The 54,718-nt window shown below is 65.8% G+C and carries 46 protein-coding genes; 29 read left to right on the forward strand and 17 right to left on the reverse strand.

Going from position 1 to position 54,718, the window contains the following annotated elements:
- The first annotated feature begins 348 nt into the window (after positions 1-348).
- Positions 349-954 carry a SanA/YdcF family protein gene (locus DFR67_RS28570; RefSeq protein WP_110472851.1) on the forward strand — a complete coding sequence of 202 codons (606 nt, stop codon included), beginning with the start codon at positions 349-351 and terminating at the stop codon, positions 952-954.
- On the opposite strand, the gene DFR67_RS28575 is transcribed toward DFR67_RS28570, so the two are convergent.
- Positions 940-2,208, reverse strand: a complete 1,269-nt coding sequence (locus tag DFR67_RS28575; protein WP_110472852.1) for an acyltransferase — start codon at positions 2,206-2,208, stop codon at positions 940-942. The genes DFR67_RS28570 and DFR67_RS28575 overlap by 15 nt on opposite strands.
- 102 nt (positions 2,209-2,310) lie before the next feature.
- Here DFR67_RS28575 and DFR67_RS28580 point away from each other — a divergent pair, with 102 nt between their 5' ends.
- From DFR67_RS28580 to DFR67_RS28595, 4 genes are all read left to right on the forward strand, one after another.
- On the forward strand, positions 2,311-3,084 hold the full coding sequence (locus DFR67_RS28580) for a TSUP family transporter (RefSeq protein WP_110472886.1): 774 nt from the start codon (positions 2,311-2,313) through the stop codon (positions 3,082-3,084).
- Positions 3,085-3,212: 128 nt separating this feature from the next.
- Positions 3,213-4,775: an HNH endonuclease signature motif containing protein gene (locus DFR67_RS28585; RefSeq protein ID WP_110472853.1), complete on the forward strand. Its 1,563-nt coding sequence runs from the start codon at positions 3,213-3,215 to the stop codon at positions 4,773-4,775.
- Positions 4,776-4,807: 32 nt separating this feature from the next.
- A complete protein-coding gene (locus DFR67_RS28590; RefSeq protein WP_245938223.1) occupies positions 4,808-5,233 on the forward strand; it encodes a helix-turn-helix domain-containing protein in 426 nt (141 codons plus the stop codon).
- A 9-nt stretch (positions 5,234-5,242) separates the two neighbouring features.
- A complete protein-coding gene (locus DFR67_RS28595; RefSeq protein WP_110472854.1) occupies positions 5,243-5,707 on the forward strand; it encodes a VOC family protein in 465 nt (154 codons plus the stop codon).
- A 7-nt stretch (positions 5,708-5,714) separates the two neighbouring features.
- Here DFR67_RS28595 and DFR67_RS28600 read toward each other — a convergent pair whose 3' ends face one another.
- From DFR67_RS28600 to DFR67_RS28610, 3 genes are read right to left on the reverse strand one after another with little or no spacing between them, the layout of a single operon-like run.
- A complete protein-coding gene (locus tag DFR67_RS28600; RefSeq protein WP_245938224.1) occupies positions 5,715-7,832 on the reverse strand; it encodes an acyltransferase family protein in 2,118 nt (705 codons plus the stop codon).
- Positions 7,829-10,003 carry an acyltransferase family protein gene (locus tag DFR67_RS28605; RefSeq protein WP_110472856.1) on the reverse strand — a complete coding sequence of 725 codons (2,175 nt, stop codon included), beginning with the start codon at positions 10,001-10,003 and terminating at the stop codon, positions 7,829-7,831. The genes DFR67_RS28600 and DFR67_RS28605 overlap by 4 nt, the downstream gene beginning before the upstream one ends.
- A gap of 51 nt (positions 10,004-10,054) precedes the next feature.
- On the reverse strand, positions 10,055-10,315 hold the full coding sequence (locus DFR67_RS28610) for a helix-turn-helix domain-containing protein (RefSeq protein WP_084834973.1): 261 nt from the start codon (positions 10,313-10,315) through the stop codon (positions 10,055-10,057).
- Between the two features lie 48 nt (positions 10,316-10,363).
- Between DFR67_RS28610 and map the strand changes: the two genes are divergently transcribed.
- The 3 genes from map (at position 10,364) to DFR67_RS28625 (ending at position 13,428) form a co-directional block, all read left to right on the forward strand.
- Positions 10,364-11,131 carry a type I methionyl aminopeptidase gene (gene map / locus DFR67_RS28615; RefSeq protein ID WP_110472888.1) on the forward strand — a complete coding sequence of 256 codons (768 nt, stop codon included), beginning with the start codon at positions 10,364-10,366 and terminating at the stop codon, positions 11,129-11,131.
- A gap of 56 nt (positions 11,132-11,187) precedes the next feature.
- Positions 11,188-12,129: an alpha/beta hydrolase gene (locus DFR67_RS28620; protein ID WP_211325194.1), complete on the forward strand. Its 942-nt coding sequence runs from the start codon at positions 11,188-11,190 to the stop codon at positions 12,127-12,129.
- Between the two features lie 90 nt (positions 12,130-12,219).
- A complete protein-coding gene (locus DFR67_RS28625; protein ID WP_110472858.1) occupies positions 12,220-13,428 on the forward strand; it encodes a hypothetical protein in 1,209 nt (402 codons plus the stop codon).
- 115 nt (positions 13,429-13,543) lie between these two features.
- Here the strand turns inward: DFR67_RS28625 and DFR67_RS28630 are convergent, their stop codons facing one another.
- On the reverse strand, positions 13,544-15,898 hold the full coding sequence (locus tag DFR67_RS28630) for a LuxR C-terminal-related transcriptional regulator (protein ID WP_158540064.1): 2,355 nt from the start codon (positions 15,896-15,898) through the stop codon (positions 13,544-13,546).
- 179 nt (positions 15,899-16,077) lie between these two features.
- Positions 16,078-17,835 (reverse strand): Hsp70 family protein, encoded by a 1,758-nt coding sequence (locus DFR67_RS28635; RefSeq protein WP_110472860.1) that lies wholly within the window; start codon positions 17,833-17,835, stop codon positions 16,078-16,080.
- A gap of 309 nt (positions 17,836-18,144) precedes the next feature.
- On the opposite strand from DFR67_RS28635, the gene DFR67_RS28640 reads away from it, so the two are divergent.
- The 4 genes from DFR67_RS28640 (at position 18,145) to DFR67_RS28655 (ending at position 25,316) form a co-directional block, all read left to right on the forward strand.
- Positions 18,145-21,138, forward strand: a complete 2,994-nt coding sequence (locus DFR67_RS28640; protein WP_110472861.1) for an IniB N-terminal domain-containing protein — start codon at positions 18,145-18,147, stop codon at positions 21,136-21,138.
- 253 nt (positions 21,139-21,391) lie between these two features.
- Positions 21,392-23,251, forward strand: a complete 1,860-nt coding sequence (locus DFR67_RS28645) for a dynamin family protein (protein ID WP_110472889.1) — start codon at positions 21,392-21,394, stop codon at positions 23,249-23,251.
- Positions 23,248-24,717, forward strand: a complete 1,470-nt coding sequence (locus tag DFR67_RS28650) for a dynamin family protein (RefSeq protein ID WP_110472862.1) — start codon at positions 23,248-23,250, stop codon at positions 24,715-24,717. The genes DFR67_RS28645 and DFR67_RS28650 overlap by 4 nt, the downstream gene beginning before the upstream one ends.
- Positions 24,714-25,316 carry a hypothetical protein gene (locus DFR67_RS28655; RefSeq protein ID WP_110472863.1) on the forward strand — a complete coding sequence of 201 codons (603 nt, stop codon included), beginning with the start codon at positions 24,714-24,716 and terminating at the stop codon, positions 25,314-25,316. The genes DFR67_RS28650 and DFR67_RS28655 overlap by 4 nt, the downstream gene beginning before the upstream one ends.
- A 96-nt stretch (positions 25,317-25,412) precedes the next feature.
- Here DFR67_RS28655 and DFR67_RS28660 read toward each other — a convergent pair whose 3' ends face one another.
- Positions 25,413-25,973 carry a hypothetical protein gene (locus DFR67_RS28660; RefSeq protein ID WP_110472864.1) on the reverse strand — a complete coding sequence of 187 codons (561 nt, stop codon included), beginning with the start codon at positions 25,971-25,973 and terminating at the stop codon, positions 25,413-25,415.
- 268 nt (positions 25,974-26,241) lie between these two features.
- On the opposite strand from DFR67_RS28660, the gene dnaK reads away from it, so the two are divergent.
- The 5 genes from dnaK (at position 26,242) to DFR67_RS28685 (ending at position 31,584) form a co-directional block, all read left to right on the forward strand.
- Positions 26,242-28,077 (forward strand): molecular chaperone DnaK, encoded by a 1,836-nt coding sequence (dnaK, locus tag DFR67_RS28665; RefSeq protein ID WP_110472865.1) that lies wholly within the window; start codon positions 26,242-26,244, stop codon positions 28,075-28,077.
- Positions 28,074-28,655, forward strand: a complete 582-nt coding sequence (gene grpE, locus DFR67_RS28670; protein ID WP_110472866.1) for a nucleotide exchange factor GrpE — start codon at positions 28,074-28,076, stop codon at positions 28,653-28,655. The genes dnaK and grpE overlap by 4 nt, the downstream gene beginning before the upstream one ends.
- A gap of 95 nt (positions 28,656-28,750) precedes the next feature.
- Complete coding sequence (gene dnaJ, locus DFR67_RS28675; RefSeq protein ID WP_110472867.1) at positions 28,751-29,941, forward strand: molecular chaperone DnaJ; 1,191 nt, start codon at positions 28,751-28,753, stop codon at positions 29,939-29,941.
- Positions 29,938-30,348 carry a heat shock protein transcriptional repressor HspR gene (locus DFR67_RS28680; protein ID WP_110472868.1) on the forward strand — a complete coding sequence of 137 codons (411 nt, stop codon included), beginning with the start codon at positions 29,938-29,940 and terminating at the stop codon, positions 30,346-30,348. The genes dnaJ and DFR67_RS28680 overlap by 4 nt, the downstream gene beginning before the upstream one ends.
- 30 nt (positions 30,349-30,378) lie before the next feature.
- The gene (locus DFR67_RS28685; RefSeq protein WP_110472869.1) at positions 30,379-31,584 is read left to right on the forward strand and encodes a DUF7159 family protein; all 1,206 of its coding nucleotides are present in this window, start codon (positions 30,379-30,381) and stop codon (positions 31,582-31,584) included.
- Between the two features lie 6 nt (positions 31,585-31,590).
- Here DFR67_RS28685 and DFR67_RS28690 read toward each other — a convergent pair whose 3' ends face one another.
- Positions 31,591-32,742, reverse strand: coding sequence for an FAD-binding oxidoreductase (locus DFR67_RS28690; RefSeq protein ID WP_110472870.1), 1,152 nt, complete (start codon positions 32,740-32,742; stop codon positions 31,591-31,593).
- Positions 32,743-32,893: 151 nt separating this feature from the next.
- Between DFR67_RS28690 and DFR67_RS28695 the strand changes: the two genes are divergently transcribed.
- Entirely contained in the window at positions 32,894-34,135 is a 1,242-nt protein-coding gene (locus DFR67_RS28695; RefSeq protein WP_110472871.1) for an amidohydrolase family protein, read from the forward strand.
- Positions 34,136-34,155: 20 nt separating this feature from the next.
- Here DFR67_RS28695 and DFR67_RS28700 read toward each other — a convergent pair whose 3' ends face one another.
- Positions 34,156-35,913 carry an NAD(P)/FAD-dependent oxidoreductase gene (locus tag DFR67_RS28700; RefSeq protein WP_110472872.1) on the reverse strand — a complete coding sequence of 586 codons (1,758 nt, stop codon included), beginning with the start codon at positions 35,911-35,913 and terminating at the stop codon, positions 34,156-34,158.
- 116 nt (positions 35,914-36,029) lie between these two features.
- On the opposite strand from DFR67_RS28700, the gene DFR67_RS28705 reads away from it, so the two are divergent.
- From DFR67_RS28705 to DFR67_RS28720, 3 genes are all read left to right on the forward strand, one after another.
- A complete protein-coding gene (locus DFR67_RS28705) occupies positions 36,030-37,451 on the forward strand; it encodes an LLM class flavin-dependent oxidoreductase (RefSeq protein ID WP_110472890.1) in 1,422 nt (473 codons plus the stop codon).
- 182 nt (positions 37,452-37,633) lie between these two features.
- A complete protein-coding gene (locus tag DFR67_RS28715; RefSeq protein ID WP_110472873.1) occupies positions 37,634-38,392 on the forward strand; it encodes an SDR family oxidoreductase in 759 nt (252 codons plus the stop codon).
- 50 nt (positions 38,393-38,442) lie between these two features.
- Positions 38,443-38,988 carry an enoyl-CoA hydratase-related protein gene (locus tag DFR67_RS28720; RefSeq protein ID WP_110472874.1) on the forward strand — a complete coding sequence of 182 codons (546 nt, stop codon included), beginning with the start codon at positions 38,443-38,445 and terminating at the stop codon, positions 38,986-38,988.
- 18 nt (positions 38,989-39,006) lie between these two features.
- Here the strand turns inward: DFR67_RS28720 and DFR67_RS28725 are convergent, their stop codons facing one another.
- From DFR67_RS28725 to DFR67_RS28745, 5 genes are all read right to left on the reverse strand, one after another.
- On the reverse strand, positions 39,007-40,434 hold the full coding sequence (locus DFR67_RS28725) for a sulfatase family protein (RefSeq protein WP_110472875.1): 1,428 nt from the start codon (positions 40,432-40,434) through the stop codon (positions 39,007-39,009).
- A gap of 35 nt (positions 40,435-40,469) precedes the next feature.
- Positions 40,470-42,407 (reverse strand): adenylyl-sulfate kinase, encoded by a 1,938-nt coding sequence (cysC, locus tag DFR67_RS28730; protein WP_110472876.1) that lies wholly within the window; start codon positions 42,405-42,407, stop codon positions 40,470-40,472.
- A complete protein-coding gene (gene cysD / locus DFR67_RS28735; RefSeq protein ID WP_110472877.1) occupies positions 42,407-43,339 on the reverse strand; it encodes a sulfate adenylyltransferase subunit CysD in 933 nt (310 codons plus the stop codon). The genes cysC and cysD overlap by 1 nt, the downstream gene beginning before the upstream one ends.
- The gene (gene stf0 / locus DFR67_RS28740; RefSeq protein ID WP_110472891.1) at positions 43,336-44,169 is read right to left on the reverse strand and encodes a trehalose 2-sulfotransferase; all 834 of its coding nucleotides are present in this window, start codon (positions 44,167-44,169) and stop codon (positions 43,336-43,338) included. Before stf0 ends, cysD begins: the two co-directional genes overlap by 4 nt.
- A gap of 122 nt (positions 44,170-44,291) precedes the next feature.
- Complete coding sequence (locus DFR67_RS28745; RefSeq protein WP_110472878.1) at positions 44,292-44,699, reverse strand: DUF7144 family membrane protein; 408 nt, start codon at positions 44,697-44,699, stop codon at positions 44,292-44,294.
- 199 nt (positions 44,700-44,898) lie between these two features.
- Here DFR67_RS28745 and DFR67_RS28750 point away from each other — a divergent pair, with 199 nt between their 5' ends.
- The 4 genes from DFR67_RS28750 (at position 44,899) to DFR67_RS28765 (ending at position 47,761) form a co-directional block, all read left to right on the forward strand.
- Complete coding sequence (locus DFR67_RS28750) at positions 44,899-45,282, forward strand: SHOCT domain-containing protein (RefSeq protein WP_110472879.1); 384 nt, start codon at positions 44,899-44,901, stop codon at positions 45,280-45,282.
- 238 nt (positions 45,283-45,520) lie between these two features.
- On the forward strand, positions 45,521-46,594 hold the full coding sequence (locus DFR67_RS28755) for an NAD(P)H-binding protein (protein ID WP_110472880.1): 1,074 nt from the start codon (positions 45,521-45,523) through the stop codon (positions 46,592-46,594).
- Positions 46,594-47,295 carry a CPBP family intramembrane glutamic endopeptidase gene (locus DFR67_RS28760; protein ID WP_425451358.1) on the forward strand — a complete coding sequence of 234 codons (702 nt, stop codon included), beginning with the start codon at positions 46,594-46,596 and terminating at the stop codon, positions 47,293-47,295. Before DFR67_RS28755 ends, DFR67_RS28760 begins: the two co-directional genes overlap by 1 nt.
- 37 nt (positions 47,296-47,332) lie before the next feature.
- On the forward strand, positions 47,333-47,761 hold the full coding sequence (locus DFR67_RS28765) for a type II toxin-antitoxin system Rv0910 family toxin (RefSeq protein WP_110472882.1): 429 nt from the start codon (positions 47,333-47,335) through the stop codon (positions 47,759-47,761).
- 31 nt (positions 47,762-47,792) lie between these two features.
- Here the strand turns inward: DFR67_RS28765 and DFR67_RS28770 are convergent, their stop codons facing one another.
- Entirely contained in the window at positions 47,793-48,518 is a 726-nt protein-coding gene (locus tag DFR67_RS28770) for a TIGR03943 family putative permease subunit (protein WP_110472883.1), read from the reverse strand.
- Positions 48,515-49,522: a permease gene (locus DFR67_RS28775; protein ID WP_110472892.1), complete on the reverse strand. Its 1,008-nt coding sequence runs from the start codon at positions 49,520-49,522 to the stop codon at positions 48,515-48,517. Before DFR67_RS28775 ends, DFR67_RS28770 begins: the two co-directional genes overlap by 4 nt.
- Positions 49,523-49,842: 320 nt before the next feature.
- Here DFR67_RS28775 and DFR67_RS28780 point away from each other — a divergent pair, with 320 nt between their 5' ends.
- Together DFR67_RS28780 and DFR67_RS28785 are read left to right on the forward strand one after the other, a co-directional pair.
- Entirely contained in the window at positions 49,843-50,148 is a 306-nt protein-coding gene (locus tag DFR67_RS28780) for a GlsB/YeaQ/YmgE family stress response membrane protein (protein ID WP_084835001.1), read from the forward strand.
- 89 nt (positions 50,149-50,237) lie between these two features.
- Positions 50,238-51,560 (forward strand): lipase family protein, encoded by a 1,323-nt coding sequence (locus DFR67_RS28785; protein WP_110472884.1) that lies wholly within the window; start codon positions 50,238-50,240, stop codon positions 51,558-51,560.
- Between the two features lies 1 nt (position 51,561).
- Here DFR67_RS28785 and DFR67_RS28790 read toward each other — a convergent pair whose 3' ends face one another.
- Positions 51,562-51,990 (reverse strand): SRPBCC family protein, encoded by a 429-nt coding sequence (locus DFR67_RS28790; protein WP_110472885.1) that lies wholly within the window; start codon positions 51,988-51,990, stop codon positions 51,562-51,564.
- 87 nt (positions 51,991-52,077) lie between these two features.
- On the opposite strand from DFR67_RS28790, the gene ggt reads away from it, so the two are divergent.
- Both ggt and DFR67_RS28800 read left to right on the forward strand, forming a co-directional pair.
- On the forward strand, positions 52,078-54,039 hold the full coding sequence (gene ggt / locus DFR67_RS28795; protein WP_170135296.1) for a gamma-glutamyltransferase: 1,962 nt from the start codon (positions 52,078-52,080) through the stop codon (positions 54,037-54,039).
- 193 nt (positions 54,040-54,232) lie between these two features.
- Positions 54,233-54,718: DUF222 domain-containing protein (locus DFR67_RS28800; RefSeq protein WP_245938225.1), on the forward strand; the 486-nt coding region annotated here is incomplete at its 3' end.

A 54,718-nucleotide genomic window follows, 5' to 3' on the forward strand; every position in this document is an offset into this window, starting at 1 on the left:
ATCTGCTTGAAACGGGGCCAGATCGGGAAAATCCTGGTGGTGTCCTTTTGCCCCTGGGCGATGGTGCGGATCATTCTCCACACCCCGCCGAAGAAGAGGGCCCAGCACACCAGGCTGGCCAGGGCGGCAATGGTGCCGATGGTGATCGTCGCGGTAGTCACGGCGTCACGGCCTTTCTCTATGGAACTTCACGGCCTGTGGTACGGCTATTTCGCACAGCGGCCGTTGGTTCACCCGGATTGGCAGTACACAGCTTGCGCAGTGTTCTCCACTAGGTACGTTAAGGCTTGTCTTTGCAGCACTATTGCGCAGGTTGGCCTAAGTTACCAATCAGTAAGATCCTTTGTGATGTCCGACATAATCCACGCACGAGTTCTATTGCTGTTCGGCGCCTCGATGGTTGCCGTTCAGTTCGTCATCGCGAGCGCTGCGACGTGGATCTACGTGATGGCCTTCGACCGCGAGTTCGCCGTCCCGGAGGCCCCTGCGGCCCCCATGGCGCTGGTGCTCGGTTCCAAGGTCTCTGGCGGTGAACCCGGTTCCTACGTGCGTGGCAGGCTTGATTCTACCCTCCGGTTATATCAGGAGGGCCGCGTGCAGCAGATTCTGAACTCAGGCAACGGACACGAGTCCGCCGGCGACGAACCGCAGGTCATGCGCAGTTATCTGCAGCAGCGCGGCGTCCCCGCGTCGGCCATCATCGACGATCCCGAGGGCTTCGACACCGCAGCGAGTTGCAGACGCGCCCACGACGTCTACGGCGTGGAGGAAGTAGTGATCGTCACGCAGGACTTTCATCTCGGTCGTGCGATCGCGCTGTGCCGCGACGTGGGGATCGATGCGCACGGTGTGTACGCCGACTGCGACTGCGTGATGTGGACCCTCGCCCGGAACCACCTCCGGGAGGCGGTGCTGGCCCGGCCTCGCGCGCTGCTCACGTCATTGACGAACTGAGCTGGGCTCCTCGGCCTCGGTGGCCACGTCATCGTCCTGGGTCTCCAAAGTTGAGGGTCGCTGTTTGCGCTTCTTGGTCAGCGGCAACCGCGGGCGGCCTGTCAGGTACGACGAGCCGGGGATGCGGCGAAGGATCTCGACGAGCATGAGCGAGCAGGCGATGGTGGCGACGTACATCAGGATCGTTGCCCAGGGTGCCCCGAGGGTGTTGATCCACGACTCACCGTTCTTCTGTGGGTACAGGATGAAGAAGATGAAGATGGCGTGGCACAGGAAGACACTGAAGGATCGGTTCGACGCGTATTTGACCACCCGGTCGAAACGCGGTGTGCTCTCCCGGTGGCTGTCGGCCCAGTGCTGGCCGATCGCATACAGGCACCCGATGGCCACGAGGATGAACGGGATCAGGGTCGGCTGGAATGCGGCACTCGCATAGATGGCACGCTCACCGCCGGCGACCCGCATCAAATAGGTGACCTGGGCAAATGCGCCGGTGATCACCAACGCTCCGAACAGCCACCAGCCCTTGCCGCGCAGCCAGAGCCGGATGCCCTCGCGATGTACGGCGACGACCGCGCCGAGGAAGATCAGGAACTGATAGGGCACGAACGTTGCGTAGTAGTGCCACCAGATGCCGGCGATACTTGCCGGAGGCTGCCAGTAGGTGATGACCGATGTGACTGCGACATGGACGCCCAAACTGGCCGTGAGCAGCGCGAGGTGGTGATTGCGCGACTTGCGCACCACCCACAGCACGAGCGGGAAGAGCAGGTAGACCTGCAGCATCACGAACAGGAAGTACATGTGGAAGCCGGACAGGCCCCACTTGAGCAGGTCCCAGAACTCGTCGAGACTGCCCGGGATGTCGGTGGTACGACCGTGGGCCCACATGTCCTCGACGGCCCAGTAGATGAACGACCAGATCAGGTACGGGAAGATCACCAGCTTCATGCGGCGGCGCCAGAAGTCGATCGACCGGAAGTCGACCTTGTCGAAGTTCTGGTGCATGAGGACGAAACCGGTCAACGCGAAGAACATGTTGCGGGTGAAATGCAGCAACAACGTCGTCGAGTTGACACCGACGCTGTCCCACTCATTTGTCGTCGCGGTGAGGCAATGCACGAAGATGACCAGCGAGAACGTAATTGCGCGGATCAGGTCCACATGGTGGAGATAGGCGCGCTTTGCAGATGCTTTTGCGGTGCGGCCGACAGTTCCTGCGTCTGAGGTGCGGGCGGAGGTCGTGGCAGTCATCGCCGTACAGCATGCCGTATAACTCTGAGTTTTCGCTGGGCGGGAGTGCTTCCTCACATGCGGTGGTTACCGTGGCCGGGTGCTTTGTGACGGATGTGGCCGATGATTCCTGACTGGGATGTCCTTGTCCTGCTGCTTGCCGCTGCGGGGGTCGCCGGATGGATCGATGCGGTGATCGGCGGCGGTGGGCTGGTGCTGATCCCCGCGTTGTTGATCGCGTTTCCGGGAGCCCCGCCCGCGAGTGCCCTCGGGACCAATAAGCTGGCGGCGATCTGGGGGACCGGTGCGGCCGCCATCGCCTATTCGCGTGTCACCGCGATCCCTCGTCGCCTGGCGTTGATCTCCGTACCGATCGCCTTCGTGTGTTCGGCCGCCGGGGCGCTGTCGGCGAAGGCGGTGTCGACCGAGATCATCAGGCCGGTCGTGATTGTGCTGATGCTCGCGGTGGGCATCTTCGTCGCAGTTCGACCGTCATTCGGCAGTAACACCGGTGAGAGTCCGCCCCTGACGGTCAAGCAGACGGTCGCCGGCTGCATCGCTTTCGCCGTGATCGGCTACTACGACGGCATTTTCGGCCCCGGCACAGGAATGTTCCTGATCATTGCGTTGACCGCGCTGCTGTCGCGGAACTTCATCGAGAGCGCGGCGCTGGCCAAGATCGCCAACACGGCCACCAACCTCGGAGCACTCGTCGTCTTCTCGATCGGCGGAAATGTCTGGTGGGCTCTGGGTTTCATGCTGGCGGTCGCCAACACCGGTGGTTCGTTGCTGGGGTCGCGAACCGTACTCAACCGCGGCACCGGCGTGATCCGGATCGCGTTGCTGGTGGTCGTGGTCGTGATGTCCGCGAAACTCGCCTGGGATCAGTGGGGCTGACCCGCCGACCGTGCCCTTGTTGGCGTCGACCGTGCCGAACCAGCCGTCGAGCGTGCCTTTGTTGACATCGAGTGTGCCTTACGGGCAACAGATCCGGCATTGTCAGAGGGTGCTGATACAAAGAACACATGAGCACGGGCATGGCTGATCTGATCGACCGCATCGAGGGCATGGCTCTCGACGCGTCGGAGATCGTTGCTGTCCGCGAGGTGTTGTCGCGCAGATTGATCGACGCCCCACTGGCGATGATGTCGGACAAAGAAGCCGTGGAGTTGACGCAGGCCGTCGAGACGCAGACCCGCCGTGACGAGGCCGTCAAGATTCGGCTGTCGGCCGAGCTGACCGAGCGCAGGGTAGCTGCCAAGCTGGGACACAAGCACAACAATTTCCTGCGATTGGTGCTACGCATCTCAGCTGCACAGGCGTCGGGCCGATCGAAGAGGGCTGAGCGAACAGGGATTTGGCACAGCATCACCGGTGAAGTGACTGAACCGCGGTATCCCCACGCCGCAGAAGCTCTGCGGGACGGAGCAATTGGCCTCGCGCACGAGAAGGTCATCTTCGACACGATGACGGCGTTGCCGGCGAGTATTCGCAGCGATCTCGGATTGTGGGCACAGGGCGAGAAGTCGATGGCCGATGCCGCCCGGACCATGGACCCCGACGAGCTGAAAAAGGTCGGACTGCACCTCCATGCGTACCTGAATCCCGACGGCACGTTCGACGACGTCGACCGCAAACAGAAACGAGAATTGAACACCTTCAAGCAGGGTGCCGATCACATGGCCGGGATCAAGGGCAACCTCGATCCGGCGACCAAGGCGCTGTGGGACATGGTCGCTGAGAAATGGGCGGCGAAGGGCATGAACAACCCGGATGACCCGCAGTCGCCGAGTGGGAACGTCGACAAGGCCGACCCGCAAGCCATCAAGGAAGCTGCAGCGCGCGACAGTCGCAGCCAGGGTCAACGCAACCACGACGCGTTCCGCCGGTTGCTGGAAATGGTCGTCGGACAGGGCAAACTCGGTCAGCACCGCGGACTGCCGGCCCGGGTGATCGTGACCATGACCCTCGAGCAACTCGAATCCGAGGTCGGCTTGGCGACCACTGCGTCCGGCGGCGTGATTCCGGTCCGCGATGCGCTCGCTCTGGCCGGGGCGACCCGCAAGTTCTTGGCGTTGCTCGACAACAAGCATCGCCCGCTGTTCCTGGGCCGCCAGGCGCGGCTGGCGTCGGCCGATCAGCGACTGGCCCTGATCGCCGCCGACCGCGGGTGCTGCCGCCCGGGATGCGACAAACCCGCGACCCGCACAGCGGTTCATCACCTCACCGAGTGGTCCAAAGGCGGCCGAACCGACATCACGGCGTTGGCACTGGTCTGCGACGGCGACCACGGACAGGTTCACGACGGCGCGAATGGCTGGCTCACCGAGATCATCACCAATCGCACCGGACCACCGGGCTGGCAAGGCCGGATCGGATGGCGTCAGCGCGGTACGGCTGACCCACCACGTCCCAACAACACACACTTCTCGGAGCTGTTCTTCACGCATCCGGAAATGTGGGATCCCGACGGTGACGACGATGTCGCATGGTTCAAAGAACGCGCACGCGAGGCATTCGGAGAACCACAGTCGGAACCACCCATTCGCACCGTCGACTTCGGATGGCGACGGCCGCTGGCTGCCTGAAAGGGCGGTCGACGAGCACTAGACTCGCAGCCATGGCGATGAGCCCTGCGGAAGACCAGAACCGACGGCTACTGCGTGCCCGCGACACCATGGACCGCGACTACGCTCATAACCTCGACATCCCGAAGCTGGCGGCCATCGCCTACATGTCGCAGGCACACTTCAGCCGGACCTTCCGCGCCACTTTCGGCGAGACGCCACATCGACATCTGCAGCGTCGCCGGATCGAACGTGCGATGGCAATGCTTCGGGGATCCGACACCTCGGTCACCGACGTCGCGCGCCTGGTCGGTTTCGAGAGCCTCGGGACGTTCAGCCGGACATTCCGGGCTGTCACCGGAAGTTCCCCCAGCGAGTTCCGTGCCCTCTCACAGCCCGTCGCCGCGCCGGTGTGCTTCGTGAAGAGCTGGTCGAAACCGAGCAGTTTCGGAGAAGCCGTCCCGGTCCCCGAGTTCTAGGGTTGGCCCATGTTCAACAAGATCACCATTCACTCGGTCACCGTCCTCGACCAAAACGAGGCACTCGACTTCTATGTCGGGAAGCTCGGATTCGAAGTCGCAGACGACGTCGACATGGGCTTCATGCGCTGGCTTACCATCGTCCTGCCGTCCGATCCTGAACGACACATCCTCCTTGAAGTCCCGGGGCCGCCTGCCCTGACCGAAGAGGTGGCCGCTCAGGTTCGCGAACTCCTGACCAAGGGCGCGCTGGGCCTCGCAGCGATCCTCACCACCGATGACTGCCGCAAGACGTACGAGGAATTGACGGCAAAGGGAGTCGAGTTCACCGAAGAACCGATCGAGCAGCCCTACGGAATCGACTGCGCGTTGCGGGATCCGTTCGGCAATCACATCAGGATCACGCAACCGGTGACAGGCCCGGTCGAGATCACCCCGGCCGATATCGCGAGATGGGCGGACGACAACGTCTGACGGCTCGTCACCACCACTGCGTCAGCGCATCCCGCAAACTCTCATCCAACGCCGGCACCAGTGTGCGCACGAAGCTGGTCGTCAGGTGGTGAAAGTCGTGCCACACCAAAACGTTCCCGACAATCGCAGGGCACGTCGTGTCGTCGCACATGGCATCGGTGAAATCGAGGAAAGTCATGTTCGGGAAGTCCCCTGCGATGGCGGAAGTGGGGTCGAGCGATGACAGTGCATGTTCTCGGTCGACACCGCAGTCGGCGGCCGACCGGCCTTCAGCGAGACACTCCGGCGGGGTCAGCGTCGGGCCGAGGACCCACGGGGTGTCGCGTACCGCAATGACCTGCTGACCGCGGTCGCGAAACTCGGCGAAGATCTCCAGATAGTCGTTCGGTATGTAGTCACCGGACCCATCCCCGTCGGTCGGTCGGGTGCTCGTGGTGAACACGGCATCAGGACGATCGATGGCCAAGCGGTCCATCACCTCTCGAGACCACACGTTGCACTCCGGATATGCGGAGCCGATGGGTGCCAAGATCGTGGTCGTGATCAGTGGGCACCCTGCCTTCAGGTACGTGTTGACAGCGAAGCCGCGTTCGCGGCCGATCTCATCCAGCGCGGTCAGCCAGTGCTCGGAATGCGACCCGCCGACCAAGGCCACTGTCCGTGGTGCGCCAGGAGCGCCGTAGACCCCGACGCGCACCAGCGGGTCATCGAAACCCGAGACAAACCCCTGCTGCGACGAGATCGGCCAGTCATCTTTGACCGCAAGCGGATCCGGCTGCGGTTCCACCAGCAGCACCGGCGCATCCGACCAGAACGCGCGAGCACCGGGGTAGAGCTCGGGGTCGAGCGCCGTGGCGTCGACCATGATCCGCTGACCGTGGGACCTCCAGTCATGGACAACCCAGCCGGCGGTGACGGACGCAGCGAGGAGAAGGCAGGTCATCGTGGCGGCGTACGTCGGCACGAACCGCCGCCTCCGGTGGTCGGAAGACCGCCGGGACCGCAGCGGGATCTCGACGAATCGCGTTGTCAGATAAGCCAGTACCACCGACACCGCGATGATGGCTGCGCCTTCGACGAAGGTCACGTCGCGCTGGTAACGCCAGGCGAGATAGAAGATCAGCAGCGGCCAATGCCAGAGGTAGAGCGCATAGGCGATGGAGCCGAGCCAGACGGCCCACGGGTGGGCGAGCCAAGTACTCGCCGTGGATCGGCCGATGCCGGCGGGAGCGGTACGCGCCGACCCCACCCAGATCAACAGCAGGGTCGCGCCAACCGGCACCAGTGCCATCGTGGACGGGAACTCCTCGACCCCGGCGATCCACCATCCGCTGCTGACGATGAGAACCAACGCCGCGACGCTCAAGGCTGACCGCAGCCATTGCGTCATCGCAAGACGCGGCATCCAGAGTGCCAGCAGCCCGCCGACCAGGGGTTCCCATGAGCGAGCGAGGGTGTCGTAGTAGTTGAACGGCTGGTCGATACCGTGGCGGTGGACAGCCCAGGCGAAGGACGTCAACGCGGCGGCGCCCAGGACCGAACCGAGTGCGCCGCGGATCACGGCGGGCTTACGCAGCGCCGCAACACTGATGCCGAGGATTTTGAGGAGTCCGCCGACCAGCAGCAGCGCGACGAGGGTCCCTACAAAGAACTGCCCCTGCACCGACATCGACCACAGATGTTGCATGGGACTGTTCGCAGAATCAGCCGCCGCGTAGTCCTGGGACGCGAATGCCAGATGCCAGTTCTGGTAGTACAGCGCCGACGCGATCACCTCGCCGCTGAGCGATTCCCACCGAGCTCGTGGCAGCACGAGCAACGTCAGCGCCACGATGGCCGCCAGGACGACGAGCAGAGCAGGCAGCAGTCGTCGCATCAGTCGCCACAGGCGGGTCAGCGGATTGATCGCCGACATCCACGACGTGTCGGGACCGTTGACGGCGACCACATGCTTGTACAGCGATGCCACGAAGAAGTACCCGGACAACGTCAAGAACACGTCGACGCCGCCGGATACTCTGTCGAACCAGACGTGGAAGACGACCACCAGGGTGATGGCCAGGCCACGTAGGCCGTCGAGGTCGGACCGGTACGTGTCGGTTCGGGCGACGTGCGAGTCGGTCACCACCAGCCGGGCAGCGCCTTCTGAAGATCCGCGGTCAGAGCGGGGATCAAGCTACGCACGAATGTCGCAGTGAGGTGGTGGAAGTCGTGCCACAGCAGGATGTTGCCCACCACCGCCGGGCAGTAGGTGGCATCGCACATGGCGTCGGTGTAATCGAGGAAACTCATGTTCGGGAAGTCGGGTGCGATGGCCAGCGCGGGGTCGGTCGGTGCCATCACCAGTGACCTCTCGACGCCACACACCGACGGCTTCTTGCCCAGGGCCAGGCACTCGGGTGGGCTCTCTTGCCCGACTGACCACGGGTTGTCGCGTACTGCAACAACTTTCTGCCCGCGGTCGCGGAACTCGCTGAAGACGTCGATGTAGTCCTTGGGCACGAAGTCGCCGGTGATCTGGCCTTCGACCGGGCGAGTGCTGTTGGTGAACACCACATCCGGTTTGTCGACAGCGAGGCGATCCATCACGTCGCGGGACCACTCGTTGCACTGGTAGTACTTCTGGCCGAACCAGGTGAAGACGTGATCCGTCGTCAACGGGCAGCCGACTTTCAGATACGTCGTGACCTTGAATCCCTGGGCTTTGCCGATCGCGTCGAGTGCGGTGATCCAGTACTCCGCGTGCGATCCACCGACCAGCGCGACGGTGCGGGTCGCGGCCGGGTCGCCGTAGACCCCGACCTTGATGGAGCCGTCCTTCCAGCCGGAGATCACCGAGTCGTAGGACGTGATCGGCCAATCCTTGTCCACCACCTGGGGGCTGGGTTCGGCTTCGACGCGTGGCACCGGTGCGTTGTCGAGGAAGGCGCGGGCGCCGGGGTAGAGGCGTGGATCGAGGTTCTCGGTGTCGACGGTCAGGTTTTTGACGTGGTCGTTCCAGCGCCAGATTCCGACGCCGGTGACCGCGGTCAGGACGACCAGAATCGAGGTGAGCACCGTCGCGTAGCTGAGCCACCGAGGGTTCGGTGCGGGTGCGGGTGTGGACATGGGCCCCGCAGATTTCTTCTTACCCGCTCGCAGTGGGGACTCGATGTACTTGGCAGTGGCCCACGCCAGCGCGAGCGAGACGGCGATGATGCCGGCGCCTTCGATGAAGTTGGCTCGATCTTTGTATTGCCAGGTCAAGTAGAAGATCAGCAGCGGCCAGTGCCACAGGTACAGCGCGTATGCGATCGAGCCGAGCCACACGATCGACGGATGTGCGAGCCACGAGCTCACCGAACCTGGCGCGGAACCATTTCCGGGCGCGGTCTGCCGTGAACCGCTCCAGATCAACAGGAGTGTCGCACCGACCGGGACCAGCGCCATCGTCGACGGATACTGCTGGACGCCGACGATCCACCAGCCGCAGCTGATGATTAAACCGAGCGCGATGAGGCCTAGCGCATTGCGCATCCACTGCGGCATCCGGACCCGAGGCATCCAGACCGCGAGCAGGCCACCGACGATGGGCTCCCAGGTTCGGGCGATGGTGTCGTAGTAGTTGAAAGGCTGGTTGATGCCGTGTCGGTAGTGGGCCCAGGCAAATGAGACCGCTGCGACGACGAGCAACGCGGTGAAGACGATCCCGCGGATGACCGGCGGTCTGCGGAAGGTGGTGAATCGCGTCGCCAGCAGCTTCAGCACCCCGCCGAGTGCGAACGCAGCCAGCATCGTCACGACGAAGAACTGCCCCTGGACGGACATGGACCAGAGGTGCTGCATCGGGCTGTTGGCCGAGTCGGCGGCGGCGTAGTCCTGCGAGGCCAGGGCGAGATGCCAGTTCTGGTAGTACAGCGCCGAGGCGATCGCCTCGCTTCCCAGCGGTGACCAGCGGGTCCGCGGCATCAGGATCAAGCACATCACGACGATGAACAGCAGCACCGTCAGCAGCGCCGGGAGAAGTCGTCGGGCCAGGCGCCACAGACGAGGGCCCGGGTTGAGCGCCTCCACCCAGCTGCCAGTGGTCGGATTGGTGGCCAGCACATGCTTGAGCAGCGACGCCACGAAGAAGTAGCCGGAGAGGGTCAGGAAGACATCGACACCGCCGGAAACCCGTCCGAACCAGATGTGAAAGACGGCAACCAGCGTGATCGCGATCCCGCGCAGGCCGTCGAGATCCAGGCGATATTCGCTAACCGAGGTGCGTTTGGGAGGGCTGGACTCGACGGAGGGGTCGGTCACGGGCGCACTCACCCGACAAATTGTTCCAGATGAACCTATGGACCAAGCAGTCGACGCACGCGTTTATGAGGCAGATCTCTGTGGTTCGGCGAGGGCGACGGCCAGCTGATCCATCGATAAAGACAGCTCGTCGGCCAGAGCGGCAATGGTGAAAAAGGCCGGTGTCGGGATGCGTCCGGTCTCGATTTTCCTCAGGGTCTCGACGGAGATGCCGGCCGCGACCGCCACCTGCCCCATGCTGCGATCGCCGCGCGCTGCGCGCAGGACCGCACCGAGCCGACGGCCCCGGTCGACTTCGCCGGGTGTGAGGGGTACGCGAACCATGCCCGTATAGTAATACCGGTATTTTAATACGCGCAAAGGAGTGTGGTCGTGGTCGACCTCAAGACCCCCGGAGAGATCGAGATGATGCGCGAAGCCGGACGCGTCGTCGCCCGAGCGCTGGCTGCGGTGAAGAGCGCCGCGGTCATCGGCTCCACCCTCAAGCAACTCGATGATGTCGCCGCCGCCGTGATCTCGGATGCCGGCGCGAAGCCGGTATTCCTCGATTACCACCCGAACTGGGCCCCGACCCCATTCGCGGGGGTCATCTGCGCCAGCGTCAACGACGCCGTGGTCCACGGCATCCCCGACGAGCGGCAGATCGGCGACGGCGATCTGGTGAGCATCGATTGCGGCGCACTTCTCGACGGGTGGTGCGGCGACGCGGCGATCAGCTTCGTGGTCGGCGAGGCGGACCAGGCCGATCTCGACCTGATCGCAGCCACCGACGCCGCTCTGATGCGGGGCATCGAGGCCGCACAGCCCGGCGCCAAGATGGGCGATATCGGACACGCGATCGCCGGTCCCGCCCGCATCGCCGGTTACGGATTGCTCGAAGATCATGGGGGACACGGCATCGGCCGCACGATGCACGAGGCGCCGCATGTCCCGAACGAAGGACGCGCCAGGCGTGGCCTGAAGTTGAAGCCCGGACTCGTGATCGCCATCGAACCGATGCTGATCCGAGGGGGGACAGACCAGTACGTCCACGCCCCCGACGGCTGGGAGCTGCGCAGCGCGTCCGGTGCCCGCGCCGCGCACTCCGAACACACCGTTGCGATCACCGAATCCGGTCCACAGATACTGACGACCCTCTGAGGCGCCAGTCCCTACGAGCCGTTCTCATGAAAGGCCCCTTTGTGACCACTGTTCCGATGCCTCTGCGGACACGCGCCTTCGGCGTTCTTCTCAAGAAGATCGCAAAAGAGCCCACCACCCCCGACCAGATGATCGCGCTGCGCATCAAGCGGGAGAAATTGCTGTCGACCGGCGTCGGCCGGTTCGTCTGCGGTGCCGACTCGCCGAACGTCGAGGTCGATGAGGTGATCGCGGAGATCGAAGGGCGCGCGGTCAGACTCCGCATCCACCGCCCGATCGGCGCAGTCGGAACGCCGCCCATCGTCGTGAATTATCACGGTGGCGGTTGGTGCCTCGGTTCGCCCGAGCAGTCGCGGTGGATGGCGTCCCGGGTCGCGGAGCGCGCCGGCGCGGTAGTCGTGTCGCCGGTGTATCGACTGGCGCCGGAGCATCCTTTTCCGGCAGCGGTCGACGATGCGTGCGGTGCCCTGCAGTGGATAGGCCTCCACGCCGCCGACCTCGGCGGTGATCCCGGCCGGATCGCAGTGATGGGTGACAGCGCCGGCGGCAACCTGGCCACCGTCGCGGCTCTGGCAGCGCGAGATGCCGGCGGACCCGAACTCCGCGGCCAAGTCCTGATCTACCCGGCGGTCGAGATGTACGAGCGATGGCCATCAGAGGATGAGAATGCGGACGCGCCGGTCCTGACCTCGTCGGGGATGCACACGTTCACCGAGATGTATCTGGCCGCCGACCACGGCACCGAGGATTGGCGCGCATCACCGATCCGCGCCGCCTCACATGAGGGTCTTTCGCCGGTACTGATTCTCACTGCGGGCCACGATCCACTGCGCGACCACGGCCGACACTACCGAGAGGTTCTCCAGGCGGCGGGGGTGCGAGTCGAGCTCATCGACTACCCCGACACCGTGCACGGATTTGCCGCACTGCCTGGGGTCGCACCCACAGCTCACACCGCTCTCGGCGACATCGTCGCGTTCCTGAAGGGGGTCTTCTGATCCGGCTCTGACAGCAATCGCGCGATTCGTGCTGTGCCGGTGACACCGGGCCTGTAACTTCTCTTACACTTCAGCAGAGAGGGCAATCGCATGGCGCGAGCGGCGAAACCGGCAGGCAGGCACAAGAAGTCAAAGTCGGTTCGCCGGCGGCAACGCGCGGGGGTTGCGACCGCGGCAGTGATGACAGCAGCGATGGGCGCAACAGTGACCCTCGGAGCGGCACCGGCGTCGGCGGTGGACGTGCTGACCTTCCGTGAATGCTCCGCCGGTAGCGGGGTGAAGACCAGTACGGTCGACTGCAAGGACAGCATTGCACCTCCGCTGATCGGCGTCCTCAGTCAACTCGGTGTCGACCTCCCGATCACCAGTACCGCCGCTGCACGTGCGCCCATCATCATTCCGCCCCTGATCGTGCTCGGAGTCGAGATAACCCCGGAGATCGTCGTCGATCCGGGTTCGACCGCCAAGATCTCCGGTGTCGGTGTCGCGTATGCCAATTCGCAACTCGGAACGGGTCACGCCGAGGCAAACGCGTGGGGGTTCGTCAGTGCTGCGGTGGCGCTCAACGCCCTGGGTGGAGGAACGGCCACGGCTACATCTTTGCCGCTCGGTGTCACGATTGCGGCATCGGACTCCGGAACCTCCACGGCCTTCGCGATCGGTGGGATTGCCACCGCCATCGACGTCATCGGCGTCGCCCAGAACGTCAGTTGCCTGGGCTTGGTCACCTACGCCTCAGCATCAGACATCGGGAGCTGCGCCGGATTACTCTTCCTCTTCAGCGTCGAACAGGCGGCGGGTTCACCTGAATACGTATTCGCGATAGCCGATCCGACGTCACTGCAGATACTCAGCAACGACGGTGGGCTGATTCCGCTGCCTATTCCGCAGTTCACTCGCGACCTCATACGCATCGGTGTCGGTGGTCCCGGGGGAGTCCGCATCGAGAGTGATCTGGTGCCGCCAACCGCGACGTCGACGCAGGTGTCCGCCAGAGTCGCTTCGGCGCCGGAGCCGAGCATCACCGCCGTCGCCGATGAGTCGGAGCCCGCTGCCGAACCCGAGCAGGCGTACGTAGGTAAGCATCGCGCGGTTGAGCCGGTTGAGCCGGTTGAGCCGGTCGCAGAGGTCGAAGAAGTGGAAGAAGAACCAGCCGAGGCGATCTGGACCGCACCGGAAGACGTCAAGGATGCGCCGCCTGAGTCCGAGCCGGCAGCTGGACCTGATGCGACCGTCACCGCCGAAGAAACCGACACCACGCCGTCGACACCGGCCTCGGCCGAACCGGCAGCTGACTGACAGCAGCCAGCGAGCTCCCGCTCATGAAACTTGGTCCCGCTCGCTCTGTAGCGCGAGCGGGACCAAGTTCTGCGAGCGGGAAGGGGTCCGGGCCGGGGTCGTGGTCGGTTGTGGTCTATTCCGGCCCGGCAGGCCCGTAACCGGCTGCGCGGAGCATCGACAACATCTCCGACCGCGATCCGGCGCCGATCCTGCGCCGGATGCGGGCGACATGATGCTCGACCGTCTTGGCTGAGATGTACAGGTGTGCACCGATCTCGCGATAGGTGTGGCCGAGAAGCAGATGGCGGGCCACCTCGGCTTCTCGTTCGGAGAGCTGACCGGCGGACGCGGGCTTGTCGGGCGTCGGTGCATGGGCGGTCACGCCACCCCCAGATCCTCCGCCGACGAGACGCGCGACCTGGAGCAGAGTCGTCGCAGAGTGCGTGTCGTCGACCCGCAGCGCGGCTTCACTCGCCAACCGCGCTGCATCCCAGGGTAATCCGGCCTCATCCAGCTTGCGGGCAGCCGACTCGACCTCAATGACGTCGGGACTGCCCTGCATGACTCTCAGCCAAGCCCGGCCGGCGCCGGCGAGCGCGGCAGCGAAGGGGTCATCGTTCGCGGCCTCGCCGAGCATGCGGGCGTATGGAACCAGTGCGGCCGGATCGTCGGACAGGATCGCGGCCTGCACCCCGTACCAACTCCACGACGTGGCCCACACCGGTGGCGACCCCAGTTCCGCGAGGAGGCGATCGGCGTCGTCGACCAAGTGTGTGACCCGTGCACCCTCACCCAATCGGACTGCGGCAAGCCAGAGTTCACCGAGCGGTAGGAGGTTGAACAGGTCGGTCTCCATCTCTGCGACTACCGGTGCGGCATCCTTCCAAGCGTTGAGCAGGCCGCCGGCGTCACCGCGCCGCCGGGCTATCGCCACGGTGAGTGCGCGCGCCACCACTTGGTCCCGAAAATGCTGTGGTGCGCAGGACTTGACGATGTCGGCGGCTCCATTGAGGTCGCCGCCGAGCATCACCGTCCAACCGAGCAGCAGCTTCTCTCGGATTGCGCCCGCGTTGGCGGATCGGCCGAGCGCGGAGCGGGCACCGACGAGGTCACCGCCGTGTAGCGAGAGCAGGGCTGCGATCGCTGTGGCCGACTCGGGCTCGGCCCGATCATGCGGGCGGGACAGCGAAGCGGACCGCAGCACGCTGCCGATCGCGGCTGCCCGGGAGGTGGTCAACGAGGTCACCAGTCCGGTGGACAGCAGTAAGGCCCGAGAGTTCTCGGTGGTCGGGGGCGCGCTGGCTGCTGCCGCGGTGAACTCGTCGGCACCTGCCCGGTCACCGGTGCCGAGAAACGCCAGGACTCCGAGTGGGGCGTCGGCGCCTGCTTGCTCGGGCCCGAGCCAGCGATAGAGAGCCGCGCATCTGGAGTAACTGCCACGTCGTGCGGCCACCGCCGACGCGATCCGGACGGCATCCCGCCGCGCGGCGGCGGAGCCGTCGGCCAGGGCGGTGTCGACCAGAGTGGTCGCGGTGTCGAGATCTCCGGCACGTACAGCGGCGTCGGCGAGCGGTAGATTCGCGACGTCGGGGTCGGCACCGGCGGCGAGTGCGGCGGTCCACAGGGTCACGGCGCGCGCCGCGGGGGCGGTGGCCGCGGCGTCCGAGAGCAATTGGGCGAGTGCAGGAGTGGTGATGCCCGCGTGCGCCGCGGTGATGGCGGTGTCCTCGCGCAGTACACCGTGGGCAAGCAGTACGTCCACCAATGCCCGATGGATGGAGGCCACGACGTGCTCGCCTCTGGCCACCCGCAGTCGCGGGGCCACGGAGGCGAGCAATGTGTCTGTGGCACTGAGAAATCCACTGCCGCGTGCTCGATCGAGAGCGCCGCATGCGATGTCGTGGGCTATCCCGAGTGTTTCTGCGATCGTGTCCGGATCCGGCGCCGGGTGCAGGCCGGCGATGGTGAGCACGTCCAGGGTGGCCGGATCCAACTCCCGCAGACGCCGCTGCTGCCACAGTGAAATGGCCTCGCGGACCGGCACATCGGGCTCCACAGAATCGTCGGCGGCCGTCCGCGCCGCAGCCAGCGCGGCGTTCACAGCCGCCCGGACGCCACCGCTGTCGACGCGGATTGCTTCGGCGACCACCGGGGTGATCGTCCCACCGGCGCGGGCGAGGATGTCCGCGCGCGACAGGGGCGCCAGGGTGAAGGCGGAACCGGCTGCACCCAGCTCCCGGCGCAGCTCCCTGAGGGCGGGATCGTGGAAGCGTGGTTCGGACGCGACGATCACGGTCGCTTGTGGGGACGTCGCGAGTGCCGCTATACGGCGCAGTGATTCGGCGTCCTGTGCGTGTGCGTCGTCGATGACGATCGCGGAACCCGGGTAATCGTCGGGTGTCGACGACACGGGGGTCCCGGCTCGTTTCAGCGCCGATCGGCACGAGTCGAGTAGTTCGGTCTTCCCGCTACCGGACACCCCGGTCACAAAGGCGATCGTGGGCTTGCCGGCTTGGAGCCGCGACAGCAACACCTGTGGTGCCGGAGACGAAGCGGAGCGGAGCTCGACTCGTGATGCCGGAGAGGAAGCGGAGCGGAGCTCGACCTTTGATGCCGGAGACGAAGCGGAGCGGAGCTCGACCCTTGGATCAGGCATACCCGCAGTGGTCACCCGAGGACGCCGCCGACCAGGCCTCCGACGCCGTCGCCGACTCCACCGACCACTCCTCCGACGCCGTCGCCGACTCCACCGACCACGCCTCCGACGCCGTCGCCGACGTCGGCCGGGGTACCACCGACGCCCCCGCCGCCGGGAGATTCGCCGCCGGATGTGTCGCCGCCACCGGTGCCGCCACCCGAGGTGTCTCCGCCGCCCGAGGTATCACCACCGCCGGGTTGTGCCGGTGGGGGCGTGCCCGCGACCGGTGCATTGTCGGCGGGTGCGGTGCCGGTCTGACCGGCTACCGGAGGAGCCCCTGCGGCAGTGGTCGCCGTCGCACCCGAAGTGCCCCCGGAACCCGGTCGCCCAGGGGTTGAGGTGGATCCGGGGGTGCCGTCGGGGTTGCGTGCAGCAGATTTGCTGGGAGCACCCGCGGTGCTGGAAGGCGCCGATGAACTCTTCGCCGGGGCCGTGGATTCCGAGGAGCCGGCTGACGGCTTCTTGTCGTCGGTCAGTGCTGTGCCGACCGACAGGCCGCCCGCGGTCAACAAAGCGATTGCGGCGGCGACTCCGACGACGACGGCGATCCGCTTGGGGCGCGACATCGTCTTGGGCTCTGCAGCAAGGGTTCTCGGCGCCGGGGTGATCGCCCGCGCGGCTGACGGGACCAGCTCGGCCGACGCGGCGGCGGGCGCCGCGGATGCGAGCTGCGCCTGCGCGGCAGCAGCTTTGGCCGCCGAAACACTCGCGGCTGCGATGGTCGCGGCGCCGGTTGCAGAGGTGATGGTGGGGTCTGCGTTGACGGCCACAGGTATCCGCAGGGTCGACGACACCAGCTCGCTGACCAACGGTGTCGCCGCACCGCCACCGATCAGCACGATGGTCGAAACCCCCGCCAGGTCGATCTCTGCGAGGTGGAGGGCTTCGCCGATCAGCGACATCGACGAGGTCAGTGGTCCGCGCAGCAGTTCTTCGAGCTCCGAACGCACCAGGCGGGCCTCGGTGCGCAGACCGGGCAGGTCGATCGAAACAACGGTTTCGGTGTCGACGGACAGAGCTTCGCGGGCAACCGCGCACCGGGTGCGCAGTTCGGTGAGTGCCGTGATCGTCGCGGGATCGAACGGGTCGATGGTGTCAGCGGCGCCGACGGACGCGAGGACGTGGCCCAGGACCAGATGGTCGAACTGCGAGCCGCTGACCTCTTCGGAACGCAGCGGTCGTCCGAGGATCCGGGAGCCGGGTCCTCCGGTGACGACCGCGACGTCGAGAGCGGAACCGCCCAGATCGTAGACAACCAGCGCGCCGTCCACCGGTCCGCGCCGCGACTCGAGTGCGGCGACGGCGGCGATGGCTTCGGGAACGATCGTGACCGGGGGTAGAGCCTGGTCATCGGCGGCGGATTCGAGAGCCTCGATGGCGTGCGGTTGCCAGTCGTTGGGGCAGGCGACGACGATCTGGTCTGCGTTCCAGCGGTCGACCTCGGCGGCCAGATGGCCCATGGCCGCGGCGTAGAGGTCCTGGCCGGTGTACTGCGTGCCGTCGTCGCCGAGGAGGGCGACGGGATCGCCGACGCGGTCGGCGAACCCGGTGATGCGATGCGGTCCGGCGGTGTCGGTCAGTCGGGGCTCGTGATCGGGGGTGAGGTCGAGGTACGGACCGGCGACGACCACGTCACCGACGGGACCGGCCTCGTCCGCAGGCACTGCGACACAGGTGGTGCTCCCGATCTTCACTCCGAGCGCTGTCCCCATCTTCGATGTGGCCATGTCGACGACTCCCTCTGCTGCGAACGTTTGTATGCGTCGGCGTGTGCTGTGATGCCGTCTTCCATTCTGTCGCCGCAGGTGAGGCCCGTGTTACCCATTCGGGGAATCACTCGAGAAGTAAGGGGTGATTCACCGATCCCCGATCATCGGATACCCCGGATCCCCTAATGCCCCGGCCCCGATTCCCCTATAGGGGGTTCGAAAAGCATGGGGCTCCAACCCGTTGGACGGAGGGCGAGGAGTTCGTAGCGTTGTTGTCACTCACCGCGGATCCGATGCCTGGATCTGCCCCGGATACAGGAGATCCCCATGGCCAGCAACGCAGTACTCGATTTCATCCTCGGGCTCCTCCGTGACGAGCAGGCAGCCTCGGCCTACTGCCTCAATCCGCAAGGCGCCCTCGACGCGGCAGGTCTGCCCGACCTGAGCCACGCCGACATCGTCGCCGCGGCTCCGCTCGTCGCCGACTCGGCATTGTTCGACGGCGGCTCCAGGCTGACCCAGATCGTCAACGCCGGAGGCGGCGCGGGAGTGGTCAACGTCGTCAATATCGGGAACATCGGCAACATCGGGGCGATCGGTGGCGGGATCGCCGCGGGTGGCCTCAACTTCGGGAACGTCGACTTCGGTGATCTGGTCTTCGGTGGGATCGACTTCGGCAACCTCGAGTTCGGCAACTTCGGCGGCATCGACCTGGGCTCGATCGATCTCGGTTCCATCGATCTCGGAGCAATCGACCTCGGTTCCCTCGACCTGGGCGTCATCAACTTCGGCGACCTCGACTTCACAGCCCAGTTCGCAGCCATCCTCGCCGCGAGCTTGTCAGCGGCACTGACCGTCGGCGGCGAGCTCGCGGCCGGCTTCGGTGCGGTACTCGGCGGCGTCATCGAGGCGGCGCTCGAACTCGGCGGCGACCTCACCGGTGTACTCGACCTGGACGGCGTACTCGACATCGGCGCCACGGTCGCCGCGATCATCGGCGGCGGACTGGGTGTCACGGCGGGGCTGACCGGCCAGCTCGCCGCAGCCATCAACGCAGCGCTCGCTGCGGCGGGTGGCCTCGACCTGGACGCGGTCCTCGGTGCGGGCGGGGCCATCTCTGCCGCGCTCTCCGGTGCGCTCGTGCTCGGCGGCGATCTCGCCGCGGCGGTCGGAGCCACGTTCGGTGCGGTGCTCGGCGCCGGTATCGGCGCGGGTGCCGACCTCGTGGGCGACCTCGCCGGCGCGTTGATCGCCGGAGTCGATGTCGGTGGCGCGATCGGTGCTGTCGTCGGAGGCGCAATCGGGGTCGGCGCAGATCTCGCAGGCGGCTTCGGCGCGACCCTGACCGGACTTCTCGGTGCCACGGGCGCGCTCGACGGAGCGCTCGCCGCAGTTCTCGACGCCGACGTCCTAGCAGGTCTCGTCGGTGGTCTGACCACGACGCTGCAGACCACCTTGGCCGGTGTCCTCGCGGCAGGCGGTCAGGTCGGTGCCGACCTCGGTCTGGCAGTCGGCGCACTACTCGGGGGTGCCGTCGACCTGGACGTCCTCGATCTCGACGCAATACTCGGTGCCGACGCGACGATCGCTGCGTTGCTGGCAGGCGCGCTGGAACTCGGCGGTGGCGTCACCGCCGGATTGACCGGCGCTCTGACCGCGCTCATCGGTGCCGGTGGCGGCATCGACATCGACGGCGTCCTCGGCGCCGGCGGCGATCTGGGACTGGCGGTCGGCACGGTGCTGGCGGGTGCGCTCGAGGCGGGTGGCGACCTCGGCGGGTTGTTCGGTGTGGCGCTCGGTGGAGTCGTCGGTGGAGTACTGACCGGTGACCTCGCCGCACAGCTGACCGGCCTGCTGGCAGGGGACGTGGATCTCGGGCTCGCACTGGGCACCGTGTTCGGCGGTGCACTCGATCTCGCCGGGGCGGCCGATCTCACTGCCGGCGTCACTGCTGCATTCGGTGGGGCACTCGCCGCAGCGCTCGGCGCCGGCGGGCTGCTCGACGTCGACGTGGCCGGTCTGCTGGCCGGAGGGCTGAGTGCTCAACTCGCCGCCGCGCTGGCGACCACGCTGGCTGCGGGCGGCGCCCTCGCCGGAGACTTCGGCGGATCGCTGAGCGCAGTACTGGCCGCGACCACCGAACTCGTTGCTGCCACTGATCTTTCCGGGTTGCTGAACCCGGAACTCGGGCTGGGCCTGGCCACCGACCTGGTCGGCGCCCTAGGTGTCGGCGGGGTCCTGGATACCGATCTGGACCTCGCCGACATCCTCTCCGCAGGTGGCGACGTCGCGGCGGCCATCGGGGCCACCGTGGGAACGACCCTGGCAGGCGCTCTTTCGGGTGAGCTCGGTACACAGCTCCTGGGTGTCCTCGACGGCGGCATCGATCTCGGGACGGGCCTCGGCGTCGTCCTCGAGAGCACGCTCGCCCTCGACGGCGGTCTGGCCGCCGGGCTCGGCACCCAGATCGGTGCCGCGCTCGCCGCCGGCGGTGTGGTCGCGGCCGACGTCACCGGCCTGCTCGAAACCGAGCTCGAGACCGGCCTCGACACCTCGCTCCTCGCGGCCGGCGCGCTGGCGGGCGGCGTCGGGGCCGTGGTGGACGGTGGTTTGGCAGGAACACTCGGTGCGGCAGGGGCATTGGCAACCGGACTGGACACCGCGGTGGACGGCGGTGTCGGCGGTGGACTCGCTGCGGCGGGCGTGGTTGCAGGCGGGCTCGAAACGGGTCTCGGCGCGGCGATCTCCACCGGAGGCGGAGTGATCGCAGGCGGCGACGTCGTGGCGGGCGGTTTGCTCGGCACCGCAGTGGACACCACAGCGGGCCTCGAGACCGGCATCGTCGGTTCCGTCACCGGCGGACTCGCAGGCACCGCGGGCGGTGAACTGGACCTCGGCGGACTCGGCCTTGGTGGTCCCGATGCCGCTGGTCTGGATGTCGCTGGCGTGGTCGGAGGAGGGGCAACCGCTGAACTCCAGGGCGCCCTGGACGACCTCGGTGCACCGGCCGCTGACGTCACCGGCGGATTCGCCGACCCGATCGCACCTGTTGCCGACACGGCCGGCGTGGTCACCGAAACCACGGGGGGCCTGACGGGATCGTTGACCGAGACCACGACCGAGACCACGACCGGTGTCGCGGGCGGGAACGCCTGGTCGGACATCGATGCCGACAACACCTTTGGTTCCGGCGCCGACACAGGACTCGACACAGGTGGCCTCACCGGCAACCTCACCGGCGGTCTGCTGGGCGGCGCGGGAGTCGGTGGCGATACCGACGCCGGTGCGACGTCCACGGTGGATGGCGGTCTCGACGATTAGTCCCAAATAGCCAGACAACTACTGACAGCCAGAAAACTACTGACAGCCAGAAAACTACTGACAGCCAGACAACTACTGACAGCCAGACAACTAGCAGTACGAGGGGTGTAGCTGTCGACGCTGTCACGCCATCGGTCCCATGCGCAGTGCCTCATCGGCGATACTGTGGCTGGGACCGATTGGCGTGTACCCCGAGCCCGGCGGGTGCAGCCACATCGGGGTTGCTCTCGTTGACGAACAGGTCGGATGCCGGATGAAAAGCGAAGTGGCCACTGCCGCGCCAACAACCACGGGTGAGCTCGGTGAGTTGCTCGGCCGGATGGGTGAGATCGCGGCTCGTTCTGGTCGACAGGATCTGGTGGCGCGTCTGGACGGTGCCCGCACGAAGGTCACCGACCCCAGGCTCAGGATCGTCGTCGTCGGACCCCTCAAGCAGGGCAAGAGCCAGTTCGTGAACTCGCTGCTCGGCATCGATGTCTGTTCGGTCGGTGATGACGAGACGACTGCCGTCCCGACCCTGGCCGCGTACGCCGACGAGGCGTCGGCGCACCTGGTTCTCGATCGCCCCGGCTCCGAGCCCGAACGCGTGACGGTTCCGCTCGACCAGATCAACGCGATCACCCCGGATCATCCCCTCGCGGGAGGGTCCACCGTGTTGCGTCTGGAGGTGAACGTCCCGAGCCCGCTGCTGGCGGACGGTCTCGTCCTCGTCGACACGCCCGGTGTCGGAGGGCACGGGAACCCGCATGCGGCAAGCACTCTGGGACTCCTACCCGCAGCAGATGCGGTCTTCGTCGTCTCGGACGCCAGCCAGGAGTTCACCGAGCCCGAGGTGGCGTTCCTCAAACAGGTCGTGGGTTTGTGCCCGACGGTCGCGTGCCTGATCACCAAGACCGATCTGTATCCGCATTGGCGTGCCATCGTCGAGGCCGATCGGGCGCACCTGCGGCGTGAGGGCGTCGACGTCCCGCTGCTCCCTGTGTCCTCGCTGCTGCGCTCGCATGCGTTGCGACTGAAGGACGATTCGCTCAATGCCGAAGCGGGCTTCGTCGAGGTGTACCAGTTCCTGCGCGATCGGGTGGTCGCACGAGCGGCCGAGTCGACGAAAGCCTCTGTGGCGCTGGATCTGCGCTCGGTCTCCGAGCACCTCGCGCTGACATTGGGCAGTGAGCTCGCAGCGCTTCGCAATCCGGAGAAGGCGGCCGCGGCGGTCGCTGAACTGCAACGGGCCAAGGCGACAGCCGACGAGATGAAGAAGCGCACAGCGCTGTGGCAGCAGACCCTGTCCGACGGCATCACCGATCTCGCCGCCGACATCGACCACGACCTGCGAGACCGGCTGCGAGCCGTCACACGGGAAGCCGAGGACGCCGTCGATCAGGGCGACCCCGGGAAGGACTGGGCACAACTCGGTGAGTGGCTCGAGGATCAGATAGCAGTGGTCGTCGGCGACAACTTCGTCTGGGCACACGAACGCGCGATCTGGCTCTCGGAACGGATCGCCGAGCACTTCGCCGACTCGGCGCAAGCGCACCTGCCTGCGCTCGACATCACCGACATCGACGGCGTCTTCGACACGGTGACCGAGCTGTCCGAACTCGAGTCGGGGCGCGTCGGGATCACCCAGAAAGTGCTGATCGGGATGCGGGGCTCCTACGGGGGTGTCCTCATGTTCGGACTCATCGGCACCTTCGCCGGTCTCGCCCTCATCAACCCGATCTCCGTCGGTGCCGGGCTGTTGCTGGGAACCAAGGCCTACAAGGACGACAAAGAAGCGCGGACGGTTGATCGGCGGCAAAAGGCGAAGGCCGCGATCCGCAAGTTCACCGACGACGTCAGCTTTCAGGTGGGCAAGGAATCCAAGGATCGGTTGCGACACGTCCACCGTGCGCTGCGCGATCACTTCACCGAGATCGCGGAGCAGTCCGCACGATCGATCGGTGACTCGCTGCAGGCCGCCCAGGAAGGTGCCGCTCTCGCGACGTCCGAGCAGCGGCAGCGGACCGCGCAGCTCGAAGGAGAACTCAAAGCGGTTGCGGCGCTGCGGAAGCTGGCGCTGCAGCTCGATTCGGCGGGTTCGCAGACCGCCGTGTCGCGGGCAGGGCAGTCGTGACCCCGAGCACCCTCGACCGTGCCCGGGAACTGATCGACGCGACCGAAACGCTGTGCGCGGGCGATCGCTGGGCCGCCGAGCGCCTTGCCGATTGTTCCCACCGCCTCGAGGAACCGCTGCGGATCGCCATCGCGGGATCGCTCAAGGCGGGTAAGTCGACCTTGCTCAATGCCATGGTCGGCCAAGACATCGCGCCGACCGACGCCACCGAGTGCACCCGCGTGGTGACCTGGTACCGGCGGGGGATCAACCCGAAGGTGACCGCCCACTACGACGGCGACCGGTCGGCCGGCATCCCGGTGTTGCGCCGCAACGGCCACCTCACCTTCGACTTCGGGGAGCTCACCGCCGAACGGGTGGACCGCCTCGACGTGGAATGGCCGGCCCGCGCGCTGCGGACCACCACGATCATCGACACCCCTGGCACCGCGTCGCTCTCGCGCGATGTCTCCGCACTGACGGTCGACATGCTCACCCCGGATGACGCGGAGTCGGGCGCGGACGCGGTGGTCTATCTGTTGCGAACGCTGACCAATACGGACACCTCGTTCCTGGGTCGCCTCGGGGAGTCGATCGGCGGCGACTCGGGCCCGCTGGGGGTGATCGGCGTGGTGTCGCGGGCCGATGAGATCGGTGCCGGGCGGATGGACGCGATGATGTCCGCGAAGCAGGTGGCGGCGCGGTTCGCCGCCGAACTCGAGCGCACCGGCCTGTGCCAGGCGGTGGTACCGGTCGCCGGACTGCTGGCCCTGGGAGCGCGAACCCTGCGGCAGGTGGAGTTCGTCGCCTTCGAGGCGCTGGCGGCGGTGTCGCCTGAGGACCTGCAACTGGCGATGTTGTCTGCGGACAGGTTCGTGCGGCCCGAAACCCAGCTACCGGTGGAGCCGCAATTGCGTGCCGAACTCCTCGATCGGTTCGGGATGTACGGGATCCGGCTGGCAGTCACCCTGATCCGGCTCGGTACCTCCGATTCGCCGACTCTCGCCACGGAACTCGTCGATCGCAGTGGTCTGACCGAGCTCCGGCAGATCATCGACGTCCAATTCGGGCAGCGGGCCGACCAATTGAAGTCGCACACGGCGTTGATCGCCCTCGACCGGATCCTGTCGCACTACGATTCGGCCGATACCGCGGCACTGCGACGCGCCACCTCCCACCTGCTCGCCGACACCCACGGGTTCACCGAGCTCCGGTTGCTCGGCAGGTTGCGCGCCGAGGAGACCGCGTTGCCACCCGCAGAACGCGATGAACTGCAACGGATCATCGGTGGGCAGGGGACCCAGCCCTGGGCTCGGCTCGGTCTCGCGCCCGACGATTCGATCGACTTGCACCGCACCACCGCCACGGACGAGGTGCGACGCTGGCGCACCAGGGCGGCACATCCGTTGTTCGACCGGCCGACATCGGTGGCCTGCACCGTCGCCGCCCGGAGCGCAGAAGGCATTCTGGCGGAACTCGACTCATGAGCAGACTGCGCTTCGACGGTGACATCTCCGGTATCGGTACCGCCGGCGGCACCCGAATCGTCATCGGTCACTGGCCGCACTCGCATCTCGGCGAGTTCGCGGACGCCATGGTCGAGTTCTCCGGCGGTGAGCGGCTCCTGATCGCGCCGAGTGAAGAGGTCCGCGACTTCGTCACCGCCACCTACAATTTCGACCGCACGGTGATCGCCGAGGTCATCTACACGTCCGACGGTCCGCGGATTCACGTGGTCGCGGGCGAGTTGGAGGTGTCCCTTGAGGTCGGGTCACCGACGGTGCTGGGCCGGCTGCTGTCGATCATGCCCAGAGCTGTGGTCACGGCGCCGTGGTTCTGCGCGATCAGCGACCCCATCGCCCGCGTCTTCCTCCGTGGCGTCCGGACCCGGGGTACGGCAGGCGGTGGTAGACGCGAGTACTACGGTGCCCGTGGTCAGCGGCGCATCACCAGCGCGACGGCGACGTGGCAGGGCAAGGATCTCGGTGGGCTGACCCCGGTGGATCCACCGGTCAGGTTCGGCTTCGGTTCCACCCCGAAGGCCCCGTCGACGACCCTGATCACGACGACGATCGACCAAGAATAGGTCGGTTCGACGGTGAAGAACGTCCCACCTGAGGGGGTTCGAGGGGAATGCTCCCTCGGTGGATCTCGCCGGGGACGAAGATCCCCGCGCTGTCGATCAGCGCCGGGGCGGCGCTGCCTTGAGCCACGTGCCAACGGCGGGCGCATAGAGCAGAGCGGTCGCGATCAGCGCGCCGACGGCCGTCACCAGGGGTAGCACGGACACCACCGGGCCGACGACATCTCTGGCGGGTTCGGCCACCAGCCAGAACTGGATGCCGGCGGCCACCGCGAGCAGTCCCACCACGGTGAGCATCGTGCGGCCGGAGCTGATCCGGTCCCGCACCCGGATGATCCCGACCACCGCGAACGCCAGGATCACCAGCGCTGCGGCACCGTTGCCGATCATGATTAGGTTCACCGTGTCGTCGACGTCGCTGCGACTGGTCGCGGGATGGTCGGCGGCGAGTGAGTCGCTGATCGCGCTGCGAACGGCCACGTGATTGAAGGCCTGCCAGATGGCCGCGAGCACCAATGCGGCCAATGCGACCAACCACGCCGTCATCGCGATGTCGACGATGCGAGGCCGCTCATCCGGGACTGGCTCATGGAGCGGGGCGATCCGGATCTCCGGCCTGCCCGGACGCGGGCGCGGTGGTGGCCGTCCGGGTTCGGTCATGGCGCGATATTACGCCGGGCGACACCCGATCGAGGTCGAGTTGAGTGGAACTCGCTCAAGTTTCTCGGAGATTCGGGAACACACTCGGCACGGGGTCCGTTACACCTCTTGAGAGACCTGAGCGGCCAAGACTCAAGCCGGTTTGACGGAAGGTATCGTCGGTCGGTAGAAGTTGAGTCGATCGCGCTGAGGTCTCAAGCCAAAAGACTAGATCGTGAACACCCCGTGCTCCGCTTGCCGCGGATGCACTGCTTATAGGAGGCAACAAATGGCTCGTGCTGTTGGAATCGACCTGGGCACCACCAACTCGGTGGTCGCAGTGCTCGAAGGTGGAGAACCCACCGTCATCGCCAACGCCGAGGGCGCCCGCACCACCCCGTCGGTGGTTGCTTTCGCCCGCAACGGCGAGGTTCTGGTCGGACAGCCGGCCAAGAACCAGGCTGTCACCAACGTCGACCGCACCATCCGTTCCGTCAAGCGCCACATGGGCGAAGAGTGGAACCAGTCGATCGACGACAAGAACTACACGCCGCAGGAGATCAGCGCTCGTACGCTGATGAAGCTCAAGCGCGACGCCGAGAGCTACCTCGGTGACGAGGTCGTGGACGCGGTCATCACCGTGCCGGCCTACTTCAACGACGCCCAGCGTCAGGCGACCAAGGAAGCCGGCCAGATCGCCGGCCTCAACGTGCTCCGCATCGTCAACGAGCCCACCGCTGCCGCACTGGCATACGGCCTGGACAAGGGCGAGAAGGAACAGACCATTCTGGTCTTCGACCTCGGTGGCGGCACGTTCGACGTGTCCCTGCTCGAGATCGGCGACGGCGTCGTCGAGGTCCGTGCGACCTCCGGCGACAACAACCTCGGTGGCGACGACTGGGATCAGCGCGTCGTCGACTGGCTGGTGGAGAAGTTCAAGGCGCAGAACGGCATCGACCTGACCAAGGACAAGATGGCCTTGCAGCGTCTGCGTGAGGCCGCGGAGAAGGCGAAGATCGAACTGTCCTCGGGACAGAGCACCTCGATCAACCTGCCGTACATCACGGTCGACGCAGAGAAGAACCCGCTGTTCCTCGATGAGCAGTTGAGCCGCAGCGAGTTCCAGAAGATCACCAACGATCTGCTCGAGCGCACCCGTGCGCCGTTCCAGGCCGTGGTCAAGGACGCAGGCATCGCTGTCGGCGACATCGACCACGTCGTACTCGTCGGTGGATCGACCCGTATGCCCGCAGTGAGCGAACTGGTCAAGGAGCTCACCGGTGGACAGGACCCCAACCGCGGTGTGAACCCCGATGAGGTCGTCGCCGTGGGCGCCGCACTGCAGGCCGGTGTGCTGCGCGGTGAGGTCAAGGACGTGCTGCTGCTCGACGTGACCCCGCTGAGCCTCGGCATCGAGACCAAGGGTGGCGTGATGCACAAGCTCATCGAGCGCAACACCACCATCCCGACCAAGCGGTCCGAGACCTACACCACGGCAGAGGACAACCAGCCGTCGGTGCAGATCCAGGTCTATCAGGGTGAGCGTGAGATCGCTTCGCACAACAAGCTGCTCGGATCGTTCGAGCTCGCCGGCATCGCTCCTGCGCCCCAGGGCGTCCCGCAGATCGAGGTGACCTTCGACATCGACGCCAACGGCATCGTGCACGTCACCGCGAAGGACAAGGGCACCGGCAAAGAGAACACCATCCGGATCCAGGACGGCTCGGGCCTGTCGAAGGACGAGATCGACCGCATGATCAAGGATGCCGAAGCACACGCCGACGAGGATCGTCAGCGCCGTGAAGAGGCCGAGACCCGCAACCAGGCGGAGTCGCTGGTGAACCAGACCGAGAAGTTCCTCAAGGACTCCGACGACAAGGTTCCCGCCGAACTCAAGACCAAGGTCGAGGGCTCGATCGAGGGTGTTCGCGAAGCGCTCAAGGGCACCGATCTCGGTGCCGTGAAGTCGGCGGTCGAGAAGCTGACCACCGACTCGCAGGAGCTTGGTCAGGCGATCTACGCCAACGCTGGCGCCGAAGAGGGTGCAGCGACGCCCGGCGGAGCCGACGACGTCGTCGACGCCGAGGTCGTCGACGAAGGTGCCGACACCGAGGACAAGAAGTGACCGGTCCGGAATCCGATCCGGCCACCGTGGTCGACACGGAAGCTGCGGACGTACCGGAGACTGAAGACGTCTTCGCGCAGCCGGATTCGGATGACACCGTGGACGCTGCACTCGACGAGGCCGTGTCCGACGCCTCGGGGTCGGATCGGGAGACCGAGCTGATCGCGGACCTGCAACGCGTGCACGCCGAGTACGCCAACTACCGGCGTCGCGCCGAGCGCGACAAGGTCTCCGCGCAGCAGTACGGCAAGGGTGAGCTCATCAGGTCGCTGTTGCCGGTGCTCGACGACCTCGACCGGGCTCGTGCGCACGGCGACCTGGAAGCGGGTCCGTTGCGTGCGGTGGCCGATAAGATCACGGAAACGCTCAGCAGCGCGGGCCTGGCGGCCTTCGGTGCCGAGGGAGACCCGTTCGACCCGGCTCTGCATGAAGCCGTGCAGAACGAAGGTTCCGGATCGCATCCGGTGATCGGGAACGTGTACCGCCAGGGCTTCCGCCTCGGTGACCGCGTCCTGCGGACCGCCATGGTGGTCGTCGTCGACGGCCCCGAACCCGAGGCCCCGGCCTCACAGGACTGAGCTCCTCGGCCCAGGCGCACGGCGCCTGGGCCGGGATCTCTCCCCACAAACGACATACATTGACGAGAATGACAGAGAGAAGGAGGTGACGCCTGGTGGCTCCTCAACGTGAATGGCTCGAACAGGACTTCTACAAAGCGCTGGGCGTTGCACCCGATGCGTCCGCCGACGAGATCAAGAAGGCCTACCGGAAGCTGGCGCGGGAACTTCATCCCGACGCCAACCCGAACGACTCTGCCGCCGAAGAACGCTTCAAGCTGGTCTCCGAGGCGCACAGCGTGCTGGCCGATCCGGCGAAACGCAAAGAGTACGACGACACCCGGCGCATGTTCGCCGGCGCCCGCGGCCGCGGAGGCAGCGGAGGTTTCCCCGGTGGCTACGGCACCACCACGGGCGGCCAGGAATTCAACATCAACGACCTCTTCGGCGACGGTGCCGGAGCGGGGGCCGGCGCAGGAGGTAACTTCAGCGACCTCTTCGGCGGCCTGTTCAACCGCGGAGCCGCTCCGCGGGGGAACACCACCACCCGTAACCGTCGTGGAAACGATCTCGAGACCGAGACGACGCTGAGCTTCAAAGAAGCCGCGCTCGGGACCTCGAAGACCATCACCATCACCAGCTCGGCGCCCTGCACCAACTGCCACGGCAGCGGTGCGAAGCCGGGTACCAGCCCGCGCGTGTGCCCGACCTGCAACGGCGCCGGTGTGGTCAGCCGCAATCAGGGCGCGTTCGGATTCAGTGAGCCGTGCTCGGACTGCCGCGGCACAGGGTCGAAGATCGACGATCCGTGCCCGGTGTGTGACGGCGACGGTGCCACTGTGCGCACCCGCCCGATCACGGTCCGGATCCCACCGGGTGTCTCCGACGGTGGCCGCATCCGGCTCGCCGGCCAGGGTGAGGCAGGACTGCGGGGAGCTCCCTCCGGTGATCTCTACGTGGTCGTGCACGTCTCACCCGACCGCACGTTCACGCGCAGCGGAGACGACGTCAAGGTGACGCTGCCCGTGAGCTTCGCCGAGCTGGTCCTGGGGACCACGGTGTCGGTGCCGACCCTCGACGGTTCGGTGGGTCTCAAGATCCCGGCGAACACCGTCGACGGCCGGACCCTGCGGGTACGCGGTCGCGGTGTCGCGAAACGGGCAGGTGGAGCGGGCGATCTGCTGGTCACGGTGAAGGTGGCCGTCCCCACGAAACTGGACGACGCCGCAGTCGAGGCGCTCACCAAGTACGCGGCCGCAGAGAAAGCGAGCGGCTTCGACCCACGAGCGAACTGGGGTACGTCATGACCTCGTCGCGCGATGACCGGGAAACTGCCGAGCAGAAGGCCCGGATGTTCGTGATCTCCGTGGCTGCCGAGCTCGCCGGGATGCACGCCCAGACGCTGCGGACCTATGACCGGCTCGGCCTGGTCACCCCGCAGCGCGCGGCAGGTGGGGGACGTCGCTACTCCTCGCGCGATGTCGAACTGCTGCGCGAGGTCCAGCGGCTCTCCCAGGACGAAGGCGTGAACCTCGCAGGCATCAAGCGGGTCATCGAGCTGACGAATCAGGTCGATGCCCTGCAGAGCCGTGTTCGTGAGCTCGAGGCGGAGCTCGCCAACGCCCGCGGCGGACGGCCCGGCGACCTCGTGCCGATGTCTCGTACCAGCGCTCTCGTGGTCTGGAAGCCCCGCCGTGATCGCCCGAATCGGTAACGGGCGACCAGTGCCAGGCGATATGCGGGTATGAGTCAGGTACTCGGGATCTCCGTCACGGACTTGGAGATCGCTTCGGTCGTGGCCGAATCCGGTACCGGTGACATCCTCGCCCGCAACTTCGTCGAGCTGCCCGGAACCGGCCCGGACGTCGCTTTCGACGCCATTTATCAGCTGATCGAGTCAGCACCGGTCGAGCCGGCAGCGATCACCATCGCATGCTCGGACAGTGGCGTGCAGCTCGCGATCGCCGACATCATCGCGTCCGGTGTCGTACCCGATTCTCTGCCCCCGTCCAATCCTGCCGAGCCCACGCTCGCGCGCAAGCCGAGCTGGTTCCCCCGCACAACTGTGGTGGGGACGCCGGTGGCCTTCGCCGAGACTGCCGCAGGGCAGTTCGGATCTCCGCAGTCCGGGTTCAACGGTGTGGTCGCGGTGGCGGCCCTCGACACCACGGGCGCACTGTTCCCCGGCCAATCGGTGGCACTCGTCGACACCACCACCCGTACCGTCGTCGGGGCCAGCTCGGTCTCGCCGCTCGGCGACCGTCTGCCGGTCACCGAACCGGACGGTGCGCAGACACTCGCCGATGCCATCGGTGTGATCGCCAACCCCGCAGGCGGGTTGATCGGCGTCTGCGTGATCGGCCCCGGCGCTCAGATACCGGGGGTCGCGCCGTCGCTGGAGTACGCACTCCAGTTGCCTGTCCAGATCGCAGACGATCCCCAATACGCCTCGGCCCACGGCGCCGCGCTGGTCGCGGCTGCGGCAGCCGGGGTCGGGCGTGACAACAATCGGTGGGTGCTGTTGTCGGCAGCTGCCGGCGCCGCCCTCCTGCTCGCGGTCGGTGTGATCGTCGCCGTGGTGATGACCGGCGGCAGCAGCACGCCCGAGACAGCGGTGAACGAGAACTCGGTGTCCACCGTCTCCGAGAGCTCGAGTACCACCACCGCGGTGTCCACGTCCAAGGGCCAGTCGCGCATCTCCTCGCCCACGGTGGCGCCCGAGCAGACAACCACCACGACCATCGCCCCGCCGCCTCCACCGCCGCCGACGACCCGGACCATCACCCAGGCGCCCCCGCCGGTGACGGTCACTCAGGCTCCGCCGCCTCCGGTCACGTCGACTACCACAAGTGCGCCAGTGGAGCCGGAGGAACCAGAAGAGCCTGAAGAGCCGACGGCATCAGACTCGACGACTTCGGTCAGCAAGCCGCCTGCCAGTCCCGCCGGCTGAGTGAGTTCAGACCGGGTCGTGCTGCATCTTGCTTGCCGGAAGGCCCGCGATCAGCAGTCGGCGCCGCGTGGTCGCGATCATCTCCGGGGACCCGGCGAGTAACACCTGATGTTGCGTCCAGTCCTTGCCGTATCCGAGAACGGCGTCGGCGAGTTGCCCCTGCACCCGCTCCAGGGTGATGCGGCCGGATTCTTCGCTCGCGGTGCTCCACCACGGATCCGTCTCGTCCTCGACCACTGTTGTGACCGACAGCCAGGGGTTGGTGGCGACCATGCGCCACAATCGGGACAAATCGTAGAGATCCGCCGGGTACCGGGCTCCGTAGAACAGGTGCACCGGCGGCGCATCGGCACGGAACGAGAGTTCGATGAGCAGCGCCCGCAGCGGCGCCAGGCCGGTGCCGCCGGCGATCATCAATATCTCGCGATCGGTGTCGACGTGCAGGGTGCCGTGACTCTGCGCCAGCTTCCAGACGTCGCCGGCCTGGGTCTCGGTGACGATCGAGTTGCTGACGGTACCACCGGGCACCGCGCGTACATGGAACTCGATCTCGCCGTCGGGGTTCGGCGGGATCGACGGAGAATAGTGTCGCCAGATCCGCGGCCATTGGGGTATCTGGACCTCGAGATACTGTCCCGCGGCGAACGTCAGCGGCTGCGACGACTTCAGGCGGACCACAGCCAGATCCCGTGACAGTCGGTACTTCTCGGCAACGGTGGCCGACCATGTCGCCGGTCCGGGAGCAGAGTGCGCGGCACCGCGCATGACGCCCGTGGTGAGCATGAAGGCCTGCGAAACGACATTCGCGACGTCCTCGTCCCACCGGTCGCCCATCGTCACCGCGATCTCCCGCATGAGTGCGTCGAAGAACTGGTGGTAGTTCTCCTCGGTGACGCCGTACTTGCGGTGATCTCGTCCGAGCTGCCCGAGGAACTCGAGAAGTCGCGGGTGATTCTCCCGGTCGGGGACCGTCTCCAGCACATACTCGATGACCCGGAACAACGTCGCGCGCTGGTGGCCCATGTTTGCCGGGAACAGCTCGCGCAATTCCGGATTCTTCGCGAAGAGCCGTAGATAGAAGTTCGAGGTGAACCGATCGGGGTCGGCGTTCAGCACATCACGCACCTGCACGAGCACGTGACGTGTATGCGTTCCCACTTAGAGCCCCGACCTTCCCGTGTGTGGCCCTCGAATGGCCACGCGTTCGCTTTCCCGAACAGTGTCCCAGGACAGCTTCTCCAGAACAGTTTATTGCCCCAGGCCTGTATATCCGTCCAGGCAACCGTGGATGGCTGGGTACAGTTATCACATGGCAGAGGAGCGTGCCAAGCAACAGGCGCGCCGGAGCGCGCACGCCGGGTCGGGTGAGGATGGGTCCGGCGTACTCGAACGCGGACCGCACATGGGGGAGACACAGGGAGGAGACGCGCGGTTGCCGCGGTTGCCGGGGTCCGTGGGGGCATTGACGGGGGTGATCCCGGGGATGGTCGACACCCACGTGCATCAGTGGGATCCGCTGCGTTCTCCGCGGGAGGCATCCCGACGGACACGGCTCTACCGGGCGGCCCCGGTGTTCGGCAAGGCGATATTCCGGTACGCGGTGACCCAGAAAGATCGTGAACTCGTACTGGACCCGAGGTTCGTGACCAGGCCCTACCTACCCAAGCACTACCAGCACGACGCTGCGGCTGTTCTCCTCACCACCGGTGTGCCTGTGGAGTCCGTCGTCCACATGCAGGCCGACTGGCGGACGGACGAGCCGATGGCCGCGGCGGCCGAGACCAGATGGGTCGCAAGTTTGCCGTTCGGTGTGAACGGAACACCGAAGCTGGGCGCGATCGTCGCGCGCGGTGATCCGCGGAGTCCGTTCTTCTCGCAGCTGCTCGACCTGCATCTCGACATCTCCGATCGCGTCACCGGGGTCCGGGCCATGGCGGCCAACCATCCGGACCCGAAGGTACGCAGCTGGGCAGACGTCGATGGATTGTTGGCAGAACCCGACTTCCTTCGAGGATTCGCCGCGTTGGCCGAGCGCAATCTGGTGTTCGACGCCTGGGTGTACTCACACCAGCTGCGCGACGTCCGGACCTTGGCGCGCGAGTACCCCGAGACCACCATCGTGCTCAACCACTTCGGGACACCGGTCGGCCTGTTCGGGCCGATGGGGCAGAGCACCGGCCACACCGCCGCCCAGCGTCATGAGCTGATGCGGGCGTGGCGTGAGGACATCTCAGCGGTCGCGCAATGCCAGAACGTGGTGGCAAAACTGTCCGGACTGGCGTTCCCGCTTCTCGGTTACGGACACCAGCGTTCGGGAAACGTCGGCACCCAGCAGACCTTGACCAACATGACCGGCCCTCTCCTCGAACACATGGTGTCGGTGTTCGGCCCCGACCGGTTGATGTTCGGATCGAACTTTCCCGCCGACAAACCCAACGCTTCGATGGCCACCATCGTCGGTACGGAGTTGGACGTGCTCGAACCGTACGGGGAAGAGCTGCTGCGGAAGGTGTTCCGCGACAACGCCCGTAGGGTCTATCGAATCGACTGATGGCCCGATGGCCGCGGCCACTAGTGCCGGGGTGTCAGATTCGCCAGGCGCACCCGCTGTAGATGTTCGTGCACCAGTGGCACCGCCGAGGCACCCTCACCGCTCGCGGACGCGACCCGCTTCATCGACCCGCTCCGCACGTCGCCGACCGCGAAGATGCCAGGCACCGTGGTCTCGAGGAACGCCGGAGGAACACCGTCCTGCCAATACTCTTTCGGCATCGACCGGCCGGTGACCAGGAAGCTGTGCTCGTCGCGTTTGATCTGCTGCGGGATCCAGTCGCAGGTCGGCGCCGCACCGAGCAGCAGGAACAGACCTGACGCCTCGACTCGCTCTGAAGTCTGAGATTTGTTGTTGCGCAACTCGAGCCATTCGAGATGTCCCTCGCCGCCGCCGTCGACAACCTCGGTATGACCCTTCACCGTGATGCACGGGCTCGCCTCGATCTCCCTGATGAGGTAGTCCGACATCGTCTCCGTCAGCGACTCCCGACGGATCGCGATCGTCACGGACTTCGCGAACCGGGACAGGTGCATCGCTGCCTGCCCGGCAGAGTTGCCACCACCGACCACGACCACCTCGCGTCCGGTCATCTCCCGGGCTGCGCTGGTGGCGGCGCCGTAGTAGACACCGGATCCGACGAGGTCCTCACAACCGCGGACACCGAACCGGCGGTAGGCGACGCCGGTTGCGATGACGATGGCTCGCGCGCAGATACGGGCGTCGCCGACCCGGACGTGGTGGTGGTCGTACTCGTCGTTGATCTCGATCTCGGTGACGCCCTCACCGGAGAAGAACTGTGCCCCGAAGCGGCTGGCCTGGATCCGGGCCCGCTGGGCCAGGCGCATGCCGGAGATGCCGCGGGGGAATCCGAGATAGTTGCGGATCATCGAGCTGGTTCCGGCCTGTCCGCCGATGGCGCCCTGCTCGATGACGGTGGTGCTGAGTCCTTCCGACGCGCCGTAGACGGCTGCAGCGAGACCGGCCGGTCCCGCGCCGATCACGAGTAGGTCGGCGACCGTGCCCTCGGGGATCGTGTCGGGGGTGCCGAAGATGGTTGCCGCGACCTCGCTGACCGTCGGCCGGGACAGCGGTGGCTTCCCGAGCCGGCTCAGCACCGGCAGCTCGGAGTCGCCCTCGACCGAGGCCAGGATGTCGCGGCCCACGACGGAATCGGGGTGGTAGATCTCCACCGGCATGCCCATCCGGTCGAGGAAATCGCGGATCGCCGAGAGCTCGGGTGAGGGCCCGTCAGCCACGATCTGCAGGTACGCGACCTCGGGCGCGGCGACCGACCATCCCCAGTCCGACAGGTACTCGACGATCGCGGTGTGGAACTCTTCGTCACGCTGGCCGCGGGGTATGCCGAGGTAGGTGTCGTAGCGGCCTTCGGCGACGCCGGTGCGCAGTTCGTCGAAGGAGTCACCGAATCGGATCGCGGGTATCAGTGCCACGCGCCGTGCCGAGGGTACGACGAACCGCAGCTTCTGGAGCAGGGCGTCGCCGTGCCAGTCGCCGAGATCGTCGAGTTGGATGAGGAACAGTGCGATCGGGACCTTCTTGGCGAGCAGGCTCTTGGTCAGTTCCAGGCACTCGCCGCCTGTCGCGGCGAATTTGATGTTGTAGTCGCGGCCGTAGCGGCTGCGGATCTCGTCGATGATGGTGTTGCGGGCGCTGTCGGTCGCCGAGAGGATGATCGCCGGCGTCAGTCGCTCATTGGCGTCCGGGACAAAGAGGGCGGCGTTCGCCGGGAGATCGGACGAGGTTTCAGAAGTCACGGCGTCAAATCTAATCCCCGTTTCGGGTCAGTGTGATCGCAAGTGTTTCCGGCACGACCCGGCCACCGGAGGATCGACCCAGTCCGGGTACGACCGCCCGGTGAGAGGTGGCACCGATGTCCCGCAAGATCCGGTTCAACGCGTTCGACATGAACTGCGTCGCTCATCAGTCCCCTGGACTGTGGCGCCACCCGCAGGACCGGTCGTGGGACTACAACACCCTCGACTACTGGGTCGACCTCGCCAAAGCGCTGGAAACCGGAGGATTCGACGGGCTGTTCATCGCTGACGTGCTCGGCACCTACGACGTGTACGCGGGAACCGACGAGGCCGCGATCAGGCAGGGCGCCCAGATCCCGGTCGCGGATCCGTTGCTGCTGGTGTCGGCGATGGCCCACGCCACCGAGCACCTCGGCTTCGGGATCACCGCAGGCACGGGGTTCGAGCATCCCTATCCGTTCGCGCGGCGGCTCTCGACGCTTGATCATCTGACCCGCGGTCGTATCGGCTGGAACATCGTCACCGGCTATCTGCCTGCCGCGGCCCGCAACATGGGTGAGGTCGACCAGCTCGAGCACGACGCCCGCTACGACCACGCCGACGAGTACCTGACGGTGCTCTACAAACTGTGGGAAGGCTCGTGGGAACGCGACGCGGTACGCCGCGACAAGGATCACGGGGTCTTCGCCGATCCCGCCAAGGTGCATCACATCGGTCACCGCGGAGAGCATTTCAGTGTTCCGGGTATCCACCTGTCCGAGCCGTCGCCGCAGGGTTCGCCGGTCATCTACCAGGCCGGGGCGTCGCCTCGAGGGGTTAAGTTCGCGGCTGAGAATGCCGAGGCGATCTTTGTCGGAGCCCCGACGAAAGACATCCTGCGGACCCTGGTCACCAACATTCGTCAACAATTGGTGGGTGCCGGTCGGGGGGCCTACGACGCGCGCATCTACACGCTGCTGACCATCATCACCGCCGAGACCGATGAGGCGGCGCGGTTGAAAGCGGAGGAATACCAGCGGTACGCCAGCGCCGAGGGTGCACTCGTGTTCATGTCGGGGTGGATGGGCATCGACCTGTCCCGCTATGACCTCGACGAACCGATCGGCAACGTCGAGAGCAACGCCATCCAGTCAGCCGTCGCGGCGTTCCAGCAGGCTTCGGACACCGGCAAGGAATGGACGATCCGCGACATCGCGGCCTGGGGCGGCATCGGTGGGATGGGACCGGTGCTCGTCGGATCCGGGGACAGCGTCGCCCAGCAACTGCTGGAGTGGGCGGAAGACACCGACGTCGACGGCTTCAACCTGGCCTACGCGGTGACTCCCGGAACGTTCACCGACGTCATCGAGCTCGTGGTGCCGGCGTTGGAGGCGCGGGGTGCCTACGACCGCGAGTACGTCCCCGGCACGCTGCGGCACAAGCTGTTCGGACAGGGCGATCTGCTTCCCGATCACCACCGGGGAGCGAGCTTCCGGGTGGGTGGGGCGAACTCGACCATCGACGACTCCCTGCGCCACGGGGTGGGTGTGCAGGCCTGATGCTCGCTGAGATCGTCCGATTCGAGACCTACTAAGGGCGTATTGCCCTCGGGCACCCCTGAATCGGACGATCTCAGAACGGAATTCGGAAACTCTCGGCAGATGATCACAGCGATGACCGATGATCGGGCGGAGGCAACCGCCGCATCCTTGGAAAAACGAGCACCGGAGTATCGACGACAATGACGCTTGATCTGTTCGACGTGAGTGGCAAGACCGCCCTGGTCACCGGCGGTACCAGCGGAATCGGCGCGATGATCGCCCACGGTCTGCACGCCCGGGGTGCCCGCGTGGTGATCGCGGGCCGCAAGGCCGACGCACTGGAGGAGGCGCGCGCCGCCGGTCTGACCGCGCTGCAGGCGAACCTTTCCACCCCGGAAGGTGCGCGCGAGCTGGCCGAGCAGGTCGCCGCCCAGGTCGATGGTGTGGACATTCTCGTGAACAACGCCGGTGCCACCTGGGGTGCACCGCTCGAGGAGTTCCCCGACGCGGCGTGGGACCGGGTCCTCAAGCTCAATGTGCAGGCGCCGTTCGCCCTGACCCAGGCGCTCCTGCCGCAGCTGATCCGAGGCGCAACCGCAGAGGATCCGTCGCGTGTGATCAACATCGGCAGCATCGACGGGATCAGGGTGCCGCGTACGGCGTCCTACTCGTACTCGTCGAGCAAAGCGGCCATCCACCAGCTGACCCGGCACCTCGCCCGCGACCTCGGTCCGCGCAATGTCACCGTCAATGCCATCGCGCCAGGACCTTTCGAGTCCAAGATGATGGCGCCCATACTCGCCGAGTTGCGGGACGAGGTGGCAGCGGCGTCACCGCTCGGCCGCATCGGACGGCCCGACGATGTGATCGGCGCCGTGGTGTACTTGTCCAGTCGCGCAGGTAGCTACCTCACCGGTGCTGTGATCCCCGTCGACGGTGGTATCGCGACAACACTCTGAAGAATGCGTGCTCATTCGGCGGATTTGTCTTGGATGAGATTGGGACGCAGATGTCGGACGAAGTGCTACTCGACACGGTCGACGGCAGCGTGTTGGTGATCACCATCAACAGGCCACAGGTGCGCAACGCGGTCAACGAGGCGGTGGCCGTCGGTATCGCCGAAGCGCTCGTCCTCCTCGATGCGGACAGCAGCTTGTCCGTGGGCATCATCACCGGCGCCGACGGAAACTTCTGCGCGGGTATGGACCTCGTCGCCTACGTGCAGGGCAGCAGGCCGATCGTCGTAGGGCGGGGATTCGCGGGGATAGTCCACAAGTCATGCGAGAAACCGTTGATCGCGGCGGTCGAAGGCTATGCGTTGGCGGGCGGGTTCGAGATCGCTCTCGCCTGCGACCTGGTCGTGGCCGCCCGCGGTGCGAGGTTCGGACTCCCCGAGGTCACCAAGGCCATCGTGGCGACATCGTCAACGTGGTCGACCGAGGAGCAGTTCGCGCGGCAGGCCGAGATCGTGGCCCCGGTCTTCGCGTCCGCAGACGCACGCGAAGGCACGCTGGCCTTCACCGAGAAGCGACCTCCCAAGTGGACGGCGTCCTGAGCCGGACACTCGGCGGCGCTATTCGGTGGCGCGGACGGTCCGCGTCTGCAACTGGCGATCGCGGCCCTTCGGGGAGCGCGGCACCGCTTCCTTGTCGCCAAGTGTCGCCTTGTACCGCTGCATGAACTCGGCTGCGATGGCACTGCCCTCGGCGTCGCTGGTCACCGTGTCACCGAGCTCTTTTTGCCACGCGTGGAGCCGGTCCTCCAGTCGGCTCTGCACGTCGGCGTAGGCCGGGTCGCCGGCAAGGTTGTTGACCTCACCGGGATCCGAACGCAGATCGTAGAGTTCCTTGGCGCTGCGTGGTCCCAGGTGTGATCCGTCGAGCGCCCGTCCTGAAGGACTGTCGGCGATGTCGAGGGGTAGCTCCAGGGCTCTTCTCGACGCGAAGTTCTCGATGAAGCTGAAATCGGCCGTACGGACGGCACGGATCGGGTCATAGCTGTCGTGGTAGTTCTTCTGGGTGAACACCGCATCGCGGACCACGGTCTCCCGGTCGGCACCCGAGAACACGGCGGCGTGCGAAACACCTTCGACCTCCGCGGGCACCTCGACGCCGACGAGTTCGAGCAGGGTCGGGACGAGGTCGACGCCGCTGAACAGTCCCTCATAGCGAATCGGTGCGATGGATCGCGCGCGCGGCGGGCGCACGATGAACGAGATACCGGTGCCGCGGTCGTACAGCGTCGACTTCGCGCCCGGGAACGCCTCGCCGTGATCGGTGAAGAACACCACCCAGGTGTCTTCAGCGAAACCTGACGCGTCGAGCGCCTCGAGCAAACGACCGGTCGCAGCGTCGGCGACCTCGATGCTGCCGTGGAACGCCGCGAGGTCGCCGCGGACCTCGGCGGTGTCGGGTAGATAGTCGGGGACGTCGAACGCGTTGGGGTCGGGCACGGGGTAGCGATCTGGTGAATACGGGCGGTGCACTTCGAAGAAGCCTGTGTTGAGCAGGAATGGGGTGGTGTCGCCGGCATCTCGTCGTTGCGCGGTGTTCTTGAGCCACTCTTCCGCGCGGTCGACGACGTAGTCGCAGTCGGAATCGGTGACGTCGTAGTCGTCGTAACCCAGCCGTCCCGGAACCGCGGATTCGTGCTGCATACCGAACAGAGCGCTGTGCCAGCCGCCGGCCCCGAGGATCTGAGGCAGCGTCCGGACGCCTTCGCGATACTCCCAGCCGTGGTGGGCGAGCCCCACGACACCGTTGCTGTGCGGGTATCGGCCGGTCAGCAGTGAGCCGCGCGAGGGGGAGCACAGCGGCGCGGTCGCGTGCGCGCCGGTGAGGAGAACGCCTTCGGATGCCAGTCGCTCGAGATTGGGACAGTGGGCACCGGATGCCCCGTAGAGCTCGAGGTGGCGACCCAGATCGTGCCAGTGGACCAGGAGGACGTTCTCTTTCCCGGTGGCGGCGTCCTCTTTCCCGGTCGCGGCCAAATTGCCGGTCATACGTGTAAACCCCTTCACCGATGTCTGTCGACAGGCTAGTCCTTGCTCGTCGGCTCTGTCGGAGCCCGCGTTTCCAGCACCGTCAGTATCTGCGCCACCAGGGCGTCGAGATCGGCCCCGGTGGTGTCGACGACGAGGTCGGGGTTCTCCGGTACCTCGTAGGGCGCGTCGATGCCGGTGAGTCCCTTGAGTTCGCCCGCGCGGGCTCGTTTGTAGAGGCCCTTGGGGTCGCGGCGTTCACATTCGGCGAGCGGGGTCGCGACGTGGATCTCGACGAATGGGAGTCCGGCTGCGTCGTTCAGGGTCCGGGCGATCTCGCGGTCTGATTCCAGCGGCGACACCAGGGACGCGATCGCGACCACGCCCGCGTCGGCGAACAGTCGGGTCAGGTGCCCCACCCGGCGGATGTTCTCGGCGCGATCACCGGGGGAGAAGCCCAGGTCGTCGGACAGGCCGTGGCGCACGTTGTCGCCGTCGAGTAGATATGCGACTCTGCCGGATTCGACCAGCGCACGTTCGAGAGCGACTGCGAGCGTGGACTTCCCGGACGCGGGGAGGCCGGTGAGCCACACGGTCGCACCGCGTTGGCCGACCGTGGTCCACCGATGGCCCCGGTCGAGCGACGAAGGGTGCCACTTGACGTCGTTGCGGGTCCGCTCGCCCGGCTTGACCTCGCGGGCCTCGAGGATCGTGCCGGCACCGACGGTGTCGTTGGAGTTCTCGTCGATGAGGATGAATGCGCCCGCATCCTGATTGTCTGCGTACCGATCGGCGACCACCACCGAACTCGTCCGCAGCGTCACGGTCCCGATGTCGTTGAGTGACAGTTCGATCGGGTTCTTGTCGATCTCGAGCGTCTCGGGATCGAGCCGGCTGTGCAGTTCTTGCACCGTGGCGCGCACCGTGCGGGTGGTGTGCTTGAGCGCCAGCCGGTCGCCGGCGCGCAGTGGGCTGTCGACGAACCAGCACAGGGTGACCTCGAGTTCCCGTGCGAGCACCGGGAGTTCGGTCGCATCGGCGGAGACGAGCACGTCGCCTCTGCCGACATCGATGTCGTCGGCGAGTTCGACGGACACCGACAGCGGTGCGACCGCGACCGCGCGGGTGTCGTCGAGGGTGTCGAGCGCCGTCACCGTGCTCTGGGTCCCTGCGGGCAGCACGGCGATCCGATCACCGACGGACAGTGTTCCGGCGGAGAGCCGCCCGGTGTACCGCCGGCGCTCGTCTGCGCTCGGGCGGGAAACCCATTGGATGGGCAGACGCAACTCGTCGACAGCGGCGTGCGGTGCCTTGAGGTCGATCTCCTCGAGGTGGCCGAGCAGGGTTGGGCCGTCGTACCACGGCGTCTGTGTCGACCGGTGCACCACGTTGTCGCCGTCGCGAGCGGCCACGGGGACCACGGTGAGGTCGCGGGCTCCGAGTCGGTGTGCCAGGGCCTGCAATTCGGCTTCGAGTTCACGGAAGCGGGCCTCGTCGTAGTCGACGAGGTCGATCTTGTTCACCGCTGCGACGAGGTGCGGTACCCCGAGCAGTGAGGCGATCCGCGCGTGTCTACGGGTCTGCCGCAGCACACCGGCACGCGCATCCACCAGCAGTACGGCGACGTGCGCGTTGGATGCACCGGTGAACATGTTGCGGGTGTACCGCTCATGGCCGGGGGTGTCAGCGAGGATGTAGTTGCGCGACGGGGTGGAGAAGAAGCGGTAGGCGACGTCGATCGTGATGCCCTGCTCCCGCTCGGCCCGCAGCCCGTCCGAGAGCGCTGCGAGGTCGACGCCGCCGCCGACGTCGGTCACCGATTCGAGATGGTCCAACGGCAGGCTGTCGGTGTCGAGGAGGAGCCGTCCGATCAAGGTGCTCTTGCCGTCGTCGACAGATCCGGCGGTGGCCAGCCGGAGTAGCTGGCGGGGAGGCTGATCGGTGAGATCTGCTGATGTCTCGGCTGTTTGGATCAACTCGGTTGTCTCGCTCATCAGAAGTATCCCTCACGTTTGCGGTCTTCCATGGCTGCTTCAGAGGTCCGGTCATCGGCCCGGGTCTCGCCGCGCTCGGACACCACTGCCGCCGAGATCTCCTCGATGACCTGGCTGATCTCGGTCGCGGTGGATCGGACGGCACCGGTGATCGTCAGATCGCCGACGGTGCGGTAGCGGACCCACTCGGTCTGTGCCGCCTCGTGGTCGGCCGCTTGCGTGAATTCGGATGTCGCCAAAAGGATTCCGTCCCGTTCGAAGACCTCGCGCTCGTGCGCGAAGTAGATCGACGGCAGGTCGAGTTCCTCGAGTTCGATGTACCGCCAGATGTCGAGTTCGGTCCAGTTGCTCAGGGGGAACACCCTCACCTGCTCACCGCGGCGGATGCGACCGTTGTACAGCGACCACGGCTCGGGCCGCTGGGCCCGCGGATCCCACTGGCCGAACTCGTCGCGGAAACTCAGGACCCGTTCCTTGGCGCGGGCTCGTTCCTCGTCGCGGCGGGCACCGCCGAACGCCGCATCGAATCGTCCGGCGTCGAGTGCGTCGAGAAGGGTCCTCGTCTGCAAGCGATTTCGGGAGCCACTGGAACCGCCGATCTCCGTGCTCCGGCCGCTGTCGATGGCCTCCTGTACCGATCCGACGATCAACCGGTGGCCGCCCTCGGCGAGCCTGCGGTCGCGGAATTCGATGACCTCGGGAAAGTTGTGGCCGGTGTCGATGTGCAAGATGGGGAATGGGACCGGACTCGGCCGAAAAGCTTTCTCCGCCAGGCGCAGCAGGACGATGGAGTCCTTGCCCGCAGAGAACAGGAGCACGGGTCGCTCGAGTTCGGCGACCACCTCGCGGATGATGTGCACGGACTCGGCTTCGAGTGCGCGCAGCTCCTCCACCCTGCTGATGTGGGCGGGAAGTAAGTCGGTTGTGCTCATAGCGGCAGGCCTCTCGATGCGGCGTCGTGGCGATAGCGCTCCGCCCATTCGTTGGAGCGGGCGTCACCCTGCTTTTCCAGATCGGGCGGTGGGGCCGCAGCCGGGTCGAGCTCGAGGGCCTCCAGGATCGCGGCGACCACCTTGGTGGTGTCGGCGGTCAGCTCCTCATAGCTGACCTCGAACGGGGTGATGCCGTTGTCGGCGAACCATGCTCGCCAGCCGGCCTCTTGATTCCGAAGCTCGGTCACCAGGTGGGCGATTCCGTCGGCGTTGTATTGCGCCCGCGCATCGCGTTCAGGGTCCGCCTTGCCCCGCCACACCCGCGTCTGTACCGCACGCCAAAAGGACACGGCCTGATCGACGACGTTTTCCCGGGAGACCTTGATCAGCAACACGTCGCCGAGGACGTCCGCGATGGCCGTGCGGAGATCGGAACCCGAACGGTCGGGCAAACCGGCAGCCCGGTCGACCAGCAGCGGGGTCTGGTTCCACATCAGTTTGCCGCCCCAGACGCCGTTGTCGCTACGTCCGGCCTGCAGTATCCGCTCTCGCCACTGCGATGAGGTCTCCGCCGCGGGTACGCCGGGATCCAGGGGATCGAGCAGTGCCAGCACCTGTGGGTCGGTCACCCCGGCGAACCATTCGCGTGGCTGCGGGGCCGCACTCGTGGTCGGCAGGTACTGGAAGTACTCCTCCGGGTTGCCGGCGATCCCGGTGGCGCGAAGCGACTCGACGAGAAGTGTGCTGCCGCTGCGCTGTGACGCCAGCACGAGATAGGAGCCCCCGGGACCACTTCTGTGAAGGGTCGAGTCGTCAGAATCCGATGCCATGAACGTGACCTTAGCGGCCACAAAATATCCACGACCTCGATGAATCCGCGTGATCGGGACTATTGACCGACCGGCAAACCTCGGCTAGAAATACGTCTCCCTCGGGTGTCAGCCCTCGCGACTCAGTCGTTCCTCCAGGTGGCGACGGCCCAGATCACGATGAGATCGAGGGCGATGACCACGATGGACCACAGTGGATATTGCGGCAGCCAGAGAAAATTGATGACGATGGAGAAGGCGGCCAGCACGATGGTGGTGGCACGGGCCCACGGTGCACCGGTCATCAGCCCGGCGGCGACCAGGACTCCGATCACACCCAGGATCAGGTGGATCCAGCCCCAGGCGGTCAGATCGAACTCGTACGTGTATTTCGGTCCGACCACAAAGAGATCGTCATTCGCAATTGCGGCGATGCCCTGGAAGATCGCCAGAAATGACGCCACCAGCAACAGAATTGCGGCGGCGAATGTGGTGCCACCGGCAATGCCCTGCTTGACCGGATGCCGCTCGATATCAGGTGAAGTGCTCACAGTTCGGCCTTTCTCGCAGACATGGTTTGTGCAACGAGTCTGTGCCGGTGCACCGGTCGAGTCCTCACCCTTCTCGGATGATCGCTCGCGGCCCCCGCGATTTCATCCGAGAAGGGTGAAGAAAAGTAGTGCTCACGTGCGATGATCGACGTCGTCACCGATGTACGGGGGCAGCTTCGAAGCAAGGAGTGGTCGGAAAATGTGGGATTCTTTCTGGGATTTCATCTGGTACACGCTGGTGATCTTCGCGTTCATCGCTTATTTGATGATTCTTTTCAACGTGCTCGCGGATCTCTTCCGTGATCACAAGACCTCCGGTTTCATCAAGGCGGTCTGGATCATCTTCTTGATCTTGGTGCCCTACATCACGGTGTTCGTCTACCTGATCGCTCGCGGTCGCGGTATGGCGGAGCGGGCGCAGGCCTCACAACTGGCGGCCCGGGAGCAGGCCGACGCCTACATCAAGCAGGCCGCCGGCACGGCGTCTCCGGCGGATCAGATCCACTCGGCGAAGGCGCTGCTCGACAACGGCACCATCACGCAGCAAGAGTTCGACAGCCTCAAGGCCAAAGCGCTGGCCTAGTCGCCTACGACTTCGACGTCGACCGCACCATGTCAGGCAGGTGCGGTCGACGTTTGTGGTTTGTGGCCTGCGGTGCAGTGATCGGCGCCACGATTGTTCCCCTGTGCAGTGGGGTAAACCGGGATGGTCCGCTCACGAACGCAATGCGCGTGTGCTCTTGCGGTCACCACAAGCGCTCGAGCACGCCTGAGTTCGCTGGTGGTGACCGACCGAGGTACGCATAGAACCAGGTGGTGACATGCACGTACTTGTTCTCGGGGCCACCGGCTACATCGGCTCCCGACTGATTCCTGCTCTCCTCGACGCAGGTCACGAGGTGGTGGCCGCGTCCCGCAACCTTGCGTCCCTCGACCGCTTCGGCTGGGCGGCAGAGGTTCGGGCCATCGAGTTCGACGCCTCCGATCCGGAGTCGGTGCGGGCGGGGTTCGCCCAGGCAGGTGACATCGACGTCGTCTACTACCTCGTCCACGGCATCGGTGAGAAGAACTTTCGCGACATCGATCGCGCCGCTGCGGAGAACGTTGCCGCCGGAGCCCGCGACCGCGGCGTCGGCCGCATCGTGTACCTCGGAGGGTTCGTTCCGGACGACGCGGAGTTGTCGGAGCACCTCGAGAGCCGAGCCGAGGTCGGCAAGGCTCTTGACATCAAAGGTGGGCCCGACCTGGTGTGGCTGAAGGCAGCCGTGGTGATCGGCGCAGGGTCCACGTCGTTCGAGATGGTCCGTTACCTCTCGGACCGTCTCGCGGTGATCCCGCTGCCCACCTGGGTGGACAACCCGATGGACCCCATCTCTGTGCGCGACGCCGTCTACTATCTGACAGCTGCGGCAACCGACAAGGTACCGCCGGGCAGCTACGACATCAGCAGCGCCGACACCGGGTCATACAGCGCGCTCCTGTTCGCCTACCTGCGCGCCATCAAGGCACCCAGGGTCGGCGTGGTCATGCCGTCGGTGGACGTGCGGCTGGCAGGGTTCGTCAGTGGACTGCTGGTGCCGATACCCAGTGGGCTCGCCTCCGACCTGGTGAGATCGTTGGACTATCCGATGAAGGCGTCCGAGCATACGATTCGTGACCATGTACCCGATCCTCCGGGAGGACTGTTGACCGTCCGGCAAGCGGTGGAGCGCTCGGTGGCCAGCGGCCTGCCGCGGCCGGTGAACCGCCTCCCCGACATCCACCACCTCGCCGACACCGATCCAGGCTGGGCCGGCGGGGATCTGATGCGGGTCAAGAGGGAAGTCCGCGATCGGGCGGTACAGGCCGCCGGTGTGGTCGCGGGGTTGATCAGCGCAGTGCGAGGGGCGACGTGATCGCGGTACCCGAAAGGTTCCAGTTCCTGCTCGACACCGTCGTCGACGATTCGGATGAGCCGGTGGAGTCGAGGGCTTCGGTCCTGCGTCGGCGGATCGTCGTGGCTGTTGTGCTCGTCGCGGGCAGCGTGACGCTGGGGTTGTCGCTGTCGATCGAGCCCGGTGACTCGTCGTTCTATCCGATGACCTTCGCCCTCGCCGCGGTCTGGCTGGTGGGTGCCATCGCGTCGGGTCCGATCCGGATCGGCTGCTTCCCGCCGCCACGCGGCGGTCACGTGCAGGCCGCTGGAATCGGCATCGTCGTCGGACTGATCCTCGGGGCGATCTTCGTGGTCGGCGGTCTCGTCACCAGGGAGATCCCACCGCTACGCGACTTCATCGCCGACGTGCTCGACCACGCCGACACCGGCGGGCTCGCTCTGGTGCTGGCGACGGCCGTCGTCAACGGGATCGCCGAAGAGCTGTTCTTCCGCGGGGCGGTCTACTCGGCCTTCAAAGGCCACGCACCGGTGATCTTCTCGACGCTCATCTACGTGATCGCGACCCTGGCCAGCGGAAACCCGATGCTCGGCTTCGCGGCCATCTTGCTCGGCGTCGTGTGTGCGCTGGAACGTCGTGCCACCGCCGGTGTGCTCGCCCCGGCATTCACCCATATCGCGTGGACGCTCGTCATGGTTCTCGTGCTCCCGCTGCTCTTCTGATGACCGCGGCACTTACAACACTGGAGGTAATACCCGCATGGCTGGTGTGAACGTATCGGTGACGAGCGATCTGGAACCCGAGAAGGCATGGCAGATGGCGTCGGACCTGAGTCGATTCGACGAGTGGATGACGATCTTCGCCGGCTGGAAGAGCCCGGTGCCGGACACCATCGCCGAGGGTACGAAGGTGTCGTCGCTGATCAAGGTGAAGGGGTTTCGCAACACCATTCACTGGGAGGTGACCCGCTACGACGAACCGCGTCTGCTCGAGCTGTCGGGCAGTGGGCGTGGCGGGGTCAAGATCGCGATCGCGCTCAAGGTGACGCCCGAAGGCGACGGTTCGGTATTCGACCTCGATGCGACCTTGAGCGGCAGTGTGCTGAACGGGCCGATCGGCGATCTCGTCGCTCGGGTGATCGACTCCGACGTCCGCAAATCAGTGGCGAACTTGGTGGCTCTGCGGTGACAGGGTATCGCCAGGCGGCTCCGTGCTCTGCTCAGTAGCTGTAGGTGTTCTCGGGCGCGGTGGTGCGCTCGACGCTGACCACGCGCATCTCGGGTACGAACTCGTTCTGCTCGGTCGCACTGCCCGGTATCACCGTTCCGACCACCCGCCACCACTGTTCTGAGCCGACGTCGGTCATCCGCGTCGCCTCCGGGCCGGTGAGCTTGATCTTGGCTGTTCTGGCATCGGCGGCACAGCAGATGATCACGATCCTGGCCAGATCGACTCCGCCGTCTGCACGGGCGACGGCGTAGCCCCGTACCGCGATCTCCCGGTCGTCGAGCGTGCCCGCCGAATCGAGTCGATTTCGTTGCAGCACCTCGGAGAACGTCATCTCCGGTGTCGTCCCCTGGGGTATCGGATCGAAGGCTCGAAGGTCAGCGCTGCTGCTCGGCGGCTGCACCTGACGTTCGACGAACGAGCCGGGGCCCAGCGCAGGAGGAGCCAGGAACAGGACCACCAGTGCGGGGGCCATGAGTAGCCATGGCATGCGATCCGCGTGACCGTGACCGTGGTCGTGCTCGAAGGAGGAGGGTCCGCCGGCCCTGATGTCGGTGATCATTGCCGCTGCGGCGAGGACGACGATGACCGTGCCGCTGATCAGTAGATATGGTTCCAGGCTCGGCTTCACGTACCGCATGAACGAACCGTCGAGCGTGGTCTTGAGGACTGCGACGCCGAGCAGGAAGAGCACCAAGTTCTGTGTCTCCCGGCTCATTTCGGCCAGCCCAGGATCAGCAGACCGGTGAATCCGGCACAGAGAGTTGCCACCACCAGGGTCACCGGGGCGAACCGGATGGCGAACTCCCGACCGAAAGTGCCTGTCTGCATCGCGAACAGCTTGAGGTCGATGGCCGGTCCGACCACCATGAACACCAGCTTTGCGATGGCCGGCATGGTCGAGAAACTGGCTGCGACAAAGGCGTCGGCCTCCGAACACACCGAGAGCACCACTGCAAGTATTGCCATCACCACGATCGACAGCACCACCTGTCCGGCCAGATGGTCAAAGAAACTCTGCGGAACGATCACGTTCAACACCGCGACGAACAGTGCGCCGAAGGTGAGGTATGCCGCGGACTGCAGCAGATCGTGCCGCGCCGATTCGGCGAACACGGTTCGTTTGCTGCCGGACTGTTCGGTGTCGAATCCGTTGAGGCGCTGGGTGATCCAGGCCGGATCGCCGTACCGCGACCACAGTCCGCCCATGATCATGGCGGTGGCGAACGAACCGCAGAACCGGGCGAGCACCATCGCGGGTTCGCCGGGGAACGCAACCGCGGTCGATACCAGGACGATCGGATTGATCGCGGGCGCAGAGAGCAAGAACGCGAGCGCCGCGCCGCTCGGGACCCCGCGGTCGAGCAGGCGACGGGCGATGGGGACCGAGCCGCACTCGCATCCGGGCATCACCGCGCCGGAGGCCCCGGCGACGGCGATCGCCAGCGACGGACGGGCGGGCAACACGCGGCGCACCATCGCAGGCGTCACCCACGCCGCGATCGCGCCGCTGACCACCGTTCCCAGCACGAGAAAGGGGATTGCCTGGATGACAACACCGGCGAAGATCGTCGCCGCGGTTTGTAGCCGGGCACTGGAGTTGAGCAGATCCGCCGACGGTATCGCCAGCAATGCAGCCGCCACGACCACGGTCACGAAGATGTGAGTGGAGGTGATCCGGCTCCGGACATCGGATGTCAGTCCACGCCGTCTCGGCGTCATGGGCGGCGGAACCGACCGTGTGGTCGGCCGATCGAGGTCATCGATGAGCTCACGCTGCGGTTTACGCCTTCTGTTGAGAGTGTTCACCGAACACGGGACCACCGACCGAACGATCACCAGGCTATCGGCGCCGGGTCACGAGGCAAAGCGATGACAAAGTGAGACACGCCGGGCATGGACGCGGCGTGGGTCGGTGGACGAGACTTGGAGTGCTGGCCGCTTGTCGATCCGAGGTTTCATCCACGGCGTCGGTGGGGATTCCAACTGGGCAGCGTGGTCACGCATCCGTGACCAACGCACCACAACGTTAGGAAAGCACTGTGAGTACCACTGCTCAAGCGGTCGAGGTTTTGGCCGAGCGTTCAACCACCACGACTGCTGTCGGCTGGGTTGGTTACATCATCATCGGCGGGCTCGCCGGTTGGATCGCCAGCAAGTTCATGGGTACCGACAAGCAGATGGGGATCCTGCTCAACATCGTCGTCGGTGTCATCGGGGCCTTCTTGGGCGGCTTCATCCTCAGTTTCTTCTTCGACACCGCGAGCGGCGGTTGGTGGTTTACATTCTTCACGGCACTCCTCGGCGCGTGCATCCTGTTGTTCATCGTGAAGAGGCTCAGGCGCTGATTCTCTAGACCACCCACGCACCAATTGAGGCAAGTACCGGCGCGGGCTCGCGGAGCCCGCGCCGGTTGTCGCGTTCTACAGGAAGTCCGATGAGCGAAAACGTCGATGTGGCAAGCGGTTGGACCGCAGAAGAGACGATCCCGCGGCCGTCGTCGAGATGGCACAGGCCGCAGTTGCCCGTCGACGATCCGTTCTACCGTCCGCCGGCAGGCTTCGAGACCCTGCCTGCGGGCACATTGTTGCGCAGTCGCGAGGTGGAGATCGCGTTGCTGGGTCTGATCCCGCAGAAGGTCCACGCCTGGCAGCTGCTCTACTGCACGGCGGATCTGAACGGGACGCCGGAGGCGTCGGTCACCACGGTGCTGTTGCCCGCGGATGCCGATGCCGCCACCGCGCGGCAGCGCCCGTTGCTGGCCTATCAGTGCGCCATCGATGCCATCTCCTCACGCAGCTTTCCCTCGTATGCACTACAACGCGGATCGACCTCACTCGGCAACGTCGCGCCGTTCGAGCTGCTGATCATCGCCAACGCGGTGTCTCGTGGCTGGGCGGTCACCATCGCCGACCACGAGGGACTCGGTGGCTATTTCGGCGCACCCCGCGAGCCGGGGTATCGCGTTCTCGACGGGATCAGGGCCTCGACCGACTTTGCACCGCTGAATCTTTCGCGGTCGACTCCCGTGGGCGTGTGGGGTTACTCCGGCGGCGGGATGGCCTCATCGTGGGTCGCTGAGATGGCGCCGGAGTATGCGCCCGAGATCAACATCGTCGGGGCGGTTCTCGGCGCACCGGTGGGCGATCCCGGCCAGACGTACATTCGCCTCAACGATACGTTTTTTGCCGGCCTACCTGCGCTGGTCGTCGCCGGCCTACGGCACCTGTACCCCGGACTGGGCAGGGTGATCGAGTCGCACGTCAATGACGAGGGCAGAGCGCGACTCGACGAGATCGAGTCGATGTCCACCGCGTGGGCGATCGCCCGATTCGCCGGCGATGACTTCGACAACTACACCGACATCCCACTGGCCGATGTGCTCGCTTCGCCGGCCGTTCTCGAATTGTTCGACGACATCCGGCTCGGTTCGCGTCGGCCCGCGTGCCCACTTCTCGTCCTGCAGCCGGTTCACGATCAGATCATCGACGTCGAGGACGTCGATGGACAGGTGGACCGCTACAACGAGTTCGGCGCCAACGTGACCTACGTACGCGATCGGATCAGCGAACACCTGTCGTTGATGGTGTTGTCGACTCCCACCGTGCTCGAATGGCTGACCGCTCGCTTCGACGGAGCACCCGAACCGACAGGATCGACCCGCACCGTGTGGTCGACGGCGCTGTCACCGACGTCGCTGCGGGGATTTCTGGGAATGGGTAAAACCGCGCTGGCCACGTTGATCGGCGGCACACTGTGAGTCAGCCGACGACCTGGTCGCGCAGCCCCTTCGTCGCCATCTCCAGTACCGTTTTCTGACCCCTCTTGACGAGTAGGCCAGGCACCGGGATCTTGAGATCGATGGTCATCTCGAAATCGACGTGGGTGCCGGTTTCTGTTTCGGTGAGGCGGTATTCGGCGCGCTGCATCTTCTGCTGTGAGCTCTCGATCATCTCCCAGACCACGGAGTTGTCTGCCCAGGTGTACTCGACGAGCTGATCATCGGTGATGCCCATCAAAGTGACGCTCATGCGGGCCTGCCGGGGCCTGCCGTCCTCGTGACGGTTGATCACGTCGGCGCTCTTGTGAATGGACGACCATGACGGCATACCTTCGACGTCCGCGATGGCGTCGAGCACCGCCGCTGGTGGTGCCTCGATGTCGATGCTCTTGCTTCCGCTGACTGCCATGGAGTGAAGGTAACCCAACCACCACGATCGTCAAACGAAATCGTCGTTCGCGTGTTTTCGCCGGATACGATCGGGGAACATGCACGCATGAACGGACTTGGGCGCCCACGGGTGACTGTTGCGATGACCGCCGTGGTGACCGCGTTGCTGCTGTCGACGTCGTGCGCGACGTCCTCCGATGAGACCGCGTCACCTGAGCAGGTATGCGCCCTGCCCGAGTCGTCGAGTGTCGCAGCTTCAGCACCGTCGCAGCCGGTCGGTCCGCCGAGGGACATCTCTACCAATCCTGAGGTGGCAACGGGGTACCGGTCGGACATGACCGCGGTGCAGACAGCATCCTTTGCTGCAGCAACAGCGAATCCGTTGGCCACGCAGGCTGCCTGCGAAGTCCTCGCTGACGGTGGCGATGCTGCTGACGCCTTGGTGGCCGCACAGATGGTTCTCGGCCTCGTCGAACCACAGAGCTCCGGTATCGGTGGCGGGGCGTTCGCCCTCTATTACGACGCGGCCGACAAGTCGGTACAGGCCTACGACGGCCGGGAGGTGGCACCGGCGGCTGCCACCGAGAACTATCTGCGCTGGATCGATGATGCCAATCGGACCGAGCCGGTTCCCAGTGCCCGCGAGAGTGGCCGATCGATCGGGGTCCCCGGGGTGCTGAGATTGCTCGAAGATGTCCAGTCAGAGCATGGAAACATCGCCTGGCGCAGTCTCTTCGAACCCGCAACCGGCTTGGCCGACAGTGGTTTCGCGATCAGCCCCCGGATGGCTGCGGCGATCGCGGATTCCAGCGCCGAACTCGCCGTTGATCCTGCTGCGAAATCGTACTTCCTGCGGCCGGACGGGTCGGCCAAACCGGCGGGAGAAGTCCTCGCCAATCCTGCCTATTCGAAAACGTTGGGTGCCATCGCATCTGAGGGTGCGGACGTGTTCTATTCCGGCGACATCGCCGAGGCGATCGTGGCGAAAGCGGGTTCCACCGCGAACGGGATGACGCCATCGGTGATGACGGTCGCCGATCTGGAGAATTACGAGTCGAAGGTGCGTGAGCCGATCTGCGTCCCGTATCGCGGCGTGCAGGTCTGCGGGATGCCCAACCCGTCGTCCGGTGGGCTCGCGGTGGCATCGACACTCGGGATCCTGTCGAACTTCCCGATGGATCAGTACCCGCCGACCGCGCTCGACCTCAACGGTGGGAAGCCATCCGTCATGGGAGTGCATCTCATCTCCGAGGCCGAGCGCCTGGCCTACGCGGACCGCGACAAGTACGTCGCCGACTCCGACTTCGTGCCACTCCCCGGGGGCAGTCCCGCTGCCCTCCTCAACCCTGCCTATCTGAAAGGCCGGGCAGCCCTGATCAATCCGGATCGCTCGATGGGTACTGCGACGGCCGGTGAGTTCGACGCCGCCGCGCCGGTCGGGTGGTACTCCGGCGTGGAGCACGGGACGAGCCACATCTCGGTCGTCGACAAGGACGGCAACGCAGCATCCATGACCACGACCGTGGAGTCGGCGTTCGGTTCGTACCACATGGTCGACGGATTCCTCCTGAACAATCAGCTCACGGACTTCTCCGCCGAACCCACCGATCCGCAAGGTCTGCCTCTGGTGAACCGGGTGGAGCCGAACAAGCGACCGCGTAGTTCGATGGCACCGACCCTGGTGTTCAGCGAGCCTGCTGCCGGCGGCGAGTACGGCGATCTCGAGATGGTACTCGGTTCTCCCGGCGGATCGGTGATCATCCAGTTCGTCGTGAAAACCCTGATCGGGCTGACGGATTGGGGGATGGATCCCCAGCAGGCGGTGTCGATGGTCGATTTCGGTGCGGCCAACACCCCGAGTACCAATGTCGGTGGGGAACACCCCAACGTCGACACCGCCGACACCGGCGACAACGATCCGCTCGTTCAGGGATTGCGAGCCAAGGGGCACGAGGTCGACCTCGACGACCAATCCAGCGGCCTGAGCGCATTGCTGCGCACCGAGCAGGGTTGGTCCGGTGGAGCAGACCCGCGCCGCGAAGGGATCGTCCTCGGCGACACCCGTTGACCGTGCCGAAACAGCCCGTCGACCGTGCCGAAACTAGCGTCGAGCGTGCCCTTTTCGTGCGTAGCAGGCGATGTCAGGCGCCTTTGATATCCTGCCGCCGATAGTGCTTTGCATAGCGAAAGATGTTGCAGCACAGCGAAATAAGTTGTGTCGAACACTTGTGCGAATACGTAAATCGCGGTAGATTGAGGTCATGAACTTTCGGGGGTTGTTCGAACACCTATCAACCATGGCGGCTGATCCATTGCTGCTCGCACCGCTCGACGATGTGGCGTTGTCCGAGGAGACGGTGTGCGCGCTGCGCGCGAAGAATGTGTTGGACGCATTGCTGTTTCGGTTCACCGCTGATCTCGACAAGCGTGGTGTGGCCAAGACACTCGGTGCGGATTCGACTGCTGAGCTGCTGCAATCGGTGCAGGTATCCCCGGCCGTCGCGCACCGCTACGTACGGGTTGGTCGCGCCCTCGGGTCCATCCCGACTGTCGCTGCGTATGCCGTGGATGGAACTCTGTCCGGGGAGCACGTGGACGCCATCGTCAAAGGCTTGCATCACATCGACCGCCGTGACCCGGACCTGTCGGAGACCGACCGGGACGACTGCGTCCGTGGGTTGTTGACCGAGGCGCGTATCTCGACGCCGGCCGCGGTCATAGAACGCGCCCACGAGATGGCCATCGCC

Origin of the sequence: Williamsia limnetica (assembly GCF_003217475.1) — a bacterium.
In the GTDB taxonomy this organism is placed as follows: domain Bacteria; phylum Actinomycetota; class Actinomycetes; order Mycobacteriales; family Mycobacteriaceae; genus Williamsia; species Williamsia limnetica.

What these genes read in the sequence shown, in the direction of transcription:
- DFR67_RS28570 (WP_110472851.1), top strand. Translation starts at nt 349, where the DNA reads ATGTCCGACATAATCCACGCACGAGTTCTATTGCTGTTCGGCGCCTCG.
- DFR67_RS28575 (WP_110472852.1), bottom strand. Translation starts at nt 2,208, where the DNA reads ATGACTGCCACGACCTCCGCCCGCACCTCAGACGCAGGAACTGTCGGC.
- DFR67_RS28580 (WP_110472886.1), top strand. Translation starts at nt 2,311, where the DNA reads ATGATTCCTGACTGGGATGTCCTTGTCCTGCTGCTTGCCGCTGCGGGG.
- DFR67_RS28585 (WP_110472853.1), top strand. Translation starts at nt 3,213, where the DNA reads ATGAGCACGGGCATGGCTGATCTGATCGACCGCATCGAGGGCATGGCT.
- DFR67_RS28590 (WP_245938223.1), top strand. Translation starts at nt 4,808, where the DNA reads ATGGCGATGAGCCCTGCGGAAGACCAGAACCGACGGCTACTGCGTGCC.
- DFR67_RS28595 (WP_110472854.1), top strand. Translation starts at nt 5,243, where the DNA reads ATGTTCAACAAGATCACCATTCACTCGGTCACCGTCCTCGACCAAAAC.
- DFR67_RS28610 (WP_084834973.1), bottom strand. Translation starts at nt 10,315, where the DNA reads ATGGTTCGCGTACCCCTCACACCCGGCGAAGTCGACCGGGGCCGTCGG.
- DFR67_RS28620 (WP_211325194.1), top strand. Translation starts at nt 11,188, where the DNA reads ATGCCTCTGCGGACACGCGCCTTCGGCGTTCTTCTCAAGAAGATCGCA.
- DFR67_RS28625 (WP_110472858.1), top strand. Translation starts at nt 12,220, where the DNA reads ATGGCGCGAGCGGCGAAACCGGCAGGCAGGCACAAGAAGTCAAAGTCG.
- DFR67_RS28635 (WP_110472860.1), bottom strand. Translation starts at nt 17,835, where the DNA reads ATGGCCACATCGAAGATGGGGACAGCGCTCGGAGTGAAGATCGGGAGC.
- DFR67_RS28640 (WP_110472861.1), top strand. Translation starts at nt 18,145, where the DNA reads ATGGCCAGCAACGCAGTACTCGATTTCATCCTCGGGCTCCTCCGTGAC.
- DFR67_RS28645 (WP_110472889.1), top strand. Translation starts at nt 21,392, where the DNA reads ATGAAAAGCGAAGTGGCCACTGCCGCGCCAACAACCACGGGTGAGCTC.
- DFR67_RS28655 (WP_110472863.1), top strand. Translation starts at nt 24,714, where the DNA reads ATGAGCAGACTGCGCTTCGACGGTGACATCTCCGGTATCGGTACCGCC.
- DFR67_RS28660 (WP_110472864.1), bottom strand. Translation starts at nt 25,973, where the DNA reads ATGACCGAACCCGGACGGCCACCACCGCGCCCGCGTCCGGGCAGGCCG.
- dnaK (WP_110472865.1), top strand. Translation starts at nt 26,242, where the DNA reads ATGGCTCGTGCTGTTGGAATCGACCTGGGCACCACCAACTCGGTGGTC.
- DFR67_RS28680 (WP_110472868.1), top strand. Translation starts at nt 29,938, where the DNA reads ATGACCTCGTCGCGCGATGACCGGGAAACTGCCGAGCAGAAGGCCCGG.
- DFR67_RS28685 (WP_110472869.1), top strand. Translation starts at nt 30,379, where the DNA reads ATGAGTCAGGTACTCGGGATCTCCGTCACGGACTTGGAGATCGCTTCG.
- DFR67_RS28695 (WP_110472871.1), top strand. Translation starts at nt 32,894, where the DNA reads ATGGCAGAGGAGCGTGCCAAGCAACAGGCGCGCCGGAGCGCGCACGCC.
- DFR67_RS28705 (WP_110472890.1), top strand. Translation starts at nt 36,030, where the DNA reads ATGTCCCGCAAGATCCGGTTCAACGCGTTCGACATGAACTGCGTCGCT.
- DFR67_RS28715 (WP_110472873.1), top strand. Translation starts at nt 37,634, where the DNA reads ATGACGCTTGATCTGTTCGACGTGAGTGGCAAGACCGCCCTGGTCACC.
- DFR67_RS28720 (WP_110472874.1), top strand. Translation starts at nt 38,443, where the DNA reads ATGTCGGACGAAGTGCTACTCGACACGGTCGACGGCAGCGTGTTGGTG.
- DFR67_RS28725 (WP_110472875.1), bottom strand. Translation starts at nt 40,434, where the DNA reads ATGACCGGCAATTTGGCCGCGACCGGGAAAGAGGACGCCGCCACCGGG.
- cysC (WP_110472876.1), bottom strand. Translation starts at nt 42,407, where the DNA reads ATGAGCGAGACAACCGAGTTGATCCAAACAGCCGAGACATCAGCAGAT.
- cysD (WP_110472877.1), bottom strand. Translation starts at nt 43,339, where the DNA reads ATGAGCACAACCGACTTACTTCCCGCCCACATCAGCAGGGTGGAGGAG.
- stf0 (WP_110472891.1), bottom strand. Translation starts at nt 44,169, where the DNA reads ATGGCATCGGATTCTGACGACTCGACCCTTCACAGAAGTGGTCCCGGG.
- DFR67_RS28750 (WP_110472879.1), top strand. Translation starts at nt 44,899, where the DNA reads ATGTGGGATTCTTTCTGGGATTTCATCTGGTACACGCTGGTGATCTTC.
- DFR67_RS28755 (WP_110472880.1), top strand. Translation starts at nt 45,521, where the DNA reads ATGCACGTACTTGTTCTCGGGGCCACCGGCTACATCGGCTCCCGACTG.
- DFR67_RS28765 (WP_110472882.1), top strand. Translation starts at nt 47,333, where the DNA reads ATGGCTGGTGTGAACGTATCGGTGACGAGCGATCTGGAACCCGAGAAG.
- DFR67_RS28770 (WP_110472883.1), bottom strand. Translation starts at nt 48,518, where the DNA reads ATGAGCCGGGAGACACAGAACTTGGTGCTCTTCCTGCTCGGCGTCGCA.
- DFR67_RS28775 (WP_110472892.1), bottom strand. Translation starts at nt 49,522, where the DNA reads ATGACGCCGAGACGGCGTGGACTGACATCCGATGTCCGGAGCCGGATC.
- DFR67_RS28785 (WP_110472884.1), top strand. Translation starts at nt 50,238, where the DNA reads ATGAGCGAAAACGTCGATGTGGCAAGCGGTTGGACCGCAGAAGAGACG.
- DFR67_RS28790 (WP_110472885.1), bottom strand. Translation starts at nt 51,990, where the DNA reads ATGGCAGTCAGCGGAAGCAAGAGCATCGACATCGAGGCACCACCAGCG.
- ggt (WP_170135296.1), top strand. Translation starts at nt 52,078, where the DNA reads ATGAACGGACTTGGGCGCCCACGGGTGACTGTTGCGATGACCGCCGTG.